Annotated in this window: 58 protein-coding genes and 1 tRNA gene (1 of these 59 only partly in view); 32 read left to right on the top strand and 27 right to left on the bottom strand. The window is 61.5% G+C overall.

Annotation, left to right across the window (positions count from 1 at the left end):
• Window positions 1–102: 102 nt before the first annotated feature.
• The 4 genes from RG540_RS21670 to RG540_RS21655 all read left to right on the top strand — a co-directional run bounded on the left by RG540_RS21670 (window position 103) and on the right by RG540_RS21655 (window position 3,667).
• Window positions 103–1,323 carry a phosphopentomutase gene (locus tag RG540_RS21670; RefSeq protein WP_038592347.1) on the top strand — a complete coding sequence of 407 codons (1,221 nt, stop codon included), beginning with the start codon at window positions 103–105 and terminating at the stop codon, window positions 1,321–1,323.
• Complete coding sequence (locus tag RG540_RS21665; protein WP_038592345.1) at window positions 1,320–2,336, top strand: adenosine deaminase; 1,017 nt, start codon at window positions 1,320–1,322, stop codon at window positions 2,334–2,336. The genes RG540_RS21670 and RG540_RS21665 overlap by 4 nt, the downstream gene beginning before the upstream one ends.
• A gap of 61 nt (window positions 2,337–2,397) precedes the next feature.
• Complete coding sequence (upp, locus tag RG540_RS21660) at window positions 2,398–3,027, top strand: uracil phosphoribosyltransferase (RefSeq protein WP_038592343.1); 630 nt, start codon at window positions 2,398–2,400, stop codon at window positions 3,025–3,027.
• Between the two features lie 124 nt (window positions 3,028–3,151).
• Window positions 3,152–3,667, top strand: a complete 516-nt coding sequence (locus RG540_RS21655; RefSeq protein WP_080725050.1) for a TIGR02281 family clan AA aspartic protease — start codon at window positions 3,152–3,154, stop codon at window positions 3,665–3,667.
• On the opposite strand, the gene deoA is transcribed toward RG540_RS21655, so the two are convergent.
• The 9 genes from deoA to RG540_RS21610 all read right to left on the bottom strand — a co-directional run bounded on the left by deoA (window position 3,668) and on the right by RG540_RS21610 (window position 12,609).
• Window positions 3,668–4,978, bottom strand: a complete 1,311-nt coding sequence (deoA, locus tag RG540_RS21650) for a thymidine phosphorylase (RefSeq protein WP_038592341.1) — start codon at window positions 4,976–4,978, stop codon at window positions 3,668–3,670. It abuts the gene before it with no gap.
• A gap of 4 nt (window positions 4,979–4,982) precedes the next feature.
• The gene (deoC, locus tag RG540_RS21645) at window positions 4,983–5,753 is read right to left on the bottom strand and encodes a deoxyribose-phosphate aldolase (protein WP_038592339.1); all 771 of its coding nucleotides are present in this window, start codon (window positions 5,751–5,753) and stop codon (window positions 4,983–4,985) included.
• 213 nt (window positions 5,754–5,966) lie between these two features.
• Window positions 5,967–6,755, bottom strand: a complete 789-nt coding sequence (locus RG540_RS21640; protein WP_038592337.1) for a purine-nucleoside phosphorylase — start codon at window positions 6,753–6,755, stop codon at window positions 5,967–5,969.
• Window positions 6,756–6,765: 10 nt separating this feature from the next.
• Complete coding sequence (locus RG540_RS21635; protein ID WP_038592334.1) at window positions 6,766–7,158, bottom strand: cytidine deaminase; 393 nt, start codon at window positions 7,156–7,158, stop codon at window positions 6,766–6,768.
• A gap of 3 nt (window positions 7,159–7,161) precedes the next feature.
• Entirely contained in the window at window positions 7,162–8,133 is a 972-nt protein-coding gene (locus RG540_RS21630; RefSeq protein WP_038592331.1) for an ABC transporter permease, read from the bottom strand.
• Between the two features lie 4 nt (window positions 8,134–8,137).
• On the bottom strand, window positions 8,138–9,241 hold the full coding sequence (locus tag RG540_RS21625) for an ABC transporter permease (RefSeq protein WP_038592328.1): 1,104 nt from the start codon (window positions 9,239–9,241) through the stop codon (window positions 8,138–8,140).
• Window positions 9,242–9,317: 76 nt separating this feature from the next.
• The gene (locus tag RG540_RS21620) at window positions 9,318–10,841 is read right to left on the bottom strand and encodes an ABC transporter ATP-binding protein (RefSeq protein WP_038592326.1); all 1,524 of its coding nucleotides are present in this window, start codon (window positions 10,839–10,841) and stop codon (window positions 9,318–9,320) included.
• A gap of 75 nt (window positions 10,842–10,916) precedes the next feature.
• On the bottom strand, window positions 10,917–11,909 hold the full coding sequence (locus tag RG540_RS21615; RefSeq protein WP_038592324.1) for a BMP family lipoprotein: 993 nt from the start codon (window positions 11,907–11,909) through the stop codon (window positions 10,917–10,919).
• A 346-nt stretch (window positions 11,910–12,255) separates the two neighbouring features.
• A complete protein-coding gene (locus RG540_RS21610) occupies window positions 12,256–12,609 on the bottom strand; it encodes a hypothetical protein (protein WP_244446595.1) in 354 nt (117 codons plus the stop codon).
• A gap of 195 nt (window positions 12,610–12,804) precedes the next feature.
• Here RG540_RS21610 and RG540_RS21605 point away from each other — a divergent pair.
• From RG540_RS21605 to RG540_RS32425, 4 genes are all read left to right on the top strand, one after another.
• A tRNA-Ser gene (locus tag RG540_RS21605) sits at window positions 12,805–12,894 on the top strand.
• Between the two features lie 528 nt (window positions 12,895–13,422).
• Window positions 13,423–14,412, top strand: coding sequence for a cytochrome-c peroxidase (locus RG540_RS21595; RefSeq protein ID WP_038592320.1), 990 nt, complete (start codon window positions 13,423–13,425; stop codon window positions 14,410–14,412).
• 10 nt (window positions 14,413–14,422) lie between these two features.
• Window positions 14,423–16,330, top strand: coding sequence for a methyl-accepting chemotaxis protein (locus tag RG540_RS21590; protein WP_038592317.1), 1,908 nt, complete (start codon window positions 14,423–14,425; stop codon window positions 16,328–16,330).
• A gap of 123 nt (window positions 16,331–16,453) precedes the next feature.
• Entirely contained in the window at window positions 16,454–16,723 is a 270-nt protein-coding gene (locus RG540_RS32425; RefSeq protein ID WP_151045787.1) for a hypothetical protein, read from the top strand.
• Between the two features lie 67 nt (window positions 16,724–16,790).
• Here the strand turns inward: RG540_RS32425 and RG540_RS21585 are convergent, their stop codons facing one another.
• A complete protein-coding gene (locus tag RG540_RS21585; protein WP_038592314.1) occupies window positions 16,791–17,120 on the bottom strand; it encodes a hypothetical protein in 330 nt (109 codons plus the stop codon).
• Between the two features lie 236 nt (window positions 17,121–17,356).
• Between RG540_RS21585 and RG540_RS21580 the strand changes: the two genes are divergently transcribed.
• The 3 genes from RG540_RS21580 (at window position 17,357) to RG540_RS21570 (ending at window position 21,164) form a co-directional block, all read left to right on the top strand.
• Window positions 17,357–18,781, top strand: coding sequence for a phosphomannomutase (locus RG540_RS21580; protein WP_038592311.1), 1,425 nt, complete (start codon window positions 17,357–17,359; stop codon window positions 18,779–18,781).
• Window positions 18,782–18,809: 28 nt separating this feature from the next.
• Complete coding sequence (locus RG540_RS21575) at window positions 18,810–20,237, top strand: mannose-1-phosphate guanylyltransferase/mannose-6-phosphate isomerase (RefSeq protein ID WP_038592308.1); 1,428 nt, start codon at window positions 18,810–18,812, stop codon at window positions 20,235–20,237.
• Between the two features lie 93 nt (window positions 20,238–20,330).
• The gene (locus tag RG540_RS21570) at window positions 20,331–21,164 is read left to right on the top strand and encodes an FkbM family methyltransferase (protein ID WP_038592305.1); all 834 of its coding nucleotides are present in this window, start codon (window positions 20,331–20,333) and stop codon (window positions 21,162–21,164) included.
• 90 nt (window positions 21,165–21,254) lie between these two features.
• Here the strand turns inward: RG540_RS21570 and RG540_RS21565 are convergent, their stop codons facing one another.
• From RG540_RS21565 to RG540_RS21555, 3 genes are all read right to left on the bottom strand, one after another.
• On the bottom strand, window positions 21,255–22,262 hold the full coding sequence (locus tag RG540_RS21565) for an NAD-dependent epimerase/dehydratase family protein (protein WP_038592302.1): 1,008 nt from the start codon (window positions 22,260–22,262) through the stop codon (window positions 21,255–21,257).
• Window positions 22,263–22,364: 102 nt separating this feature from the next.
• Window positions 22,365–22,760 (bottom strand): response regulator, encoded by a 396-nt coding sequence (locus RG540_RS21560; RefSeq protein ID WP_038592299.1) that lies wholly within the window; start codon window positions 22,758–22,760, stop codon window positions 22,365–22,367.
• Window positions 22,761–22,846: 86 nt separating this feature from the next.
• Complete coding sequence (locus tag RG540_RS21555) at window positions 22,847–23,713, bottom strand: alpha/beta fold hydrolase (RefSeq protein ID WP_038592296.1); 867 nt, start codon at window positions 23,711–23,713, stop codon at window positions 22,847–22,849.
• 318 nt (window positions 23,714–24,031) lie between these two features.
• Here RG540_RS21555 and RG540_RS21550 point away from each other — a divergent pair, with 318 nt between their 5' ends.
• Window positions 24,032–24,430 carry a DUF1236 domain-containing protein gene (locus RG540_RS21550; RefSeq protein ID WP_038592294.1) on the top strand — a complete coding sequence of 133 codons (399 nt, stop codon included), beginning with the start codon at window positions 24,032–24,034 and terminating at the stop codon, window positions 24,428–24,430.
• Between the two features lie 84 nt (window positions 24,431–24,514).
• Here RG540_RS21550 and pncB read toward each other — a convergent pair whose 3' ends face one another.
• The 10 genes from pncB to RG540_RS31195 form a co-directional block, all read right to left on the bottom strand.
• Window positions 24,515–25,819, bottom strand: coding sequence for a nicotinate phosphoribosyltransferase (gene pncB / locus RG540_RS21545; RefSeq protein ID WP_038592291.1), 1,305 nt, complete (start codon window positions 25,817–25,819; stop codon window positions 24,515–24,517).
• Window positions 25,820–25,985: 166 nt separating this feature from the next.
• On the bottom strand, window positions 25,986–26,315 hold the full coding sequence (locus tag RG540_RS21540; protein ID WP_038592288.1) for a hypothetical protein: 330 nt from the start codon (window positions 26,313–26,315) through the stop codon (window positions 25,986–25,988).
• An 81-nt stretch (window positions 26,316–26,396) separates the two neighbouring features.
• The gene (locus tag RG540_RS21535) at window positions 26,397–27,347 is read right to left on the bottom strand and encodes a 2-hydroxyacid dehydrogenase (RefSeq protein ID WP_038592285.1); all 951 of its coding nucleotides are present in this window, start codon (window positions 27,345–27,347) and stop codon (window positions 26,397–26,399) included.
• A 27-nt stretch (window positions 27,348–27,374) separates the two neighbouring features.
• Window positions 27,375–29,003, bottom strand: coding sequence for an ABC transporter ATP-binding protein (locus RG540_RS21530; RefSeq protein WP_038592282.1), 1,629 nt, complete (start codon window positions 29,001–29,003; stop codon window positions 27,375–27,377).
• Window positions 29,000–29,497: a type II toxin-antitoxin system VapC family toxin gene (locus RG540_RS21525; protein ID WP_038592280.1), complete on the bottom strand. Its 498-nt coding sequence runs from the start codon at window positions 29,495–29,497 to the stop codon at window positions 29,000–29,002. The genes RG540_RS21530 and RG540_RS21525 overlap by 4 nt, the downstream gene beginning before the upstream one ends.
• Window positions 29,497–29,793, bottom strand: a complete 297-nt coding sequence (locus RG540_RS21520) for a hypothetical protein (protein ID WP_065814446.1) — start codon at window positions 29,791–29,793, stop codon at window positions 29,497–29,499. The genes RG540_RS21525 and RG540_RS21520 overlap by 1 nt, the downstream gene beginning before the upstream one ends.
• 66 nt (window positions 29,794–29,859) lie before the next feature.
• Window positions 29,860–31,002, bottom strand: coding sequence for an ABC transporter permease (locus RG540_RS21515; protein ID WP_038592274.1), 1,143 nt, complete (start codon window positions 31,000–31,002; stop codon window positions 29,860–29,862).
• A complete protein-coding gene (locus RG540_RS21510) occupies window positions 31,002–32,087 on the bottom strand; it encodes a microcin C ABC transporter permease YejB (RefSeq protein ID WP_038592271.1) in 1,086 nt (361 codons plus the stop codon). The genes RG540_RS21515 and RG540_RS21510 overlap by 1 nt, the downstream gene beginning before the upstream one ends.
• A 145-nt stretch (window positions 32,088–32,232) precedes the next feature.
• Window positions 32,233–34,023, bottom strand: coding sequence for an extracellular solute-binding protein (locus RG540_RS21505; protein ID WP_244446701.1), 1,791 nt, complete (start codon window positions 34,021–34,023; stop codon window positions 32,233–32,235).
• A gap of 51 nt (window positions 34,024–34,074) precedes the next feature.
• Window positions 34,075–34,269 carry a hypothetical protein gene (locus RG540_RS31195; RefSeq protein WP_046600387.1) on the bottom strand — a complete coding sequence of 65 codons (195 nt, stop codon included), beginning with the start codon at window positions 34,267–34,269 and terminating at the stop codon, window positions 34,075–34,077.
• On the opposite strand from RG540_RS31195, the gene mepA reads away from it, so the two are divergent.
• The 5 genes from mepA (at window position 34,268) to RG540_RS21480 (ending at window position 38,492) form a co-directional block, all read left to right on the top strand.
• On the top strand, window positions 34,268–35,326 hold the full coding sequence (gene mepA / locus RG540_RS21500; RefSeq protein ID WP_051909560.1) for a penicillin-insensitive murein endopeptidase: 1,059 nt from the start codon (window positions 34,268–34,270) through the stop codon (window positions 35,324–35,326). The genes RG540_RS31195 and mepA overlap by 2 nt on opposite strands.
• A gap of 120 nt (window positions 35,327–35,446) precedes the next feature.
• Window positions 35,447–35,827: a methylglyoxal synthase gene (locus RG540_RS21495; RefSeq protein WP_007758050.1), complete on the top strand. Its 381-nt coding sequence runs from the start codon at window positions 35,447–35,449 to the stop codon at window positions 35,825–35,827.
• A gap of 8 nt (window positions 35,828–35,835) precedes the next feature.
• Entirely contained in the window at window positions 35,836–36,858 is a 1,023-nt protein-coding gene (locus RG540_RS21490) for a glucokinase (RefSeq protein ID WP_038592262.1), read from the top strand.
• Window positions 36,859–37,012: 154 nt separating this feature from the next.
• Window positions 37,013–37,831, top strand: a complete 819-nt coding sequence (dapB, locus tag RG540_RS21485; RefSeq protein ID WP_038592259.1) for a 4-hydroxy-tetrahydrodipicolinate reductase — start codon at window positions 37,013–37,015, stop codon at window positions 37,829–37,831.
• A 25-nt stretch (window positions 37,832–37,856) separates the two neighbouring features.
• Window positions 37,857–38,492, top strand: a complete 636-nt coding sequence (locus RG540_RS21480; protein ID WP_038592256.1) for a 2,3-bisphosphoglycerate-dependent phosphoglycerate mutase — start codon at window positions 37,857–37,859, stop codon at window positions 38,490–38,492.
• Between the two features lie 30 nt (window positions 38,493–38,522).
• Here RG540_RS21480 and RG540_RS32420 read toward each other — a convergent pair whose 3' ends face one another.
• Together RG540_RS32420 and phnF are read right to left on the bottom strand one after the other, a co-directional pair.
• Complete coding sequence (locus RG540_RS32420; RefSeq protein WP_155414685.1) at window positions 38,523–39,065, bottom strand: DUF6680 family protein; 543 nt, start codon at window positions 39,063–39,065, stop codon at window positions 38,523–38,525.
• A 102-nt stretch (window positions 39,066–39,167) separates the two neighbouring features.
• Window positions 39,168–39,908, bottom strand: coding sequence for a phosphonate metabolism transcriptional regulator PhnF (gene phnF / locus RG540_RS21475; RefSeq protein ID WP_038592253.1), 741 nt, complete (start codon window positions 39,906–39,908; stop codon window positions 39,168–39,170).
• A gap of 84 nt (window positions 39,909–39,992) precedes the next feature.
• Here phnF and phnG point away from each other — a divergent pair, with 84 nt between their 5' ends.
• The 3 genes from phnG to RG540_RS21460 all read left to right on the top strand — a co-directional run bounded on the left by phnG (window position 39,993) and on the right by RG540_RS21460 (window position 42,293).
• Window positions 39,993–40,466, top strand: coding sequence for a phosphonate C-P lyase system protein PhnG (gene phnG / locus RG540_RS21470; RefSeq protein ID WP_038592251.1), 474 nt, complete (start codon window positions 39,993–39,995; stop codon window positions 40,464–40,466).
• The gene (gene phnH / locus RG540_RS21465) at window positions 40,466–41,068 is read left to right on the top strand and encodes a phosphonate C-P lyase system protein PhnH (protein WP_038592248.1); all 603 of its coding nucleotides are present in this window, start codon (window positions 40,466–40,468) and stop codon (window positions 41,066–41,068) included. Before phnG ends, phnH begins: the two co-directional genes overlap by 1 nt.
• A gap of 118 nt (window positions 41,069–41,186) precedes the next feature.
• Complete coding sequence (locus tag RG540_RS21460; protein WP_038592245.1) at window positions 41,187–42,293, top strand: carbon-phosphorus lyase complex subunit PhnI; 1,107 nt, start codon at window positions 41,187–41,189, stop codon at window positions 42,291–42,293.
• Between the two features lie 35 nt (window positions 42,294–42,328).
• Here the strand turns inward: RG540_RS21460 and RG540_RS21455 are convergent, their stop codons facing one another.
• Complete coding sequence (locus RG540_RS21455; protein ID WP_038592235.1) at window positions 42,329–42,559, bottom strand: hypothetical protein; 231 nt, start codon at window positions 42,557–42,559, stop codon at window positions 42,329–42,331.
• A 48-nt stretch (window positions 42,560–42,607) separates the two neighbouring features.
• Here RG540_RS21455 and RG540_RS21450 point away from each other — a divergent pair, with 48 nt between their 5' ends.
• The 12 genes from RG540_RS21450 to RG540_RS21395 all read left to right on the top strand — a co-directional run bounded on the left by RG540_RS21450 (window position 42,608) and on the right by RG540_RS21395 (window position 53,127).
• On the top strand, window positions 42,608–43,489 hold the full coding sequence (locus RG540_RS21450; RefSeq protein ID WP_038592232.1) for an alpha-D-ribose 1-methylphosphonate 5-phosphate C-P-lyase PhnJ: 882 nt from the start codon (window positions 42,608–42,610) through the stop codon (window positions 43,487–43,489).
• A 229-nt stretch (window positions 43,490–43,718) separates the two neighbouring features.
• On the top strand, window positions 43,719–44,495 hold the full coding sequence (phnK, locus tag RG540_RS21445) for a phosphonate C-P lyase system protein PhnK (protein ID WP_038592229.1): 777 nt from the start codon (window positions 43,719–43,721) through the stop codon (window positions 44,493–44,495).
• A gap of 12 nt (window positions 44,496–44,507) precedes the next feature.
• Window positions 44,508–45,218, top strand: a complete 711-nt coding sequence (phnL, locus tag RG540_RS21440; protein WP_038592221.1) for a phosphonate C-P lyase system protein PhnL — start codon at window positions 44,508–44,510, stop codon at window positions 45,216–45,218.
• Window positions 45,215–45,832, top strand: a complete 618-nt coding sequence (locus RG540_RS21435; protein ID WP_038592218.1) for a DapH/DapD/GlmU-related protein — start codon at window positions 45,215–45,217, stop codon at window positions 45,830–45,832. The genes phnL and RG540_RS21435 overlap by 4 nt, the downstream gene beginning before the upstream one ends.
• A gap of 114 nt (window positions 45,833–45,946) precedes the next feature.
• A complete protein-coding gene (gene phnC, locus RG540_RS21430) occupies window positions 45,947–46,804 on the top strand; it encodes a phosphonate ABC transporter ATP-binding protein (RefSeq protein WP_038592215.1) in 858 nt (285 codons plus the stop codon).
• A gap of 81 nt (window positions 46,805–46,885) precedes the next feature.
• The gene (gene phnD, locus RG540_RS21425; RefSeq protein ID WP_038592212.1) at window positions 46,886–47,797 is read left to right on the top strand and encodes a phosphonate ABC transporter substrate-binding protein; all 912 of its coding nucleotides are present in this window, start codon (window positions 46,886–46,888) and stop codon (window positions 47,795–47,797) included.
• Between the two features lie 71 nt (window positions 47,798–47,868).
• On the top strand, window positions 47,869–48,849 hold the full coding sequence (phnE, locus tag RG540_RS21420; RefSeq protein ID WP_038592210.1) for a phosphonate ABC transporter, permease protein PhnE: 981 nt from the start codon (window positions 47,869–47,871) through the stop codon (window positions 48,847–48,849).
• The gene (gene phnE, locus RG540_RS21415; RefSeq protein ID WP_157884635.1) at window positions 48,849–50,192 is read left to right on the top strand and encodes a phosphonate ABC transporter, permease protein PhnE; all 1,344 of its coding nucleotides are present in this window, start codon (window positions 48,849–48,851) and stop codon (window positions 50,190–50,192) included. The genes phnE (RG540_RS21420) and phnE (RG540_RS21415) overlap by 1 nt, the downstream gene beginning before the upstream one ends.
• Window positions 50,193–50,304: 112 nt before the next feature.
• Window positions 50,305–51,018, top strand: coding sequence for a DUF1045 domain-containing protein (locus RG540_RS21410; protein ID WP_038592205.1), 714 nt, complete (start codon window positions 50,305–50,307; stop codon window positions 51,016–51,018).
• Window positions 51,015–52,154: an alpha-D-ribose 1-methylphosphonate 5-triphosphate diphosphatase gene (locus RG540_RS21405; RefSeq protein WP_038592202.1), complete on the top strand. Its 1,140-nt coding sequence runs from the start codon at window positions 51,015–51,017 to the stop codon at window positions 52,152–52,154. The genes RG540_RS21410 and RG540_RS21405 overlap by 4 nt, the downstream gene beginning before the upstream one ends.
• A gap of 20 nt (window positions 52,155–52,174) precedes the next feature.
• Window positions 52,175–52,753, top strand: coding sequence for a phosphonate metabolism protein/1,5-bisphosphokinase (PRPP-forming) PhnN (gene phnN / locus RG540_RS21400; RefSeq protein ID WP_038594423.1), 579 nt, complete (start codon window positions 52,175–52,177; stop codon window positions 52,751–52,753).
• Window positions 52,754–52,830: 77 nt separating this feature from the next.
• Window positions 52,831–53,127: a hypothetical protein gene (locus RG540_RS21395; RefSeq protein WP_038592199.1), complete on the top strand. Its 297-nt coding sequence runs from the start codon at window positions 52,831–52,833 to the stop codon at window positions 53,125–53,127.
• 9 nt (window positions 53,128–53,136) lie between these two features.
• Here the strand turns inward: RG540_RS21395 and polA are convergent, their stop codons facing one another.
• Window positions 53,137–55,459, bottom strand: partial view of a DNA polymerase I gene (gene polA, locus RG540_RS21390; RefSeq protein ID WP_407668857.1) — the 3' portion only. Its footprint extends 683 nt past the window's final position; 2,323 of the gene's 3,006 nt are visible here — the last part of the coding sequence; its start codon lies beyond the right edge, outside the window; its stop codon occupies window positions 53,137–53,139.

Genomic DNA, 55,459 nt, shown 5'->3' with positions numbered 1-55,459 from the left:
ACGTCATGCCCTTTGCTAATACATCCGCACGGCTATATGAATCCCGATTCGAGCCGGCGGCCACACCGCCGGCCGGGCGATATTCAAACTTCCGGGTGACCGATGGCGCGTGCGTTCCTGTTCGTTCTTGATTCCTTCGGCGTGGGCGGCGCCCCCGATGCGGACGAGTATGGCGATCTCGGCTCCAATACGCTCGGGCATATCGCGCAGTTCTGCGCCGCCGGCGTCGGCGACCGCGCGGGTCTGAGGGAAGGCCCGCTGCATCTGCCGAACATGTCGTCGCTCGGTCTTCTGGAAGTCGCAAAGCTCGCCAGCGGCGACTATCCCGTCGGCATGCCGATGCCAGAGCGGATCTTTGGCCTGCACGGCGCAGCCAACGAAATTTCCCGCGGCAAGGATACGCCGTCCGGCCATTGGGAAATCGCCGGCACACCCGTGATGTTCGATTGGGGTTATTTCCCGACCGAAGGCGAGGCCTTCTCTCCCGAACTGGTGGACGCCGTCTGCCGTGAAGGCGATATTTCGGGCGTTCTCGGCAATTGCCACGCATCCGGCACCGAAATCATCGCCCGGCTTGGGGAAGAGCATATCCGCACCGGAAAGCCTATCTGCTACACATCAACCGACTCCGTCTTCCAGATTGCCGCCCACGAAACCCATTTCGGCCTCGACCGGCTGCTCAAGCTCTGCGAAACCGTGCGGGTGCTGCTCGATCCGATGAATATCGGCCGGGTGATCGCCCGGCCTTTTGTCGGCGAAACGGCGACCACGTTCCAGCGCACCGGCAACCGCCGCGACTTCTCCGTGCCGCCGCCGGAGCCGACATTGCTCGACCGACTGATCCGGGGCGGCCGGTCGGTACATGCCATCGGCAAGATCGGCGACATCTTCGCACACCAGGGCGTTTCGCGCGTCATCAAGGCGGACGGCAATGCGGCGCTGATGGAGGCGACGCTTGCCGCGATGGACGAGGCGACCGTCGGCGATCTGGTCTTCACCAATTTCGTCGATTTCGACATGCTCTACGGCCATCGTCGTGATGTGCCGGGTTATGCCGCGGCGCTCGAAGCCTTCGACCGCGCCCTGCCGGACGTCCACCGGCGGCTGAAGCCCGGCGATCTCGTCATTCTCACCGCCGATCATGGCTGCGACCCGACCTGGCGCGGTACCGACCATACCCGTGAGCGGGTGCCGGTCATGGCGTTCGGACCAGGCATCCGCTCCCGCTCGATCGGGATCAGGTCAACCTACTCGGACATTGCCGAAACAATCGCCGCGCATCTCTCGATCCCGCTTGGGCCCAACGGATGGAGCTTTCTTTGACCAGACACCTCCTCAAGGCCGAGATCCACTGCCATATCGAGGGCGCCACGCCGCCGGCACTGGCAGCAACCCAGGCCAGGAAATATGGCGTCGATGCCAGCAAGGTGCTGCGCGACGGCGCTTATGTCTGGTCGGATTTCTCCGAATTCCTCGTCTGCTACGATGCTGTCGCCGCGCTCTTCAAAACGGCCGACGACTATGCGCTGCTGACGGAGACCTATCTTCTGGAACTTGCCGCCGCCAACACGATCTATAGCGAGATCATCGTCTCGCCCGATCACGGAGACCGGATCGGGCTCGGAGCGGACGCCTATCTCGCCGGCATCTGCGACGGCATCCATGCAGCTCGCGAAAAGACCGGCATCGAGGCGCGGATCATCGTCACGGGCGAGCGGCATTTCGGCCCGGACCGGGTGATCTCGGCCGCAGAATATGCAGCGCGTGCGAAAAACCCGCTGGTGACCGGCTTCAACATGGCCGGCGAGGAACGCATGGGCCGCGTCGCCGACTATGCCCGCGCCTTCGATATCGCCCGCGATGCCGGCCTTGGCCTGACCATCCATGCCGGCGAGGTCTGCGGTGCCTTCAGCGTCGCCGATGCGCTCGATCTGGTAAAGCCCTCGCGGATTGGCCATGGCGTTCGGGCGATCGAAGATCCGGCGCTGGTGGAACGGCTTGCCGAGCTCGGCACCGTGCTGGAAGTCTGCCCGGGCTCGAACATCGCACTGAAGGTGTTTCCGGACTTCGACAGCCACCCGCTGAAGCGCCTCAAGGCCGCCGGGGTGCGGGTCTGCATCAATTCCGACGACCCGCCGTTCTTCCACACCTCGCTCGCCCGCGAATACGAGATCGCGTCGGGGGTGATGGGGATCTCGGATGGCGAGATCGATGAGATGACGCGCACGGCGATCGAGGCTGCCTTCGTTGACGAAGCGACAAGGGCAAAGCTCATCGCCCGGTTCGACGCCCAGAGCGGGTCAGAGGCTGGGGATGAGGCGGCCATACGCGCCTGATGGGTTGCGGAACCGGCCTTTTTCCTGAAAGAAGAGACAGGCAAACAACAAGGGGAAGCTCATGGACGGCGTCACTGTCATCGATCATCCGCTGGTGCAGCACAAGCTGACGATCATGCGCAAGAAGGAAACCTCGACGGCGGGCTTCCGACGGCTGCTCCGGGAAATCTCGATGCTACTCTGCTACGAGGTAACCCGCGACCTCGAACTGACCATGGAAACGATCGAGACCCCGCTCGTCGAAATGCAGGCGCCGATCGTCGAAGGCAAGAAGCTGGTTTTTGCCTCGATCCTGCGCGCCGGCAACGGGCTTCTCGAAGGCATGCTTGAACTGGTGCCTTCGGCCCGCGTCGCGCATATCGGCGTCTACCGCGACCACGAGACGCTGCAGCCCGTCGAATATTACTTCAAGGCACCGGAAGACATTGCCGAGCGGCTGATCATCGTCGTCGATCCGATGCTGGCGACCGGCAATTCCTCGATCGCCGCCGTGGACAAGCTCAAGGAACGCGGCGCGCACAATATCCGCTTCCTTTGCCTGCTTGCAGCCCCCGAGGGCATCGCCAACTTCCGCGCGGCGCACCCGGACGTCAAGATCTACACGGCCTCGATCGACAGCCATCTCAATGAGAAGGGCTATATCGTGCCCGGCCTCGGTGACGCCGGCGACCGGATGTACGGCACCAAGTAAGTAATTTAGAATTCGCTTACCAAGCTTTTAAATGAACGGCCTGCGGAGATTTCGCGGGCCGTTTTCTTATGAATTGTCGGTTATGCAGGAAGCGGATATCCGGTTCATGCCGAGAGGGTTGTTCATGCTTCTGCGTACCGTCATTTTTGCAGCCGTTACGGCGCTGCTGGCGACACAGATCCCAGCGCTGATCCAGCGTGCCGATCATTCGCCGGAAGCAATGGCTGCGGTCGGAGCGCCGGCAAAGGCCACGCCTGTTTCGGTGACATCCGGCAGCGTGACCCTGGAAGCCGATGGCCGCGGACATTTCAACGGCACGTTCCGGATGAACGGCAAATCCGTCGACGGCCTCGTTGACACCGGTGCGTCGCTGGTGGCGATCAACGAAAGCACGGCGCGCAAGCTGGGCTATAGCGCAAACGGCCTGGATTTCCGCTACACGGTCAACACCGCCAATGGCGGAACCGAGGCGGCGCATGTGGTCCTCGACCGCATCGAAATCGGCGGCGTGCGCGTCAAGGACGTCGACACCTTCGTGCTGCGCGACAAGGCGCTTGCCGGCACGCTGATCGGCATGAGCTTTCTGAAAAAACTGAAATCCTTCCAGGTGGAAGGCGGCAACCTGAAGCTGATCCAGTGATCAGCCGATACGTTTCAAGATGACCGGCGCGGCGGCGACCGGAGCGTCTGAGATCGTATAGAAGCGGGCAATATCCTCGGCGATCCGCTCGGCATCCTCTTTTGTCCTGGCATGCACCATGGCGATCGGCTCGCCTTCCGAGACTTGGCGACCGAGCGGCAGCAATTCGCTGATGCCGACGCGATGGTCGATCGGATCCGCGGCCCGCTTGCGGCCTCCACCGAGTTCGACGACGGCCAGGCCGATGGCCCGGGTCTCGCAGGCGGCGAGATACCCATCGCGCGGCGCCGGTACGCGCAACCGCACCGGCGCGCGTTCAAGATAAGAATCGGGACGCTCGCAGAAATCCGCCGGACCGCCAAGTGCATGGACCATGCGGGCGAACCGCTCCATCGCTTCGCCGGAGCTCAGAGCCAGCCGGGCATTCTCCTCGGCCTCAGCCAGATTGCTGGCCACGCCTGCCTGGACCAGCATTTCCGCGGCCTCAGCCAAAGCGACGGCTTCGAGCCGCGTACCGGCCTTCAGGCCAGCCAAGAAATCGAGACAGTTGACGATTTCGAGCGCATTGCCCGCCGCGTCTGCCAGCGGCTGGTTCATATCGGTCAGAAGTGCTGCCGTCTTGACGCCCGCCCCATTCGCCACTTCGACCAGCGAGCGGGCCAACGCTTCTGCTTCCTCCGGGCTTTCCATGAAGGCGCCGTTGCCGACCTTGACGTCGAGCACGAGGCTGCCGAGACCGGCCGCGAGTTTCTTGGAAAGGATGGAGGCTGTAATCAGCGGCACGGATTCGACAGTGGCCGTCACGTCGCGGATACCGTAGAGCCGGCGGTCGGCGGGCGCGAGGTCGCTCGTCTGCCCGATAATGGCACAACCGACCTCGCGGACGACCTTGCGGAACAAAACCTCGTCCGGCATCACGTTGTAGCCTGGAATCGACTGCAGCTTGTCGAGCGTGCCGCCGGTGTGACCAAGGCCACGGCCGGAAATCATCGGGACCGCAAGGCCGCAGGCCGCCACGATCGGCGCGAGCATCAGCGAGACATTGTCGCCGACGCCGCCGGTCGAGTGCTTGTCCGCCACCGGCCGGTCAAGAGCGTCCCAGTTCAGGACAGTCCCGGAATCACGCATGGCGAGCGTCAGCGCCACCGTCTCATCGCGGGACATGCCCCGAAAGAAGACAGCCATGGCAAAGGCAGCCGCCTGGCCTTCGGAGATCTCCTCTTTTGTCAGGGCAGCAATGAAGGCTGCTATCTCATCGCCGGTGAGAACCTTTCCGTCGCGTTTGCGGCGGATGATTTCCTGCGGGATCATCGTGTCAGTAGCCGCTCGACGCGCGGACGGTGGTGCTGCCGCTCAGCACGCCGAGAATATCATCGAGCAGGCTCGATGCGCCGAAACGGAAGGTGGAGGGCATGATCCAGTTGGGGGCCATGATCGTTTCGGCAAGCCGGAAGTAGAGATCGGCGTCCGCAACCGTCGAGATCCCGCCGGCAGGCTTGAAGCCGACGCGCTTCTTCGAATCCCTGATCGCCTGCAGCATGATGTCCGCTGCTTCGAGCGTCGCGTTGACGGCGACCTTGCCGGTCGACGTCTTGATGAAATCGGCGCCGGCAGCGATCGCCAGTTCGGAGGCGCGGCGGATCAGAACGCTATCCTTCAGTTCGCCCGTCTCGAGGATCACCTTCAGGCAGGCGTTCGGGCAGGCGGCGCGTACGGCCTCGACTATTTCGGTCACCGCCGCCTCATCGCCGGCGAGTAGCTTGCGATAGGGAATGACCATGTCGATCTCGTCGGCACCGTCTTCGATCGCTTTGCGCGTCTCCCCGACGACGGTCGCGACATCCAGGTCGCCGGAAGGGAAATTCACGACAGTGGCGATGCGGACCGGATGTTCGGCCCCCAAGATCTGGCGCGCATGAGCGACGAAACGTGGCCAGATGCAGATCGCAGCCGTGTTGCCATAAGGCGTCTGGGCGCGCTGGCACAGTTTCTCGATCGCAGCGTAATCGCAATCGTCGCGCAGGTTCGTCAGGTCGAGAAGCGAGAGCGCAAAGGCTGCTGCCTCACGCGGGCTCAGGAGTTCCATGTCGAGTGCCTCCCCGGCTTGCTTACTGCGCCGCGCGCGTATCGGTCCGATAGTGACGCAGTAAATTCAAAGGCGACGCAGGTCCGGTCAAAATCTGCTCGATTTCTGGGTCATGCGGCTCGCCCATATTTATCGTTCAAACGATTAGATGCAAGCCACACCGGAGGGACACACACCCACACGGGAGTTATCCGTTTGAAATACATCGTGTAATCAGGCCAACATTTCTTTCAGAATGGCCGCAAGACGCTGCCCGCCGACGGGTGCCATGTCCTTGGTTTCCGCGTGGCTGAGCTCCGCACCGGTCATACCAGCGCCGAAATTTGTGATGACCGAGGCCGCCGCGACCTTGAGCCCGAAGTAGCGCGCGAGGATGACTTCCGGCACCGTCGACATGCCGACCGCATCGGCGCCAAGCGTACGCGCCAGGCGGATTTCCGCCGGCGTCTCGAAGCTCGGTCCGGAGAACCACATGTAGACACCGGAAAACAGCGGAATACCGCAACGGATCGCCGCATTGCGCATGTCGAGCGTGAGTTCTGGATCATAGGCGGTGGTCATACCGACAAATCGCCCATCGCCTTCTTCGCCGATCAGCGGGTTCATGCCGGAATAGTTGATGTGGTCGGAAATCTGCATCACCGAGCCAGGCGGCATATCTTCCCTCAAGGAACCCGCCGAATTCGTGAGGATCAGGGACTGGACGCCAAGGCCTTTCATCACCTCGATCGGAAAGCGCATCACCTTGGCGTCGCCATGCTCGTAATAATGCGCTCGCCCGGAAAGCATGATGACCGGCTCGGCTCCGAGATAACCCGCGACGATCTCGCCCGCATGGCCGGTCACGCCGCTCACCGGGAAACCCTCCAGCGCGCCATAAGGGACACGGACAGCCTCCGTCACCTGGTTCACCAGCGAACCGAGGCCGGAGCCGAGTACGATCGCGTGTCGCGGCACCAGGCCGTCCAGGCGGTCGACGAGCAGATCGATGACTTTCCTCATCTCCACCGCCTCAGCCGATCACGTCGGTTTCGAAAGCAAAAGGCAGGAGTTCCGCCATGGTAACGGTCTTCTGAACGCCGAGATCGTCGCAGAGATAAATGCGCGTATCGGAGGAGGCAAATTCCGCGATCTTCTGTCGGCAGCCGCCGCAGGGCGAGCAGAGCGCCAGCTTTTCGGCAAGCACTGCCAGTTCGACGATCTTCTTCCCCCCACCCATGATCATCGCGCCGATCGCCGTCGGCTCGGCGCACCACCCTTGGGGAAAGGAGATGTTCTCGATGTTGGCACCGAGATAGACATTGCCGTCATCGGCACGGAGCGCCACGCCCACCGGAAATTTCGAATAAGGGGCGTGAGCCTTGGCCATCGCGTCGCGGGCGGCTTCGAAAAGGTCATGAGACATCTATCAACGCTCCTTGGTATAAGGCACGCCGCCGGCCTTGGGCGGACGGGCGGTGCCGATGAACCCGGCCAGCAATACGCAGGTGAGGATATAGGGCAGCGCCTGGAAGATCTGTACCGGCACTTCGCCGATCAGCGGCAATGACTTGCCCTGCATGAAATTGGCGAAGGCATCGAGGAAACCGAAGAGCAGGCAGGCGAGCATGACCGGCACCGGTTTCCATTTGGCGAAGATCAGTGCTGCAAGCGCGATATAACCCTTGCCGGCCGACATGTTGTTGATGAATGCGGCCGACTGGGCAATCGACAGATAGGTGCCTGCGAAACCGCAAAGGAACCCGGCGACGATCAGAGACCGATAGCGCATCCAGGCAACCGAAATGCCGGCGGTATCGACCGCGCCCGGATTTTCGCCGACGGCACGCAGGCGCAGGCCGAAGCGGGTGCGATAAAGGACCCACCAGGAGATCGGCACCATCAGGAAGGCGATATAGGTGAGGATATTGTTGCCGGAGATGACGTTGGCATAAAGCGGGCCGATGATCGGGACGTCGCGCATCATGTCGGCGCCGGGCAGAATGATGGAGGAGAACCGGCCTTCGGGCGGTACCTGCCCCGTGCGCCCGCCCTGCCTGAACCAGGCCTGGCCGAGCACGATTGTCAGACCGGCGGCCACGAAATTCAGCGCCACCCCGGAAACGATCTGGTTGCCGCGATTGGTGATCGAGGCAAAGCCGTGCACGAAGGAAAACACGATCGATATGCCGATCCCGCCGAGCAGGCCAAGCCAGGCATTGCCGGTCCAGTAGGCGACGCAGGCGGCAGCAAACGCCGAGGCCAGCATCTTGCCTTCGAGACCGATATCGAAAATGCCGGCGCGCTCCGAAAACAGTCCGGCAAGCGCCGTGAACAGAAGCGGGATCGAAAGGCGGATCGCCGAACCGAGAATGCTGATGAAAATATCGAAATAATCCATGAGCCTATTTCCCGGTGAGCTGCTGGTAGAACCGGACGATAGCCGGGCGGAGCATATATTCCAGGGCTCCGGCAAACAGGATGACCATGCCCTGGATGACGACGATCATGTCACGGGTGATGCTCGGCATATCGAAGGAGAGTTCAGCGCCGCCCTGATAGAGGATGCCGAACAGCAGCGCCGCCAGGATGATGCCGGCCGGATGGTTGCGGCCCATCAGCGACACAGCGATGCCGACAAAGCCGGCGCCGCCGACGAATTCGATCTGCAGGCGGGCGGAAGCGCCCATGACCGGATTGAGCGCCATCATGCCGGCAAGGCCGCCGGAGATCAGCATGGTGATCATGACTATCTTCGAATAGCGGATGCCCGCATAACTCGCGGCCGTCGGGCTGATGCCGAGCGTGCGCATCTCGTAACCGAGCTTGGTGCGCCAGATCAGTACCCAGACCAGGAAGCACATGATCAACGCGATCAAGAAGGAGAAGTTGAGCGGTGCCGCGCCGAGCTTGCCGCCGAACATGGCGATCAGCCAGTCGAGCTTGGGGAGTTGGCCGCCGGGCAAGAAGGTGCGAGTTTCGGGCGCCATCTTGCCGGGAACGATCAGCACGCGCACCAGCATGTAGTTCATCAGCGACGAGACGATGAAGTTGAACATAATGGTGGTGATGACGATGTGGCTACCACGCTTGGCCTGCAGCCAGGCAGGGATAGCGGCGCAGGCTGCACCGAACAGGGCGGCGCCGATCACTGCAAACGGCATCGTTACATACCAGGGCACGTAGTGGTCCATGGCCAGCGCCACGAGCGCCGCACCCAGGCCGCCGAGATAGGCCTGACCCTCCGAGCCGATATTGAACAGGCCGGCATGGATCGCGACTGCCACCGACAGGCCGGTAAAGATGAAGCTCGTCGTATAAAACAGGGTGAAACCGATGCCTTCGCCGCGGCCGAGCGCGCCGATCAACAGCAATTGCAGCGCCTCGAACGGGCTTTCGCCGATCCCCCAGACGACCAGACCGGAAAAAAAGAAAGCCAGGATGAGGTTGAGCAGCGGGATGAGGCCGTAATTGATCCAGGCGGGAAGCGGAACGGATGCGGTGGTCATGCCCCTGCCCTCGTCCACGGTGCTGCCGCCGAAAGTCCGATCATTCCATGCTCCGGATGGGTCATTGCTGAAAGCGTCATGCGGCGATCCCGGCCATCATCAGGCCCAGCGTCTGTTCGCCCGCCTCGCCGGACTTCTCGCCGACGATCTTGCCCGCGAACATCACCAGGATACGGTCGGAGAGCGAACGGATCTCGTCCAGCTCCACCGAGACCAGCAGTACCGCCTTGCCAGCGTCGCGCATCTCGATAATCCGCTTGTGGATGAATTCGATGGCGCCGATATCGACGCCGCGGGTCGGCTGACCGATGAGCAGCATTTTCGGATCGCGCTCGATCTCGCGCGCCACGACGATCTTCTGCTGATTGCCGCCGGAAAAATTGGCGGTCCGCAGCCGCGGGTTCGGCGGGCGGATGTCGTATTTGCCGATCTTCTCCTCGGCATCCTTGCGCATCGCATCGAGATCCAGGAATGGGCCGCGGCCGTATCTGAGATCGCGGTGATAACCGAGGATCGAGTTTTCGTATTCCTCGAACTTCAGGACCAGACCCATATGGTGGCGGTCTTCCGGGATATGCGCGAGGCCGAGATCGCGCAGGCCTGCCGGGTCGACACCGGCGACGGGCTTACCATCGATGAAGATCTCGCCGGACGACGGCTTGCGGATGCCGGCGATGGCTTCGAGCAGTTCCGACTGGCCGTTGCCGGCGACGCCCGCTATGCCGACGATTTCGCCGGCGCGCACGTCGAAGGACACGTCGTCGACCATGGTGACGCCGCGGCTATCCTTGACCGTCAGGTTCCTGACCGACATCAGGACCCCTCCCGGATGGGCCGCTCCCTTTTCGACACGCAGCAGGACGCGGCGGCCGACCATCAGTTCGGCAAGTTCTTCGACGGTCGTTTCCGCGGTCTTGCGGGTCGCGACCATTTCCCCGCGGCGCATGACAGACACCGTATCGGTGATCGCCATGATCTCGCGCAGCTTGTGAGTGATGAGGATGATCGTCTTGCCCTGATCGCGCAGCACGCGCAGGACCTTGAACAGATGATCGGCCTCCGGCGGGGTCAACACCCCGGTCGGCTCATCGAGGATAAGGATGTCGGCGCCGCGATAGAGCGCCTTCAAAATTTCGACACGCTGCTGGCTGCCGACCGGCAGTTCCTCGATGACCGCATCCGGATCGACCTCGAGGCCGTAATCGTCCTCCAGCCGCTTCAGTTCCTTGCGGGCGCTCGCTACGCCCTTGGCAAGGAGCTGGCCGCCTTCGGCACCAAGCATGACGTTTTCAAGCACGGTGAAATTCTCGACCAGCATGAAGTGCTGATGCACCATGCCGATGCCCGCAGCGATCGCCGCCTGGCTATCCCGGATCGTCATCGGCTTTCCCGAAATGCGGATCTCGCCGTGGTCGGCCTGATAGAAGCCGTAGAGGATGGACATCAGGGTCGACTTACCGGCGCCGTTTTCCCCGATGATACCGTGGATCGAGCCTTTGGCGACTGTCAGATTGATGTTCTTGTTCGCGTGTACCGTACCGAACTTCTTGTCGATGCCGACAAGCTCGATCGCGGGCTCCTTCGGAGAATCGAAGCTCAATGGTCCGCCCTTCCGCCTGATATGCAAAAAGGGCGCATGGCGATTATCATCGCCCTGCGCCCCTCAAAACCGGCCTTACTTGTTGCAGGCCTTATCCGACATGTAGTCGTGCACCTTGATGGTGCCGGCGATGATGTCGGCCTTGGCCTTTTCGACGGCGGCCTTCATTTCGGGCGTAATCAGCGCCTTGTTGTTGTCGTCAAGCGCGTAGGCAACGCCATCTTCCTTGACGCCGAGAGCCTGGATGCCGGCCGTGAACTTGTCTTCCTTGGTGTCCTTGAAGGCATTGTAGACGGCGAGATCGACGCGCTTGACCATCGAAGTCAGAACCGAACCCGGATGCAGGTGGTTCTGGTTGGAATCGACGCCGATCGACAGCTTCTTGTTGTCGGCAGCAGTCTGCAGCACGCCGAGACCGGTCGCACCGGCAGCCGCGTAAACGACGTCGGCGCCCTGGTCGATCTGGTTCTTGGTGAGCTCACCGCCACGAACCGGATCGTTCCAGGCAGCACCGGTCGTGCCGGTCATGTTCTGGAAGACCTGCGCATCGGGCTTGGCCGCCTTGACGCCCTGGACATAACCACAGCCGAACTTGCGGATCAGCGGGATATCCATGCCGCCGACGAAGCCGACCTTGCCGGTCTTGGACGCCATGCCGGCGAGAAGGCCGACGAGGTAGGAACCTTCTTCCTCCTTATAGAGGATAGAGCGGACGTTCTTCAGGTTGACGACAGAGTCGACGATCGCGAACTTGGTGTCCGGGAACTCGGCCGCAACCTTCTCCATGGCCGAGGTCCAGGCGAACGATACGGCGACCACCGGGTTGAAGCCGCGGCTGGCGAAGTTGCGGATGGCCTGCTCGCCCTGGGTGTCGCTGGTCGGTTCGAAATCCCGGAAGTCGATCCCCGTTTCCTTCTTGAACCTTTCGGCGCCGACGGAAGCGGCTTCGTTGAAGGATTTGTCGAACTTGCCGCCCGTGCCGTAGACCAGCGCCGGCTTGATATCCGCGGCGAGCGCGGTTGCCGACATGGCCGCCATGGCAATGAGGCTTAAAAGGGTTTTCTTCATCGTGCAGCCCTGTTTTTTAGCTGTTAGGTCCTCCCGCAATCCCCGTTCCCCGGTGATGTCTGCGGCCACCTGCCCTTTTTCTTCAAGGGTCTGGCTTCGGTCACTCTTGCACGGGTTTCGGAAAAATTCACGAGATTTTTTTCAACTGGTAAAAAACAAAGAAGCTGCTGAAAACTTCGACAATCTTATCAAAAAACTGCTCAAACGTACGGCTTCGAGACTTAGTTCTGTCCATTCGTCGAGCGAGACCGGAGGCATCTGCATCATGCAACCCATGACGGCATCCAACTCCGCTTACGACACTATCCCCAGCAGTTCTCGTGAGCCGGCAGGATCAGCTTGGGCTTCAGGTGGAAAACCGCCCGGCAAACTGTGGCCGGCTGTATCCGGCCATCCAGAAGATCAACGCAATCCCCAGGAACACCGCGAATGCCGGCTGCGCCAGCACCGGGGCCACGAAAGGCCGCCAGATATCCTGGCCGAGATAGGTGGTCGCGGTGATCTCGGCGAGCGTCAAACTTTCCGGATCGAGATTGAGCCAGGCATTGCCAAGGCTGGTCAGCACCACCGACGAGGCGGACACGGACTGGATCGCATCCAGCGTGCCGGCCACGATCGCGGCAACCAACGCAAGCCCGCTGAGCAGATGGAAAACGAACCGTATGACTGCCATTGCGAACAAGCCCGCATCGTTGATCACGGCCGCGCCGCCTGCCGCGCGACGGCGTTTACGGCAGAAGAAATAGTCCGGGGCCTAAGGCTTGGCAACGCGGTCGACGGAGTTTTCCCGCCTACTGTCAAAAAACGTTCAGATTCGGGTTGATCCCGGGGAATTGATCGGTATATATCGCGGCCGTTCCAACGTTTTGCTTCTCAGACGACGCAAAGCAACCAAGGACAGGTGGCCGAGTGGTTTAAGGCGCACGCCTGGAACGCGTGTGTGCGTGAAAGCGTACCGTGGGTTCGAATCCCACCTTGTCCGCCATTGGCTTTTTAAATAGCTGCTTCTGTTTCATGTTTTGTCGGCCGCGAGGTGACGCCTCGATTGGCACGCTGCGGCGAAGTATCGTGTTTTGCGGTCATCGCCGTCATTCGCCGCAACGCCTGCCGATTTCCGGTATGGGTCTGATCAACGACGCGGTTGGCGGCGGCTCCGCGCTCCTGCGGCATGACCGAGAAGCGTTTTTGTTCCAGCCGGCATCGGTTGTATGTCCGCAGCCGCGTTTTCCGCCCGGAGGATAAAGCCGCAAGTCACTGAAGAAGAGTACGGCGGCGCTATGAAATTGACAAATATCAAGCTCCTTCAAATGGATGACAGGATCCGCCAAGGCGGCTGCCCGATTGCCCCTACTCTTCTCATTTGTCAATTTTTCAATAATAAGTTGAGTTAGAAATTCGTTATACAAAGATTTTACTCTTTTTGGTTACGTTTGTTCCAGACGACAACCAGATGATTTCGACTCCGAACTCATCCGGTCTTCGAGCGCTAAATCAGCTTCTGGATAATCCAATCATGCGCCGTTCGCTTCTCTGCATAACCCTCTTCTCAGTCGTGTCATTTCAAGGCGCGGCTGCTGGCAATCTCGCCGATTTCAAGCGACCTCTCGCAATTCCCTTCGACAAGGTGACGCCATATTCGTTGCAGTTGGCGACACTGGGGAAGATGTTGTTTTTCGATCCGCGCCTGTCGGGCGCGAAGAACATGAACTGCGCCAGCTGTCACAATCCCTCCTTCGGGTTCGAAGTGCCGGTCAAGACGCCGGTGGGTGCGGCCAATACGCATCTGGCCCGCCAGTCGCCAACTATTCTCAACGTGGCGTGGACCACCCCTTTGTTCTGGGACGGCCGCGCGCCAACGCTGGAAGCTCAAGCCGCAGGACCGATCACCGCAGCGGCGGAAATGAATGGCAAGCTCGACCAGATCGTCGCCGATCTGAGAGCCATTCCCGACTACAACAGTTGGTTCAAACAGATATTTCCGGACAAAGGCGCCACGAACGAGACGCTGCTGACGGCGATCGCAACGTATGAACGTACCGTTGTTTCCGCCTGGTCGCCGTTTGACCGCTGGGTGGACGGTGACGAAACCGCGGTCTCAGACAGCGCCAAGCGGGGCTTCGAACTGTTTACTGGCAAAGCAAACTGCGCCGTTTGTCACACCGGCTGGAATTTCACCGACAACAAGTTTCACGATACGGGCCTGCCTACAGACGACATAGGGCGCGCCAAATTCGAACCGAATAATCCCAAAGCCTTATATGCCTTCAAGACGCCGAGCCTGCGCAACACTCTCTATCGCGGTCCCTATATGCACGACGGCAGCCTGGCGACCATGGAGGACGTGATTGCTCACTATGAGAGCGGCGGGGTCAAAAGCGCGTCGCGCTCGGATAGCATTTCCCCATTTTTCATCACTGATCGCGAGCGGGAAGAGTTGATCGCTTTCCTGAAGACCTTGACCCCTGAACAGCAGGATTTGCTCCTGCCGACATTACCCAACTGAGTAGCACGCCATGGCACTGTCAGTCCGATTCCAAATCCTTCTACCCCTCGTCGTCTCCATCCTCGCGGGCCTCGGCGCTGCCGCTCTCGTTGGTTCCCAGGCGATCGATGGCCAGGCGCATATCGAGCGCGTCGTTCAGGACGCGATTGCCGCCAAGACGCTGGCTGCAAGGACCGCAACACAATTCGAGAACGTGTCGGGCGTGGTCACAAACCTCCTGGCGATGACGACATTCGTTTCGGTCGAAGAGGTCAAGAAACGGTTTGACGCGACAAATGGCGCTCTGGAGACGACGCTTACCGAGTTTAGCCGCAACTCTCTGTCGCCCGCAGTCTCCGGGAACGTCAAGAACCTCGGTGATCTGCACGCTGTGTGGCGCGGCAATGTACGTATTCTGCTCGGACTCGATCCGGCAACTGCAATTCCGACAGCCGAGCAACTTATGCGCTCGCGCACGGCCATCCTGGCAAAGATCCTCGACATCAACACGCTCGTGGACAAGACGGCATCCGACTCGGTTGCGTCCGCGGGGAAGGCGCTTGAGACCGAAATTCGCAATGAATTGACAACCGCCGCTGCACTCGCGCTCGTGGGCGTCATCATTCTGCTGTTTGTCGCCCAGCGAATTGCCGGCCCGATCGTGCGGATCACCGCGTCGATGAAGCTGCTTGCGGGCGGCGACATCGAGGTGGTCGTACCGAAGCGCCGGGGCGCCAAGGAAATTCGCGCCATGATCGATGCCCTGGCCGTGTTCCGTGAAAATGCGCGCATGCGCGATACATTGGAGCAGGAAGCGCGAACCCAGACCGCCAGCCTCGCCCATGTCTCGGCGGAAGCCCGGCTGCTGCAGAGCCAGGTGCGCGGCGTGGTCAACAAGGCGGCCGAGGGCGATTTCTCCGGTCGCGTCAGCGGACCGTTCGAGCGTCCCGAACATCACGAGCTTGCCCAGAGCCTCAATACTGTCATATCGAGCTTCGAAGGCGGGCTCAACGAAACCAGCCGCGTTCTGGATGCACTTGCGAACGCCGATCTGACGATCCGGTTCGAAGGTGTCCACAAAGGCGCATTTGCCGAACTGCAGAACAATGCGAACGCCGTGACGAGCCGCCTCTCGGAGGTCGTGTCGCGACTGGCTGCTGCTTGCGCGTCCGTCTCGGCATCCAGCGACGAAATTCTGCGCGGGACGACCGAGCTGAACGGGCGGTCCACGCGTCAGTCGTCGATGCTTCAGAACACGGCCGTCACGACAAACGCCGTTGCCGAAACCGTCGGCCAGAACTCCAAGCGGGCGGGCGAGGCCACCAGCGTGATTTCGGATACCAGCCACATGGCTGAAAACGGCAGCCAGGTCATGAGCGGCGCGGAAAACGCCATGGCGCAGATCACCGTCTCCTCCGGCAAGATTTCCGAGATCATCGGCGTCATCGAGGATGTCGCTTTCCAAACGAACCTGCTGGCGCTCAATGCAGGGGTGGAAGCCGCACGTGCAGGCGAAAGTGGCAGAGGGTTTGCGGTCGTCGCAACCGAGGTGCGCTCTCTCGCCCAGTCGACGGCCAATGCTTCCAACGAGGTGAAGGCACTCATTCAGAAAAGCCAGGCGGAGGTGAAGGCAGGTGCCGAACTGGTCCGCAAGGCAAGCGAGCAATTTTCCCAGATCGTCTCATCCATCGCATTCGTCTCTTCGCTTTCCAGCCAGATCACCAGCGAGAGCAACAATCAAAGTGCCAACCTTCGGCAGTTGTCGAGCGCCATGAAAGATCTCGATGAGCTCAATGCCCATAGCAACCGGCTCGTCGGCGATCTTTCGGCCTCCACCGAGCGGACAAGCCGGGAAATGGAGGCACTGGCCGAGATCGTCAATCTGTTCCGCATCGACAAGCGAGGGCAATCCCGCGCCAGATCCAATCAGGCTGCCTGAAGCGTTTGTTGCGGGGGGCACGGGCATTAGGGGACATGAACGCAGCTGTCAGCGTTCATTCATTTTCCGCAGTCTAACTTCATGGAAACCGCCAATCCAGCGGTCAATCTGAAGGAGGAGAAGATGAAGAAGTTCATTGCAGCCTGCATCATAGGACTTGGATGTCTCACCACGACTGCGGCCCCCACTCTCGCCGATAGTTTCAGCATAACGATTGGCGATCGGGGCTACCGGCCATCCGGGCACTATTATCGGCCGGGCTACCATCGCTACCACCGCCCCTACTACCGCCAGTATTCCAGGCACCATTACCGGCCTTACTGCAGGGTCCGGAGCGTCCAGTACCGCCATCACGGGCGTTGGGTCACCAGGACCACACGCGTCTGCCGGTAAATCGATTTCGACGACCAGGCCCCGACATGGCTGACGGGGTCGTTTGGGGCGCGGCACGCGCTTCGCATTATTGCGAGGTCGAAAAACTGACTTGCTGCCAACGATGCAGCTTCGGATCGAAAGCGACCACGAGCTGGAAATCCTTGCGGTCCAGGCCTTTGTCGGTGTTGATATCGGCATAACCGGCAATCGAGAACCGGCAATCGGCGATCCAGCGGAAATCGCTCCAGGCGACGTCGACCACATCCGGACGTTCTTCGACGAGCTGGCGGGACTTCTCGAATGCGAGGCTTCCCGGGCAGGTTTCGTCTTCGCTCGGCTCGCCCATGGCCATAAGAAACGCCAGGCAGGCGATCGGCACGACGAAGGCGACGCTCTTTACGACATTCGCTCCCATGACGGCTCTCCCAAGCTTCGAACCCGAAGCAGCCGAACCCAAGAACAGTGCCTTACCATCTGGGACAAGGCCTGATCGTGATGCAAATGATAGCATCAATTCGGCTGGCCCGCCAAGCTTTGCGGAAAGGGCTTATGGCGCTACACCGCCGATTTGGGGTATTGCCAATTTCAACTTTATTTTCATAGGAAATGAACTAGGACGATCGTGCCTGGAGTCTCCTTGATGGATATCGCATGAAATTCGGAACAAGCGGCCTTCGGGGCCTCGTGAGTGATCTGGAGGGCCGAGCTTCATCCCTCTACACCCAGGCCTTTGCCCGGCATCTCCTGGAAACGGGCGCTGCCCGGCTGGGTGATACAGTGTTGGTCGGCCGCGATTTTCGTCCGTCGAGCCCCGACATTGCCGCCACCTGCATCGGGGCACTCAGCCAAGCCGGCCTTTCGCCCATAGACTGCGGTGCCATCCCGACGCCAGCGCTGGCGCTCTACGGACTTCATCTCAAGGCCGCATCGCTGATGATCACCGGCTCGCACATCCCCGCGGACCGCAACGGCATCAAGTTCTACCGGCCCGACGGCGAGATCGACAAACAGGACGAAATGCGGATCACGGCGATCGCCGCCGAACTGGACAGGAGCGAGATCGATGCGACGCGTAGCGAAGCGCCTGATCATTCCGTGCAAGCCGAGACGTTGTTCCTTGCCCGCAATGCGGCAATGTTGCCGCAAGGCGCGCTCGCCGGCCTCAAGGTCGGCGTCTATCAGCATTCGACGGTTGCCCGCGATCTTATGGTCCGGGTTCTTGAAGGTTATGGCGCACACGTGGTGCCGCTCGGCCGTTCGGTAGATTTCATTCCGGTCGACACGGAAGCAGTCTCGGCCGAGACGATCGGCCTCCTCAAGGGCTGGGCGCGCGAACACCGGCTTGACGCAATCGTCTCCGCCGATGGCGATGGCGACCGGCCACTGGTTTCCGACGAAACGGGGGAGCCATTGCGCGGCGACCTTTTGGGCCTGATCGCGGCAAAGTTCCTGAAAGCTCAGATCGTCGTGACGCCGGTCACTTCCAATTCGGGCATCGAGGCCGCCGGGGATTTCGAGGTCGTCCGCACCAAGGTCGGATCGCCTTTCGTGATCGCAGGAATGCTCGCAGCAGTCGAAGCCGGCAAAACGGGCGTCATGGGTTTCGAGGCGAATGGCGGGCTTTTGACCGCCTCACCGTTCGAAGCCGGTGCCGCCACGCTTTTAGCGCTTCCCACCCGCGACAGTTTCCTGCCGGTTCTGGCGACGCTTGTCCTCGCTGCCCGTGAAAAGAAGCCCCTGTCGCAAATCGTCGCCGGTTTCCGCCTGCCGTTTGCGGCGGCCGACCGGCTGGAGAATTTCCCGGTCGAGACCAGCGCCGCGCTGATGTCCTATCTCAGGCAATCCGACGACAATCTTGCAGCCTTTCTCGCGCCGATTTCGACAGTCGCCGCCAAAAGCGATATCGATGGCCTGCGGGTGACGCTTGAGGACCGGCGGATCGTGCATTTCCGGCCATCGGGCAACGCACCGGAAATGCGCTGTTACGTCGAGGCCGGGACGGAAGACGAGGCGAAGGCCCTGTTGCATGAGGGGCTGAACCTCATCCGGGCCTGGGCCGCAAAGCTTGAACGATAATTAGGCGAGAACTGCCGGAGATATTGGAATGAATAGCAAGATCATCCCCGTCATCATGGCCGGCGGCAAGGGAACGCGGCTCTGGCCGCTGTCGCGCGCAAGCGCGCCAAAACAGTTCATCCAGTTCATCGGCGACAAGACGCTGTTCCAAGCGACGCTGTCGCGCGTTTCGGACCCGAAGCTCTATGAGGCTCCAGTCGTCATCACCAACGAGGATTTCCGGTTCCTGGTGGCAGAACAAGCCCGCGAGCTCGGCATCAAGCTCTCCGGCATCCTGCTCGAGCCCGTCGCTCGCAATACGGCCCCGGCCGTGGCCGCCGCTGCCGCCTTCGTCGAAGGCCGATTCGGCGAAGATGCCATCCTGCAGGTGCTTGCCTCCGATCATGAGATCACCGCCGATGCCGGTTATTTCGATGCGATCCGCATCGCCAAACAGACGGCTCTCTCCGGCAAGCTCGTCACCTTCGGCATTGCTCCGACGGAGCCCGCCACCGGTTACGGTTATATCGAGATCGGCGAGGCGCTGCCAGCCGGCGCCTGCACGGTCAAGCGTTTCGTCGAAAAGCCGGGCCTTGCCGAGGCCGAGAAGATGCTGTCGACCGGCGGTTTTGTCTGGAACTCCGGTATCTTCATGTTCAAGGCCGGGCAGGTGCTGAGCGAACTTTCCAACTTCGCGCCCGAGGTCGAGGCGGCGGCCCGTACTGCACTTGCCAAGGCTTCGAGCGATCTCGACTTCACGCGCCTCGACGCGCAGGAATTTGCCGCAAGCCCGGATATCTCCGTCGACTATGCGCTCATGGAAAAGACCTCCAACGCTGCGGTCGTGCCCTCCTCGTTCACCTGGTCCGATCTCGGAAGCTGGGACGCCGTCTGGAAGCTCGGAGCCCGCGACGAGGCCGGCAACGTCGCCTCCGGCAAGACGACGCTGATCAACACCAGGAACTCGCTGGTGATGTCTCGCACCAGCCATCTTGCCGTTCAGGGTCTGGATGGCGTCGCCGTCATCGCCAGCGAGGACGCCGTCTATGTCGGCCGGCTGGAAGACAGCCAGGATGTCGGCAAGATCGTCAAGCAGCTCGCCGCAACCAAGGCGACCGCCGCGCTGACCGAAACCCATCCGACCTCCTATCGGCCCTGGGGCGGCTATACGTCGGTGCTCAACGGCGATCGTTTCCAGGTGAAGCGGCTGTTCGTGACACCCGGCAAGAAGCTCTCGCTGCAGAAACATCACCACCGCTCGGAACACTGGATCTGCGTCAAGGGTACAGCGGAAGTGACGATCGGCGAGGAAACCCGGATCGTGCGGGAAAACGAATCGGTCTATATCCCGCAGGGCGAGGTACATCGGCTCGCCAATCCCGGAAAAATCATGCTCGAGATGATCGAGGTGCAGACCGGATCCTATTTCGGCGAGGACGACATCATCCGCATCGTCGACGAGTTCGGACGAGGCTGAGGCCTTCCCGGAAGTTTATGGCAGCCCGTTAGGTTATTTTCTTTGCAGCTCTGAAACAGGCGGATTCTCCGCCGATAGTGGAAAGGGTATCGCATGCGCCCCCAGAATCTCCTGTTGTCTGCATCAGCGCGAAGCATCGGATCGTGGCTGCACAATCCTTCCCTTCAAAGGAAAATATTCAACGCCGTGCGGTTGAACCGCCCAGAGGTAGCGGATTGGCTGCAATCCGAGGACCTATCGTTCATGGCATACTCGATTGCGAGGCGCCGGAAATCCAAGGCGCAAATACTGCAGGATCTCTGGGTTTGTTATGAGCTCGGGGAAAAGAGGGGTGGGTTCTTTGTCGAGTTCGGCGCTACGAATGGATTGGTCAACAGCAACACATGGTTGCTCGAGAAAGAACTCAATTGGCGCGGAATCCTGGCGGAGCCGAATCCCGTTTGGCATGCCGCGCTTGCAAGAAACCGGATGGTCCATATCGAACACCTATGCGTGTCTTCCAAGTCGGAAGAAGTCGTGAGGTTTTTGGCGATGGACGGCGTCGATCCTGAGCTTAGCGCGATCGCGTCTTTCGCTGATGGCGATCATTTCGCCGACGTTCGCAAGGGCGGAACCGCTCTGGACATCAGGACGATCTCTCTGAACGATCTGCTCGACAAATACGACGCTCCCAAAGAAATCGACTATATTTCCATCGATACGGAAGGCAGCGAACTCGATATCCTCTCCGCATTCGATTTTGCCCGACGACGATTCAATCTCATCTCGGTCGAGCAAAATTCCAAGACCGAGAAGGGTATCGAAGAACTATTGCTGCGAAACGGCTACACGCGCGTTTTTCCGCAGTTCTCGCAGTGGGATGGATGGTACGTTTCCTCGGAATTGAGGTTGGGAGCACCCTTCGAGATCGCCGCGCCATTGGTTTAAGACATGACGCCGAGTAGCCGAGTCGTCAGGACCGCTCCAGTGTTTTCCGGCGCCGATTCTCGGCATGCAACCTCTCGGCAGGAAAGCCGCTCAGTCGATCTCGTGGCGGTGGTCGAGATACCATTGCACGAAGGCCTTGACGCCTTCCTCCAGGCCGATCTCCGGCTTGCGGCCGGTGAGCGCCACGAGGAGATCGGGGCTGGCGAAGGTTCTCGGCACATCGCCCTTCTGCATCGGCAGCATCTTGCGCTTGGCCGGTTTTCCCATGATCCGTTCGATCGTCTCGACGAAGTCGATGAGGCCGGAGGGCTGGCCGCCGCCGATATTGACGACGCGGAAGGGTGCCTGATGGGAGAGCGTATCGATGCCCGCGACGCGATTATCCTCGCCCGGATAGACCTTGGACAGGTCGATGATCGAATTCACCAAGTCGTCGATATAGGTGAAGTCGCGGCTCATCTTGCCTTCGCCGTAGATCTCGATCTCGCGATCCTCGATCATCGCCTTGACGAACTTGAAGAGCGCCATGTCCGGCCGGCCCCAGGGGCCGTAGACCGTGAAGAAGCGGAAGCCGGTGATCGGCAGCTTGTAGAGATGCGCGTAGCTGTGCGCCATCAGCTCCGTGGCCTTCTTGGTCGCCGCATAGAAGGTCAGTGGTTCGTCGGCCCGATCGGTTTCCCGGAAAGGAATATCCGGGTTGGCGCCGTAGACCGACGATGTCGAGGCGAGCATCAGATGGCCGACGCCGTAATTGCGGGCGATCTCCAGGATGTTCCAGGAACCGATGAGGTTGGAATCGAGATAGGCCTTGGGGTTTTCGAGGCTGTAACGCACGCCGGCCTGGGCCGCGAGATGGATCAGGACATCCGGCTTGAAATCCTCGACTGATTTGTCGAGCAGCGACTTGTCTTCCAGCATGCCGATCACCGGGCGGAAGGCAGGGAATTGAGCAAGCCCGGCATTGCGGGCTTCCTTGAGGCGCAGGCTGTAATAGGGCGTCATCCCGTCAAAGCCGAGAACCTCGTGGCCATCCTCCAAAAGGCGTCGCGCCAAGTGAAAACCAATGAAGCCTGCCGTTCCGGTGATGAAATAACGCATGTATGACCCGCTATCGCTCTGCGGCCGATCCCATAGCGCGGATATCCCGCCCTGTCATCCGAGCGGCGGGAAGTTATTTTATCGGCGGGATCGCGCTGGCCGTCAGTGAAAGAGCCGCAGCCGCGCCGGCGGCACGCCCGGCCGGCCGTTCTTGCGATCGACGGCGAACTGGATGAGGTCCATGGAAGCCTGGTCGGTCAGCGGTTTTGCCATTACGCCCAGAACGCCGGAGACACCCGCCGCCACCAGCCCCGGATTGCCGGTAATCATGATCACCACAATGCCGCATTCCGCCAGTGTCTTGGCGATCTCCGGGCCGGTCTCGCCATCGGCAAGCCGCACGTCCACGAAGGCGATATCCGTGTCACGGGTATAGTTCAGCGCCACGGTCATGTCAGGGGCTATTCCGACGACGTCATGGCCGCTTCGATGGATGGCGTCCTCGATATCCATTGCGACCAGCAGGCTGTCTTCGACGATCAGGAAACGATATTCCAAGGTAGATCCTCCCGGACTGAAGGAGGCAGATAGACTCCGAACGCCGCTTGGCAATAGGTTGTAGGTCCTGATATCGATTTTTTGATCTAGCCCGCTTGTCGCGAAGCCGCCACGCGGGGTGTCTTGTCCGATCTATTTTCCAGAACCTTATCGATAAATCGATCGAGGAGGCCGTTGAACGGCTCGGGTTTTTCACGGAACGCAGCATGACCTGCGCCTTCGATCAATTCCACGAAACGGTTGCGGGCATGATCCTCGAAACCGGCGACATAGCCTCGGCGGATGAAGGGATCGTCCGCGCCGTTGACCAGGAAGACCGGAACCTCGGCATGGAGCACGGTGCGCCGCTGGTCGTGGCCGTCACCGCGGATGATGCTCTGGGAGAAGATCGACCGGAGTTGGCCGTCGGCGCGCGCGATGGCATTGCGGATATCCGGCGTCGCGCTGTGGCCGAGGCAAAGCTGCTCGAAGCGCTTGAACTCGCGCTCGGACCAGTGCTGCTTGGTGGCAAAGAGGAGATCGACGGAAGGATGGAAGCCGCGCAGGGCACCGATCAAGCCTCGAGAGACCGGCGGCGTGCCGGAGAGCAGCAAGCCCTCGACCAGACGGCTTCGGCCGAGCATCTCGATGGCCAGGTGGCCACCAAGCCCCCATCCGAATATTGCCAGCTGGCGTACACCGAGGCTGACAAGTACCTCGTCGATCGTGTCGATCATGCCGGTAAGCGAATAGGCGATTTCCGGATCCTCCGCGTCATCCGAATCGCCGTGCCCCGGCAAGTCGAGGGCGATGATGCGGGTTCGCTCAAGGAGATGAGGGCGACATTGCCGCTCGAAGACTTTCCGGCAGGTGCCGGCGCCGTGGAGGAAAAGCAGGGGTAAGCCTGCCCCCTCGGTATCGCTGACCCGGATGCGGCCATGCCTGGTATCGATCTTCTTGTCCGTCGCTTTCACGTTGCCGCCCCTGCCGATCCGGCTGTTGTTTTAGCGAAGCGTGAGCGTGTCTCACAAAGAAAGGCTTAAATAGCGTGAGGTCCGCCAAGCTTGTTCGCCAACACCATGAACGGAGCGTTAGTTGCGACAAGGCGAGAAAGCGGAATAAGCGGCGGCTTTCCGGGGACAGTCCCTTCCTGCCCGCTACGCACCGGCTTTCTGTCCTGAATATCTCCTCGCCCAAGATTTCAACTCCTTACGAAAGGTGACTGCCAGACAGGAACCAGTCGAAAACTGGGGGGTTAGCTTTTCGGAAGTCCAACGAAAAGGAGAATACCCATGAAGAAGATCATCCTGGCGTCCTGCGCCATTCTTGCCGCTTCCTTCGCAACCCAGGCCGGCGCACAGCAAGGCACCGTCAACGGCGCCGCCGGTGGTGCGGTGACCGGCGCAATCGTCGGCGGCCCTGTCGGCGCTGCAGTCGGCGGTGTTGTCGGCGCCGTTGCCGGCACTGCCATCGATCCGCCGCCGCGCGAGGTCGTCACCTATGTGCAGGAGCAGCCTGCCCCGACCACATCCGTGGTGGTCGAACAGCCGATAGCTGTCGGCAAGCCAATCCCGCAGAGTGTGGTCGTGACCCCGGTGCCAAGCAATCCGAGATATGCCTACACGGTAGTCAATAACCAGCGCGTGATCGTCGATCCGCAGACCCATACAGTGGTTCAGGTCCTGCGATAGGCCAGGCATCAGCGGCTTCAGCCAACCAACAAAAGCAGGCTCCGTCGACTTCCAGCGGGGCCTGCTGTCATTTGAGCCTTTCAATCAGACCAGGACGACCTGGTCGACGCGGTCTTCCTGGCCGAAGAATTTCAGGTAACGCTCCACCTCGGCCGGGTCTCCGGTCGCCTTGCGCGGATTGTCCGAGAGTTTTACGGCCGGCCGGCCGTTCGCCTCGCTCACCTTGCAGACGATGGAGATCGGCATCAGACCGGCAATCTCGTGAGGCGCGCAGCCGGCGAAATCATTGGTGAGGTTGGTGCCCCAGCCGAAACTCATGCGCACGCGGCCCTCAAAATGCCGGTAGGTATCGATGATCGCATCGACGTCCAGCCCGTCGGAAAAGATCAGCAGCTTTTCCTTGGGGTTGCGGCCCATCTTCTTCCACCAGGCGACGATCTTTTCGCCGCCTTCTATCGGCGGAGCGCTGTCGGGGCGGAAACCGGTCCAGTCCGCCACCCAGTCGGGCGCGTCGCGCAGGAACGCCGCCGTGCCGAAAGCGTCCGGCAGGACAATGAGAAGGTTGCCGCCATAAAGCCGGTTCCAGTCCTTCAGGACCTGGTAAGGGGAGGCGCGCAGCTGCTCGTCAGTCTCGGCGAGTGCCGCAGCCACCATCGGCAGCTCGTGCGCATTGGTCCCCACCGCTTCGAGATCGGAGTCCATCGCCAGCAGGACGTTGCTGGTGCCGGTAAACGCCGGGCCGATGCCTTCCTTGAGCGCTTCGACACACCAGCGCTGCCACAGGAAACTGTGGCGGCGGCGTGTGCCGAAATCGGAGATGCGCAGGCCCGGCAATGCCTGCAGCCTCTCGACCTTTTCCCACATCTTGGCCTTGGCCCGCGCATAAAGCACATCGAGCGTGAAGAAGCCGAGCGAGCGCATGGCGGAACGGGAGCGCAACTCGTTGATGATCGCGAGTGCCGGGATTTCCCAGAGCGTCGTTTCCATCCACTTGCCGTGGAAAGTCAGTTCGTACTGGCCGTCACGCTTCGAAAGTTCGTATTCCGGCAGCTTGTAGGTCGACAGCCAGTTCAAAAATTCCGGCTCGAAGATCTGCTTGCGGCCATAAAACGTGTTACCCGCGAGCCAGATCATCTCCTTCTTCGACAAACCCACCGTGCGGGCATGGTCGAGCTGTTCGCGCAGCGCGCCTTCGTCGATCTCCTGCGCCAGCTTGACGCTGGTCGTACGGTTGATCAGCGAAAAGGTGGCGTCCACATCCGGATAGAGCTTCCAGATCATCTGCAGCATCAGGAGCTTGTAGAAATCCGTATCGATCAGACTGCGGATGATCGGGTCGAGTTTCCAGGTGTGGTTATAAACCCTGCTCGCGATATCGGTCTTGGTCATGCCTGCCCCTGCCCCGGCCGTTCCGGGCCGGCTCCGCCGATTTCGATGCATATGGAGGCAACGGCTGATCAACCTCCGGGCATTTTTATCGAAAAAAATGCAGAGTAAGTCCAGACGCAATTCGGCCGCGAAGGATCGCGGCCGAAAAAATCAGGAGTGATGCACCTCAGTTGCCGGACTGCGAGTTGGTCGCCGGCGGCGTGGCAGCGGGCGGAGTGGAAGGATTGGCGGTCGGCGGCGCATTCGGATTGGCCGGCGTCGTGCTGCCAGCCGGCGGGGTTGCCGTCCGGTCGGCAGGCGGTGCGGTGCTTTCACCCCACCATTCGGCGCCGACCCAGGCCACCATTGCCAGAATAAGGCCGGCAATCAGCATCTTCAACACCGGCGCACCCCAGCTTCCCTGACGCGCTTCCGTAGCGGTCTCAACAACCGGCGGCGAACCGATCGGGTTCGGATGACGGGGCTCGGCTTCCTGGGGATCGAAACGAGTGTTCATGATTTCGCTCCTTGTTCGGCCGGAATGCCCGGCTCATGCACAAGAAACGGCCGGCGGAAACGAATGTTCCGGCAGGAGGGGTCAGTAGCCCGCCCGGCGATCCACGACGTGCTGCAAGGGGTCGCCCGCCTCGTAGCGTTCCATCTGGGTCTCCGCATTGCGAAACAGCGCCCTTACATCGGACGCGGAAGCCGCGTGGGGGGTAATGATGACGTTGTCCGTCGTCCAGAGCGGGCTATCCGCACCGAGCGGTTCTTTCTCGAACACATCCAGCGACGCGCCACCCAGAATGCCGCTGTCGAGCGCAGCAACAAGATCGCTCTCCACCTGGCTGCCGCCGCGTCCGGCATTGATGAAGACCGGCTTGCCCAGGGCGCCGCCCTGGCGAAGCTTTGTAAACAGCGAGGCATTGAAGATGCCGCCCGTCTCCGGCGTCAGCGGCAGAAGGCCGACCAGAATATCGGTGCGGGCAAGGAAAGCATCGAGTTCGCCGCCATCGAAAGTCTCGACGCCTTCGATCGTCTTTTTGCTGCGCGACCAGCCAATCACGTCGAAACCCATGACCTTCAGCTTCCGGACCGAATCCAGGCCGAGCACGCCAAGGCCCATGACGCCGACGGTCAGGTCCTTTGCCTCCGGCTGGGAGAGTTCGCGCCACTGGCGTTCGCGCTGCTGGCCGAGATAGGCCGGCACCTGCCGGAGGTGGCTCAGGGCCTGCAACACGACCCATTCGCTCATCCGCGTCGTCAGGCTTTCATCGACGAAACGGACGATCGGGACGTCAGGCAGGCCGGGCATGGTGAGGATATAGTCGACCCCGGCGCCGCCGGAAAACAGGACCTCCAGCTTCGGCGCCCGCTGGAACAGGTTCGGATCCGGCTTCCAGATCACCGCGTATCGGGCTTGCGAAAGATCGATACGCGGATCGGAAGCGCGCAGCACCTGGCGACCGGCGAAAGCGTCGGCAAGTGCTGCATCGATCTCGCGGCGTTCGAACTTGAGGTCGATGACGACCGGATGTTTGGCGGGCATGGACGGATTGACCTTGATTATTGGGAACTACTGATTGAGGGCTTCGGTTTCGACCGCTTCGAGATGGAAGGCGGCGGCCATCAGCGCGCGGGTATAATCCTGTTTCGGCGCCTGGAAGATCTGGTCGGCTGGACCTTCTTCCACCACCTTGCCGAGCCGCATGACGATGACGTGGTTGGCGAGCGCCTTTACGACCTTCAGATCGTGGCTGATGAAGAGATAGGCGAGATCATGCTTCTTCTGCAGGTCGCGCAGGAGGTCGACGACCTGCGCCTGTACCGTCATGTCGAGCGCCGAGGTTGGCTCGTCGAGCATCACGAAACGCGGTTTCAGCACCATGGCGCGGGCGATCGCGATACGCTGCCGCTGGCCACCGGAAAATTCGTGCGGATAACGCCAGCGGGTGGCGGGATCGAGGCCGACCTCGGTCAAAGCCCAGGCGACGCGCTCGTCCCGGCCATCGGCGGAGAGCGACCTTTCGTGGACCTTGAGCCCTTCGGCGACGATATCGCCGACCGACATGCGGGGGCTAAGCGACCCATAGGGATCCTGGAAGACCACCTGCAGACGGTCGCGGAACGGTCGCATCTCCTTGAAGGAGAACTTGTCTATGTCCGTTCCGATAAAGGCGATGCGGCCCTGCGAGGAGATGAGCCTTGCGAGCGCCAGACCCAGCGTCGTCTTCCCGGAGCCGGATTCGCCGACGACGCCGAGCGTCTCGCCGGCCCGCAGTTCGAGATCGACGCCATCGACTGCCTTCACATGATCGACCACCTTGCGCAGGAAGCCCGCCTTGATCGGGAACCAGACACGGATGTCCTTGCCTTCCATCACCACCGGCTTTGAGGGATCGGTCGGCGGCGGCTCGCCGCGCGGTTCGGAGGCGAGCAGATGGCGCGTATAGGCGTGCTGCGGATTGGTGAAGACCTCCTCCACCGTTCCGGTCTCGACGATCTTGCCCTTGGTCATGACGCAGACACGATCGGCGAACTTGCGAACGATGCCCAGGTCGTGGGTGATGAACAGCATGGACATGCCGTGCTCGCCCTTCAGCCCGCGCAGAAGATCGAGAATCTGCGCCTGCACGGTGACGTCGAGCGCCGTGGTCGGTTCATCGGCGATCAGCAGCTTGGGTCGATTGGCAAGCGCCATGGCGATCATCACGCGCTGGCGCTGGCCACCGGACAGCTCGTGCGGGTAGGCTTTCAGCCGCTTTTCCGGCTCGCGTATACCGACCTGGTTCAGGAGTTCGAGCGTGCGGATGCGCACTGCCTGGCCGTTGATTCCGTGGTGAAGCTCAAGAATTTCGCCGATCTGTTTTTCGATCGAATGAAGCGGATTGAGCGAGGTCATCGGCTCCTGGAAGATCATCGTCACATCGTTGCCCCGCACCCTCCGGAGTTCCGGCTCGGATGCCTTCAGCATATCCTTGCCGTCGAACAGTATCTCGCCGGACGGATGGCTTGCCGAAGGATACGGCAGTAGCTTGAGGATCGAATTGGCCGTCACCGACTTGCCGGAGCCGGATTCCCCGACCAGCGCCATCACCTCGCCGGGGTGGATGTCGAAAGAGACCCTGTCGACGGCGATCGAGGTATCGCCGCCCTGGTGGAAGGCCACGGAGAGATCGCGGACGGAAAGAAGCGGCTCTGTCATCGGCCAAGGCTTTCGATGAGGGAACTAAGCGTCGTTTCGTCTGGGCGAAGGACTGTTAAGGGTGAGCTACCCTTCGTCAGACCGTAGCGAAAATGCGTAATTTCGTAGATGTCTTTCAGTCCCATATCGGCGGTGAGCAGGTGCGTGCAGCCGGCACCGAACGCGGTGGAAATATGGATCGAGTCCGGAAGTTTCAGCCCCACGTTTTGAGACCTTAGGATCGCGGCGTACCACAACATCTGCCTGCCAACGGGGAGCACTTCGAGCCATTCATTTGTCTGAATCAGCCCCTCATATCTGTCGATGGCGCTATCATTTCCGTCTCGATACGGCTTAACCAACAACTCGGACAATGTCAGTTCGCTGGTGGCGAAACGCCGGGAATGGTGGTCTATCGAAAGGAGGTTGGCCAACGCGGTGCTGATTTCGCTGTTGTTCTCAAATGCCAGAATGAAGATATTGGTATCCAGATAGATTTTTCCGAGCCCGCGCATCAATCGTCCCATTCATCGCGCAGTTCGCGTATGCGGGAGACGGCTTCTTCGACGCTAACAGACGGCCTGCCTTCAGCCTTGTATTTCCTGATGGCTTCGAGCGTATCTGCAATGCTCATCGGCTTTCGCTCAACCATCGGGAAATCCTTGAAACCGGGATATCTGTCGATGTCGTTTTGTATCGCGGCATCTTCCACCTCAACGACGATCTTCACGGTCGCGTCAACCGCCAGTCCCTCCCGCAAATCCTCGGGAAGGTTGGCGACCGGATAATGCTCTCTGACGATCTTGTTCATCGTTTCACGCTCGCGTCCCATCGTTCCGATAATCTAGCGCAAATTCCGCCGGAATACGACCCGCGCTCATCCGAACGTCTTTCTCGGATCGAAGGCATCGCGCACCGCTTCCCCGATGAAGATCAGCAGCGACAGCATGATGGACATGGTGAAGAAGGCGGAGAAGCCGAGCCATGGCGCCTGCAGGTTGTTCTTGCCCTGCGAAATCATCTCGCCGAGGGACGGAGAGCCTGCCGGCAGGCCGAAGCCCAGGAAGTCGAGCGAGGTCAGCGTCGCGATCGAACCCGACAGGATGAAGGGCAGGAAGGTCAGCGTCGCGACCATGGCGTTCGGCAGAAGATGCCGGGACATTATCGTCCAATTGCCGACGCCGAGCGCGCGGGCGGCGCGGACATATTCGAAATTCCGAGCCCGCAGGAACTCGGCGCGCACCACGCCGACGAAACCGACCCAGGAGAAAAGCAGGAGGATGCCGAGCAGGACGAAGAAGCCCGGTGGCAGGATCGAGGCGATGATCAGCAGGATGTAGAGAACCGGCATGGATGACCAGATCTCGATGAACCGCTGCATCAGCAGGTCCGTCCAGCCGCCGAAATAACCCTGGACCGCGCCGGCCGTCACGCCGATTACTGCCGAGCAGATCGTCAGCACCAGGCCGAACAGGACGGAGATGCGGAAGCCGTAGATCATGCGGGCGGTCACGTCGCGTGCCTGGTCGTCGGTGCCCAGCCAGTTCAGGTTGCCGAGGATGCAGTTCGGGTCCTGATCCTTCTGCGGATAGGCGGCGCAGCGATCCGCCTTCTCCATCAGCCAGAAGGGTTCGGTCGGCGCCGAATGGGGGATGTTGGAATTGACCGTCTGGTAGGAATAGCGGATCGGCGGCCAGACCATCCAGCCGTTCGCCTCGATTTCCTGCTGGATGTAATCGGAGCGGTAATCGGTCGTTGCCAGGAAGCCGCCGAACTTCTCTTCCGGATAGTCCACCAGGACCGGGTAGAGGATCTCGCCCTTGTAGGAGGCGACGATCGGCCGGTCGTTGGCGATGAATTCTGCAAACAGGCTGAGCACGAAAAGGACCATGAACAGCCAGAAGGACCAGTAACCGCGTTTGTTAGCACGGAAATTGGCGAGCCGGCGGCGGTTGGTCGGCGTGATCCAGGGCCGCTTCTGCGGCGTCTGCACGGCGGTCTTTGCGGCGGTTGCCTCCATCAGACATCCCTCCGCTCGAAATCGATGCGCGGATCTATCCAGGTATAGATCAGGTCGGAAATCAGGCTGACGAACAGGCCCATCAGCGAGAAGATGTAGAGCGTGCCGAAAACGATCGGGTAATCGCGGTTGACGATCGCGAGATAACCGAGACGCCCCAGTCCATCCAGCGAGAAGATGTTCTCGATCAGCAGCGAGCCGGTGAAGAAGGCGGAGATGAAAGCGCCGGGAAAGCCCGCGATGACGATCAGCATGGCGTTGCGGAAAACGTGGCCGTAGAGCACCTGCCGCTCGTTGAGGCCCTTGGCACGCGCCGTCGTCACATACTGTTTCTTGATCTCGTCGATGAACGAGTTCTTGGTCAGCAGCGTGGTGGTGGCGAAGGCCGACAGCGACATGGCGATCAACGGCAATGTCAGGTGCCAGAAATAGTCGATGACCTTTTCCCACCAGGAAAGTTCTGAAAAATTGTCCGAAACCAGGCCGCGCAGCGGGAACCAGTCGAAGAAGGAACCGCCTGCGAAGAGCACGATCAGCAGGATGCCAAACAGGAAACTCGGCACCGCATAACCGATGATGATCACGCCGGAGGTCCAGACGTCAAAGGTCGAGCCGTCCTTGACTGCCTTGCGGATGCCTAAGGGAATCGAGATCAGATAGGAGACGATCAGGATCCAGAAGCCAAGCGAGATCGATACCGGCATCTTGTCGATGATCAGGTCGAGGACCGAGGTATTGCGGAAGAAGCTCTCGCCGAAATCGAAGCGGATGTAATTCCACATCATTTCGAGGAAGCGCGTCGCCGGCGGCTTGTCGAAACCGAACTGCTTTTCGAGCTTCTTGATGAATTCCGGATCGAGGCCCTGGGCGCCACGGTAACGGCTTTCCTCGCCTCCGCCCTGTTGCTGGAGTATGTCGCCGCCACCGCCGGAAAGCCGATCACCGGTGTCCTGACCCTGGATCTGGGCGATCACCTGTTCGACAGGTCCGCCCGGCGCGAACTGCACGACGAGGAATGAAATCGCCATGATGCCGACGATCGTCGGTATCATCAGCAGGAGACGGCGAAGAATATAGGCGCCCATCAGAGCTCCCTGCCTGTCGTCACGGGGCTTGTCTCACCACATATCCCAATGCCGATCAAATGGCTCTTTCCTCTTTTCCGATGCGAATCATACGGGCTCATTTGGAACAGGTGCCGGTCGGCGGCGCAAGTCCGCGCTTACTGCGTCATTTGGCAGGGCTTTTGGCCGACCAGGTCTCGGGGAAACCTATGCTGTATTCCGGCAGTCTCTGCGGATGCGTGATGCGGTTCCAGTAGGCGATCCTCGCTTCGCCGGAATAGAACATCGGAACGACATAGTGGTTGGCGAGCAGCACCCGGTCCATCGCCTTGACGGCCGCCACCTGATCCTCCCGGCTCTGGGCAGCGGTAATCATGCTGATCAACTGATCCACCGCCGGATCGGCGATACCTGCATAATTGCGCGATCCAGGCCGGCTAACGGACGCCGATCCCCAATAGTCCGCCTGTTCGTTGCCGGGGTTCATGGTCTGGGCCCAAACCCCGTACATCATGTCGTAGTCGAAGCTGCGGACTCGATTGATATATTGCGATGCGTCGACTATCCGGAGCCGGGCATCGATGCCTATTTTCTTGAGACTTGTCACATAGGGCGTCACGGTGCGCTCCTGCGACTGGCTGTTCAGGAGAATTTCGAAACCCAAGGGCTGTCCGGTCTTGGCATTGAGCATCCGGTTGCCCTTCAGTTCCCATCCGGCCTCCTTCAGCAGGCCGATGGCGGTGCGCAGGTTATCGCGCACCTTGTTCGGGTCGCCGCCGACGGGGTTGGTGTACGGAGTTGTGAACACCCTCGCCGGAATCTTGTCCTTCAACCCGTTGAGGATCTCCAGCTCTTTTCCCTGCGGCAGGCCGGACGAAGCAAGCTCGGTGCCCCAGAAAAAACTGTCGACCCGCTTCAGGCCTCCATAGGCGAGGTTCTTGTTGAGATCCTCGAAGTCGTAGGCATAGTTCAGCGCCTCGCGGACCCGCGCATCCTTGAATATGTCGCGCCGCATGTTCGGCACGAAAGCCTGCATGACGCCGACGGCCTTGAACGGGTTGGTCAGAGCTTCCTTGATGACCCGCCCATCCTTCACCGCATCGAAATCGTACCGCGTGACCCAGCGGCTCGAACTGTTTTCCTGGCGGTAATCGATGTTGCCAGCCCGGAAAGCCTCGAATTCCACGTCGGCATCGGAAAAATAGGTGTAGCTGATCGTCCGGAAGTTATATTGGCCGAGATTGATCGGCAGGTTCTTGCCCCAGTAGTCGTCGCGCAGTTCGTAGCGGATGCCGGAGCCCGGCTGAACGGCGCTGATCTTGTAGGGGCCGGACCCCATGGGCGGCTCCAAGGTGGTGCGGGAAATGTCGCGCTGGTTGCCCTGTGCATCCTTGCCTTGCCACCAGTGCTTCGGCAGGATCGGAAAATCTCCGACGATCGAGGGCAGTTCGCGATTGTCCTTTTCGTCGAAGCGGAAGGTCACCTCGCGGTCGCCGGTCTTTTCAGCACCCGTGACGTGCCGATAGTAGCCGGAATAGAGGGCGCTATGCTCCTTCAGCTTCTCCAGGCTGAAGATCACGTCCTCCGGGGTGACCGGCTGCCCATCCGCCCATTTCGCCTCCTGCTTCAATCGGAACGTCACCGAAGACACGTCGTCCGGATAGGACACGGCCTCGGCCAAAAGGCCGTAGGTACCGAAAACCTCGTCCTCCGACCGCTTCATGAGCGTGTCGTAGATCAGGCTGACACCCGAAGCCGCGGTACCCCGGTCGATCACGAGGTTGAGGTTGTCGAACGTTCCTTCGTCGCCGAGGCGCAGTTCACCGGACTTCGGCGCGTTCGCATCGACATAGGGGAGCTGCTTGAAGTCTGCCGGCAGCTTCAGGTCACCGACGACAGCCATGCCATGCCGCCATTTCGGCTCCTGGGCGGTCGCCGCGGATGTCCAGAGGGACATTGCAGTGAGAGCGATCACGAAAGCTGTCTTCAGGCGGGCCAAGAGCATACGTTACCCCTTGTGAGTTTCTTTGTTGCGGTGAAGCATAGGGCAAAAGGCGGCGAAAAACAGGAGTTCCAAACTCACATCCGTTTTATCCGGCGTTATGTTCCTGAAAATCGGCAAGGCTTCCACCATCTCCATTTCACCAAAATCCTGTTTCACGGTAGTTTGGAAGCGATCAGGTGATTTGCGGCGGATGGGCATGAGATCGATTTCGGGTACAATTCTGCGGCTGACGGCGGCGGCACTCCTATGCGGAAGTTTCGCAGGTTCGGTAGCGGCGCAGGAAGGCACGCCAGCGAAACAGCTTTTCGGAGGCATTAAACTCCCGAGCAAGGCGGACGCAGAACCGCTCGGTTTCTATGCCAAGGGCTGCATGTCCGGCGCCGTGGCACTGCCGACCGACGGGCCGACCTGGCAGGCGATGCGCCTTTCGCGCAATCGCCGCTGGGGCAATCCCGAAATGATCGCGCTGCTCGAACGGTTTTCCGGTGACGCAGCAAGGCTCGGCTGGGGTTCCGGCATTCTCATCGGCGACATTTCGCAGCCCCGCGGCGGCCCGATGATCAACGGCCATTCCTCGCACCAGATCGGCCTCGATGCAGATATCTGGTTCACCCCGAAGCCCACCCAGCCGTTGAGCGTGCAGCAGCGCGAAAGCTATCCCTTCACTTCCATGCTCGACAAGAGCAAGTTCCTGACCGTCGATTCCAACCGCTGGACCAGCACCCATGCCAAGCTCGTCATGCAGGCGGCGAGCTATCCGCAGGTGGACCGCGTCTTCGTCAATCCTGCCATCAAGAAGAAGCTCTGCGAGACCTGGACCGGCAACCGTGACCTGCTTGGCAAGGTGCGGCCGATCTACGGCCATGACGAACATTTCCATATCCGCATCTCCTGCCCGCCGGGCTCCACCACCTGCCAGAAGCAGGCCGCAGTGCCGAAGGGCGACGACTGCAGCAGCAAGGGATTTGCCTGGTGGTTCACCAAGGAGCCTTGGGCACCGCCGCCCAAGCCGGACCCGAACAAGAAACCGGTAAAACCGCGTCAGGTGATGCTCTCGGACCTGCCGAAGGCCTGTGCGGCCGTGCTTGCGGCCCCCTCACGTTCCGAAGACGATGCGACATTCGGCGGCAGCGCCGTGGCCTACACGGCTCAGCCTGCCGCGTCGGCATCGGCAAGGACTGTCGAAGCGATCGTCAACGATCCGCCGCCCGCTTCCGATGACATGCCGATCCCGACGCCGCGTCCGCTGCAATAGTTTCCGGATGAGGCCCGCGATCGAAAACGCCGGTCTCGACGCCACCTTCCCAAGACCGAAGCGGCACGCTAGAACGCATCACAAATCGATTGAAAATCGTTCTGGCGAGGACACCCAATCATGTCGGCCAAGCCCTGCATCGCGTTGATCGCACACGACCAGAAGAAGAATGATATGGCGGATTTCGCCCGCCATCACCAGGTGGCGCTGTCGCGGTTCCGCATCGTCGCCACCGGTACGACCGGCGGCCGGGTTCAGGATGCCTGCCCCGGACTTGAAGTGACGCGGCTGAAGAGCGGCCCGCTCGGCGGCGACCAGCAGATCGGCGCGATGATCGCAACCGGCGAGGTCGACATGCTGGTGTTCTTCATCGACCCCTTGAGCGCGCTTCCCCACGATGTCGACGTCAAGGCGCTGACGCGGCTGGCTACCGTCTACGACATTCCCATGGCACTCAACCGCGCCACCGCCGAAAAACTCATCGACTTTCAGAAGGACTAAGCTTCCCGATGGCCGATACCATGAAGACAGACAAACTGCCGTTTCCGATCCTGATCGGCGATATCGGCGGCACCAATGCCCGCTTCTCCATCCTCCTCGACGCCTATGCGGAACCTAAGCCGTTTCCGAACGTGCGCACCGCCGACTATCCGACGATCGACGACGCGATCCAGAAAATCGTGCTCGATTCGAGTTCCGTTCAGCCGCGCTCGGCGATCCTTGCCATTGCGGGACCGATCGACGGCGACGAGATCGATCTGACCAATTGCGATTGGGTGGTGCGGCCGAAAGGCATGATCACCCAACTCGGCTTCGAGGACGTGCTGGTCGTCAACGATTTCGAAGCCCAGGCGCTTGCCGTCGCGGCCATGCCCGACGAATACCGCGAGACGCTTGGCCCCAATAACCAGCCGCATATGGCATCGCGCGTCGTGCTTGGTCCGGGTACCGGCCTCGGCGTTGCCGGCCTCGTCTATGCGCGGCACATGTGGTTTCCGGTTCCCGGCGAAGGCGGACATGTGGATGTCGGCCCGCGTTCTGAGAGGGATTTCGAGATCTTTCCGCATCTCAAGCGCATCGAGGGCCGCGTTTCTGCGGAAGAAATCCTGAGCGGCCGCGGCGTCGTCAACATCTACCAGGCCGTCTGCGCGGCCGACGGTCTGCAGCCTGCGTTTTCCGATCCGGCGGATATCACGGCCCACGGTTTAGGTGGCTCGAATTCCCAGGCCGTCGAAACGCTTTCGCTATTTGCCACCTATCTCGGCCGTGTCGCTGGCGATATGGCACTGATCTTCATGGCGCGAGGCGGCGTCTATCTTGCCGGCGGCATTTCGCAGAAGATCATTCCGGCGCTGAAAGGCCCGGAGTTCCGTGCCGCCTTCGAAGACAAAGCGCCGCATACGGAGCTGATGGGCACGATCCCGACCTTCGTGGTGACCCACCCGCAGGCGGCACTCGCCGGCCTTGCAAGCTTTGCCCGCACGCCCTCCGCCTACGGCCTTTCCATGGATGGCCGCCGCTGGCAACGCTAGGACCGGACCGAGACCATCGCCGCGGGCGAGGCCGGTTTCCTGGAGACGGCCTGCAAGAGATGCTTGCGCAGCGCGGAAGCGGCCTTTACGCTCGCCCCAACAAGCTGTAACCGCTCGAAAAGACCGACCGACAAAAGCAGGGACTACGCCGCACATGACCGCAAATGACATGAAACTCGTGGTGGTCGGCGCAGCGGGTCGGATGGGCCAGGCACTGATCCGGGTTATTCATGAAACCGACGGTGTAACATTGCACGCAGCGGTCCAGCGCGAAGGTTCGCCGTTCATCGGCAAGGATGCAGGCGAGCTCGCGGGCGTCGGAACGCTTGGAGTCCCCGTGACCGCCGATCCGCTTCAGGCTTTTCTCGATGCCGAGGGCGTGCTCGATTTCACCACACCCGCGACCAGCGTCGCCTTCTCCATCCTCGCCGCGCAGGCACGGATCGTCCATGTCATCGGCACGACCGGATGTTCGATTGAGGACGAGGAAAAGTTCAAGGCGGCCGGCCGCCATGCGCGCTTGGTCAAATCCGGCAATATGAGCCTCGGCGTCAACCTGCTGGGTGTGCTTGTCGCGCAGGCGGCGAAGGCTTTGCCCGCCGCCGGCTGGGATATCGAAATCCTCGAAATGCATCACAAGCACAAGGTCGACGCGCCATCTGGAACGGCACTGCTGCTCGGCGAAGCGGCGGCACGAGGCCGCGGCATCGATCTCGCAAGCCAGTCCGTCAGGGTGCGCGACGGCCATACGGGCGCCCGCCCGACCGGCACGATCGGGTTTGCGACGCTGCGCGGCGGCTCGGTCGTCGGCGACCATTCAGTCGTGCTTGCCGGCGAAGGCGAGTTGGTGACGCTCTCACACAGCGCGCGCGACCGTTCGATCTTCGCCCGCGGCGCGGTTGCCGCAGCGCTCTGGGCGCGCGACAAGAAGCCCGGCCATTACTCCATGCTCGACGTGCTCGGGCTTTCCTGAAAATCTTCCCGGAGGAATTCATCCCATGAGCGGAACTCTCGTCCTCGTTCGCCACGGCCAGAGCGACTGGAATCTCAAGAACCTTTTCACCGGCTGGCGCGATCCGGATCTGACGCCGCTCGGCATCCAGGAAGCCGAGGCCGGCGGCGAAGCGCTGGCAGCAACGGGCATCAAGTTCGACATTGCCTTCACCTCGGTGCTGAAGCGCGCCCAGGACACGTTGAAGATCGTCCTCGACAAGGTCGGCCAGCCGGACTTGGAGACGATCCGCGACCAGGCGCTCAACGAGCGCGACTACGGTGATCTATCCGGCCTCAACAAGGACGACGCACGCGCCAAATGGGGGGAGGAACAGGTGCATATCTGGCGCCGTTCCTACGACATTCCGCCGCCGGGCGGCGAAAGCCTGCGCGATACCGGCGCCCGCGTCTGGCCCTACTACATGACGGAAATCCTGCCGCGCGTGCTGCGCGGCGAAAAGGTCCTCGTCGCCGCGCACGGCAACTCGCTTCGCTCGCTGGTGATGGTGCTCGACCGACTCAGCAAGGAAGAGATCCTCAAGCTCAATCTCGCGACTGGCGTGCCGATGGTCTACACGCTCAAGGCCGACTCGACTGTCGCCTCAAAGGACGTTCTCGGCGACATGTCCGGCGCGCACTGAGGCAATTGCTTCTGCCGAGTCCACCCCTTCCTAGGGATGGGGTGGACTCGGTAAAATCTCACCGCCTCCTTGCGGCCCATGGTGGATTTCCACGGGGAGTGCGGCGCCTCCGCTAAGTATGCGAACAATTCCTTCGCGGATAATGTGCTGATGTGCCTCAAGTTCTTCGTGAGCTTTTGGAGAATATATTTCCCTACTAATTTCAACTTTTGAAAACTCGTAGCCTACAGTTGGTGCCATTTTATGAAGAAGATCTATAAATAGATCAACACGCTTTTGGCCCCAAATTGCCAAATTAGCATTATCTTGAGACAGGTGATCGAGGTAATGCTTCCAGGCCTCGACTACTGCTTTAGAAGATCTCTTTCTGCCGTAAAATTCCAAAGCTATTGAATTAAGAGCTTCTACATGGGCTGGAGAGACGGATGCCGCTCTAGTAGCCATTAACGTCCGAAATATCTGAAGACGCCGATTGCGATTTTCACGGCCACGCTCCAAAAACTTTTGGACCTGTATTGCTAAAATCGGGCCTGCAAGCGTTGCGAGGATAATCATCCAATCAGAGGTCGACATCGGGAATCACCAGTTTCGAGCTTTGGGATCGTACCACTGAAACGAGTGCCAGCGAGAAATCTCGGATTTTGCTCCACATGATTGTTGACGTCTGGCTAGAGCTCAATTCTCGATCGTGAACTGCACCATATCGGCCGGAAAGCGGCTGACGGCGTATTGGACCGGCACGCCTTCGGTATCGGTATTGAGCGCGCGGGCGACAAGGATAATGGCTCCCGGCGATAGCTGCAGGTCGACGAGATCCGCGCCGTCCGCATGGGTCGCGGTCACTTCCGTCGACACACGCAGATAATCCGAAAGGCCGAGCATCCGGAATGCGACCGTGATCGAGCCGCTTTTGCTATAGGCCTCCTCGATGCCGCCGAAACGTTCGGCCGGAAACCAGGTCGTCGAGCGGGAGACCGGGCGGTGATCCGCCTTCCTCAGCGTTTCCAGCCGGATCACCGGCGCGCCTTCGGGAAGGCGAAGCCGGGCCGACAGATCGGTTGAAGCCGGTTCCTGTGCCGAATGAAGCAGCAGGCCTTCCTTTTCCCGCGCCTGATCGCCGATACCCTCGCTGAACCGGGTGCGCCGCGTGATCGGGAAGTTCAGCCGTTCCTTGCGCTCGATCAGCGTACCGCGTCCCTGCACCGACCGGACGATGCCTTCCTGGGCGAGGGCGGCAAGCGCGCTTCTCACGGTATGGCGATTGACGCCGAATTGCGCAGCCAGCGTGAATTCCGGCGGCACCTTGCCGGTCGCGTCGTAGTCGCCGTTGGCGATCGAGGCGCGAATGCGGTCGGCGATCTGCCGCCAGAGCGCCACCCCGTTTTGCCGGTGAACGTTTGTCTGCCCCGTATCCATGTCACACGCTTGTTATATGCGGAAGTTAGTAGTATAGGTAACTTGTATGGTTGTCTATATTAATAGACATTTTGGAGCTTGGCAATGGACCTGGCGAAACAAATCGGGCCGAACGCAGAAACCAACGGACGCCGCCGTGCGGTTGGCCTGCTTGCGCGGGCGATGACAGACGAATTGCGTGCCGCCTGGGACAAGCTTCCGGCCAAACCGGAGGTCAAGCCCGTGCGCGGGCCGGAGACCGGACTGGTGATGGTCCGCGGCCGCATCGGCGGCGGAGGCGCACCCTTCAATCTTGGCGAGGCGACGGTGACGCGGGCGACCGTGCTCCTCGCATCCGGCACGGCCGGCCATGCGCAGGCGCTCGGCACTGCCAAGAACAATGTCCGGCTTGCAGCCATTTTCGACGCGCTCTGGCAGGAGGCCGACACGCGCGATTTCGTGGAGACCACGTTGCTCGGCCCCATCGAGGCCCGCATCGCGGTGGAGGACAAACAAAAGGCAGAGGAGACGGCAGCGACCCGCGTCGATTTCTTCACCATGGTACGGGGGGACGACTGATGAACATCAAGACGCAAGCGCTTTCCGGCGGGTTCGGAGAGCCGGTTTTCGAGTCCCAAGGCGTGTTCCGCATGCTGATGGACGGCATGGCCCGTCCGGGAACGATCCGCATCGTCGGACCGGATGTCGGTCAGCCCGAGCCGCTTGGAGGAGCAGCCGGGGCGATCGCCGTGACGCTCTGCGACCATGAAACGCCCGTCTGGTTGAGCGCCGGCCTTGCCAAATCGGCCACCGGCGAATGGATCGGTTTCCACACCGGAGCCCCGATCACCCGCGAAAAAGCGGAGGCCCGCTTCGCCTTCGTTGAAGCCGGTGCGACGCTCGCCTCGTTCGGCCTGTTTTCGGCCGGCACCCAGGAATATCCGGACCGTTCGACGACGCTGGTCATCGAAGTCTCAGCACTTGGCGAAGGCCTGCCGCTGACGCTGACCGGCCCCGGCATTCCGCATGCGACCACCGTCATGGTGAAGGGTCTGCCGGAAGTCTTTCCGCGGCTTTGGGCCGATAACCGGGCGCTCTTCCCGCGCGGCGTCGATGTCATCCTGACAGCCGGCAAGAGCCTGTTATGCCTGCCGCGGACGGTACGGATCGCAACGCAATGAACGGATGCCAGACTTTTTAGCCTTGGGGCCGCCCGCTTGGGGCAGCCAATGGGGGCCGAACGACCAAACCCCGCCCGCGTCTTCCATGGAATGCCGGTGATGGCCAGGAGAATGAACCATGTATGTTGCCGTCAAGGGTGGCGAGGCCGCCATCAACAACGCTCACAGGCTGCTGGCCGACCGGCGTCGGGGTGATCGCTCACTTCCTTCTGTCACCATCGAGCAGATCGTCGAGCAGCTGGGCCTCGCTGTCGACCGGGTGATGGCCGAGGCCTCGCTTTACGACCGGGCGCTCGCGGCGCTTGCCATCCGCCAGTCGCGCGGCGACATGATCGAGGCGATCTTCCTGCTGCGCGCCTATCGCACCACGCTGCCGCGCTTCGGCTCTTCGGTTCCGGTCGATACGGCCGCCATGAAGGTCGAGCGGCGCGTTTCGGCGACCTACAAGGACCTGCCGGGCGGCCAGCTTCTCGGCCCGACATTCGACTATACCCACCGCCTGCTCGATCCCTCGCTGCTCACCGACAGTCCGGTCGATGAGCCTGAGCGCCGCGACGCGCCGGAAGAGCAAATCATGCGGGTCTCGGACATTCTCGCCCATGAAGGTCTGATCGAACCGGACGGCGAGTTTTCCGAGGACCATCAGGCCGGCGACATCACCCGCGAGCCGATGGAATTTCCGATGAGCCGCGATCTGCGCCTGCAGGCGCTCGCCCGCGGCGACGAGGGCTTCCTGCTGGCGCTCGGTTATTCCACCCAGCGCGGTTACGGCGGCAACCACCCGTTCGTCGGCGAAATCCGCATCGGCGAAGTGGAAGTCGAGATCGAGGTCGCAGAACTCGGCTTTGCCGTCTCGCTCGGCCGCATCCGGATCACCGAATGTCAGATGGTCAACCAGTTCAAGGGTTCGTCCAAGGCGCCGCCGCAGTTCACCCGCGGCTACGGCCTGGTCTTCGGCCAGAGCGAGCGCAAGGCGATGTCGATGTCGCTGGTCGACCGGGCGCTACGGGCCGAGGAGTTCGGCGAGGATATTACCGCGCCGGCGCAGGACGAGGAATTCGTGATCTCGCATTCGGACAACGTCCAGGCGACGGGTTTCGTCGAGCATCTCAAGCTACCGCATTACGTCGACTTCCAGGCCGAGCTTGCGCTGGTGCGCAAGATGCGCTCGGACATCGAGGCGGCGCGCAATGGCAGCAACGGCCTGCAGGAGGCCGCCGAATGACCGCCATGCCGGTTCGGCCGCAGTTCAGGGGCGGCTCAATCGCCTCCGCCGCCTCCCCCGTCACCACCACCATCGCAGGCGCCGCCCGCGCTGCCGCTATCGCAGCTGCTCGCAGAGCCTCCGGCCCAGCCGCCGTCGCTGCCCGCATTGGCCATCCCGGCGTCTTTCGGGGGTTTGATGACATAAAAGGGAATGATGATCCCGCAGGCGACAAAGGCCGCGAAGACGGCCACGCCCAGCAATCCGTTCGAAGTGATGGCGTCCATGACAGCCTTTCCTTCTAGTTGGTTCATGCAGTCACAGGATACTCCAAGATGACGGACCTCGCCACCTACAACTTCGCCTATCTCGACGAGCAGACGAAGCGGATGATCCGCCGCGCGATCCTCAAAGCGATCGCCATCCCCGGTTACCAGGTGCCCTTCGCCTCCCGTGAGATGCCGATGCCCTACGGCTGGGGCACCGGCGGCGTGCAGGTGACGGCCGCGATCATCGGCCCGGAAGACGTGCTGAAGGTGATCGACCAGGGCGCAGACGACACGACCAATGCGGTCTCGATCCGTGCCTTCTTCCAGAAGGTCGCCAATGTCGCCGTCACCACCCACACCAAGGACGCGACGATCATCCAGACCCGCCATCGCATTCCCGAGCACAAGCTCGCCGAGGGCCAGATCCTCGTCTACCAGGTGCCGATCCCGGAGCCCTTGCGCTTCCTCGAGCCGCGCGAGACCGAGACCCGCAAGATGCATGCGCTGGAAGAATACGGCCTCATGCATGTAAAACTCTACGAGGACATCGCCCATAACGGCCGGATTTCGAAGACCTATGCCTATCCGGTGAAGGTCGCGGGCCGCTACGTGATGGACCCGTCGCCGACGCCAAAATTCGACAATCCGAAAATGCACCGGTCGGAAGCGCTGCAGCTGTTCGGCGCCGGCCGCGAAAAGCGGATCTACGCGGTGCCACCCTATACGGACGTGGTCAGCCTCGACTTCGAAGATCATCCGTTCGAGATCCAGACGTTCGACAAACCCTGCGCGCTCTGCGGCGCCGAGAATGTCTATCTCGACGAAGTGGTACTCGACGACAAGGGCGGCCGCATGTTCGTCTGTTCAGACACCGACAATTGCGAGGACCGCCGCGAACACGGCCATGTCGGCGCCCTGCTGGCGCCTGCCAAGGAGGCAGCGGAATGACACTGGTTGTGGCTTACCCCCCTCTGTCCTGCCGGACATCTCCCCCTCAAGGGGGGAGATTGGATAGACGCGCCCGCTCGATCCCTCTTGAAGACACCGCTTATCGAACTGCCCGATCCCATTTGGGGCTGAGGCTTACCCGCTTGCCGATCTCCCCCCTTGAGGGGGAGATGTCCGGCAGGACAGAGGGGGGTGAACCCCACGCGCCGACATTCAAGGACAAAACGCCATGACCGACACCCCTCTTCTCAAAGTCAGCGGCGTCTCGAAATTCTATGGCAGCCGGATCGGCTGCAAGGATGTTTCCTTCGATCTGTGGCCGGGCGAAGTGCTTGCCATCGTCGGTGAATCCGGCTCCGGCAAGACGACGCTGCTCAATTGCCTGTCGACCCGGCTGATGCCGACGACCGGCAGCGTCGAATACCGGATGCGCGACGGCAATTTCCGCGACCTCTACCATATGAGCGAGGCCGAACGGCGCTTCCTGATGCGCACAGACTGGGGCTTCGTGCACCAGAACCCGGCCGATGGCCTGCGCATGACGGTCTCGGCCGGCGCCAATGTCGGCGAGCGGCTGATGGCTGTCGGCGACCGTCACTACGGCAAGATCCGCGAGACGGCGAGCGACTGGCTGACCCGCGTCGAGATCGGCACCGACCGCATCGACGACCAGCCCCGCGCCTTTTCCGGCGGCATGCGCCAGCGCCTGCAGATCGCCCGCAACCTCGTCACCGGCCCGCGCCTCGTGTTCATGGACGAGCCGACCGGCGGCCTCGACGTCTCGGTTCAGGCGCGCCTGCTCGATCTCGTGCGTGGCCTCGTCAACGATCTCGGCCTGTCGGCGATCGTCGTCACCCACGATCTCGCTGTCGCCCGCCTCCTGTCGCACCGGATGATGGTGATGAAGGATGGCCATGTGATCGAACACGGGCTGACCGACCGGGTGCTCGACGACCCCCGCGAGCCTTATACCCAGCTCCTCGTCTCTTCCATTCTTCAGGTCTGAGGAAAAACGATCATGGCAACTCCCCTCGTCGTTTCCGAGGTCTTCAAAAGCTTCACCATGCATCTGCGCGACGGCATCAAGCTGCCGGTCGTCAATGATGTGAATTTTTCGGTCGCGAGCGGCGAATGCGTCGTGCTCGGCGGACCGTCAGGCATCGGCAAGAGCTCGATCCTGAAGATGCTCTACGGCAACTACGCCGTCGATGCCGGGCAGATCCTCGTCGATCACAAGGACCGGCTCGTCGATATCGCCCGCGCCGATCCGCGTACCGTGCTTGACGTGCGGCGCCATACGCTCGGTTATGTCAGCCAGTTCCTGCGCACCGTGCCGCGTGTCTCCGCGCTTGACGTGGTCGCCGAACCGCTGGTCGCTCGCGGTATCGCAGCCCCGGAAGCGCGCGACAAGGCGGCCGAGCTTCTGGCCAAGCTCAATCTGCCGCGGGAGCTCTGGAGCCTGCCGCCCGCGACGTTTTCGGGTGGCGAGCAGCAGCGGGTCAACATCGCCCGCGGTTTCATCACCAGCCACCGCATCCTGCTCCTCGACGAGCCGACCGCGTCGCTCGACGCGGTCAACCGGCGCGTCGTCGTGGATATGATCGCGGACAAGAAACGCGAGGGCGTCGCCCTTCTCGGAATCTTCCACGACGAGGAAGTGCGCGAGGCGGTGGCAGACCGCGTTCTCGACGTCTCCCAATTTTCTCCGCGAAAGGCAGTAGCCGCATGAGCGTCAAGGTGGGGCTCGAGCCCGCAATCCACGAAACGGCAAACGTCAGCAATTCCACGCTCGGCCCGTATACGGAAGTTTCCGAACGCTGCCGCATCAGCGAGGCCGAGATCGGCGCCTATTCCTACATCATGCAGGACGGCTCGATCTGGTGCGCGACGATCGGCAAGTTCGTCAACATGGCGGCCTCGGTGCGCATCAACGCCACCAACCACCCGACCTGGCGGGCGACGCTGCATCATTTCACCTATCGCGCCGCCAACTACTGGGACGACGCGGAAGACGAAAAGAGCTTCTTCGAATGGCGGCGCGACCATCGCGTCACCGTCGGCCATGACGTGTGGATCGGCCATGGCGCCACCGTTCTGCCGGGCGTTACCGTCGGCAATGGCGCTGTGATCGGCGCCGGTGCGGTCGTCTCGAAGGACATCGCGCCCTATACGATCGTCGGCGGCGTGCCGGCGAAACTCATCCGCGAACGTTTCACAAAAGCGGTCGGCGAGGCGATGGACCGGCTTGCCTGGTGGGACTGGGATCACCTGAAACTGAGAGCTGCTCTCGATGATTTCCGGGCACTTTCGGCAGAGGAATTCGTGTCACGTCATGCCACATAACGAAAGCGTGACGGACGCTTTCGGAATATAATAAAACCGACATAAAACCGACATTCAGACTTCATCAACCATCGCTATCGAGCTCTCAGAAAAAGGCTGAATTGGCGAGAGAGCATGAAGTTCGAGTTGAGGGACATCACCCGCCGTTTCGGCGATCGTATCGCGGTGAACGCCGTGAACGTCGAGATTCCCCAGGGCCAGATGGTCGGCATCATCGGCCGCTCCGGCGCCGGCAAGTCGACCCTGCTGCGCATGATCAACCGCCTGCAGGAGCCGAGTTCCGGCTCCATCTATTTCAACGGCGCCGAAGTCTCCTCCCTCAAGGGCCGGGCACTGCGCAACTGGCAGCGCGACTGCGCGATGATCTTCCAGCAGTTCAACCTGGTGCCACGCCTCGACGTGATGACCAATGTGCTGCTCGGCCGTCTCAATCACCGCTCGACAACGATGAGCCTCTTGAAAATCTTCAGCCGTGACGAGCGCGTCATGGCGATGGCGGCGCTCGAGCGACTCGGCATCGAACAGACGGCGTTGCAGGCGGCCGGAACATTGTCCGGCGGACAGCAGCAGCGCGTGGCGATTGCCCGTGCGCTGGTGCAGGCCCCGAAAATGATGCTCGCCGACGAGCCGATCGCCTCGCTTGATCCGCTCAATGCCAAGATCGTCATGGATGCGTTGCGCGACATCAACGAGCGCGAAGGCATCACGGTCATCACCAATCTGCACACCCTCGATACCGCCCGCAGCTATTGCGAACGGATTATCGGCATGGCGGGCGGCCGCGTCGTCTTCGACGGACCGCCGCAGGAGCTCAATGCCAATGCGGTGCGCGAGATCTACGGCTCCGACAGGGATGGCGCCGGGATCGACGAGACGATGACATCGACCAGCCTCGCCTCCACCCGTCGCGGCGAGGCTCCGGTCGCGATCGACACATCCGGCATGATGGCCGAAGCCGCCGCCATGCGCTGACCCGTTTCCGGCTGCCGACCCGCGGCCGGAAGACTGACGCCCTTTCCGGGTTGACCACCCCAATCACCAAAGGAGACTTCCATGTCTGCATTCCGCAAGATCCTGATGGCGACGATCGCCATCGCTGCCGTCGCCGGCCAGGCCCACGCCCAGAGCGCACCCGTTCTGCGCATCGGTCTCGATGGCGGCGAAAACGAAGCCGACCAGGTTCGCCGCACCGAATGCGTCAAGCCGGGCCTGATCGCCGCGACCGGCGCTTCGGACGTCAAGCTTTTCCCGTCGCCGAACTATAACGGCGTCATCCAGGGCCTGCTCGGCGGCACGATCGACCTCGCCGTCATGGGCGCTGCTTCCTACGCAGCAATCTACATCAAGGACCCGAATGCCGTTACCCCGGTCCTGACCACCAAGCAGGCCGACGGTTCGACCGGCTACTACTCGATCATGGTTGCCCGCAAGGATTCGGGCATCAAGACGCTCGCCGACGCCAAGGGCAAGAAGATCGGCTTCGCCGACCCCGACTCGACCTCGGGCTACCTCGTCCCGAACGTCGCCCTGCCGAAGGATGTCGGCATGCCGGTCAAGCAGTATTTCTCCGAAACCGGTTTCGGCGGCGGCCATGAGAACCTCGTTCTCGGCATTCTCGACAAGAAGTTCGACGTCGGCACCACCTTCGGTTCGGCCGTCGGCGACTGGGCGCAGGGCTACTCGTCCGGCAACCTGCACATCATGGTCACCAAGGGCTTGCTCGACATGGACGACATCGTCCAGGTCTGGAAGTCGCCGCTCATCCCGAACGGCCCGCTGATGGTTTCCAACAAGCTTTCGGACGACATGAAGAAGAAGGTGACCGCTTACTTCGCCGAGCTGCCGAAGAAGGACAAGGCCTGCTTCGAGAGCTTCACGGGCGGCGGTTACGTCGACTGGTCGCCGGTCGACCAGAAGTTCTACCAGACTATCATCGACGCTCGTAAGGCTGTCATCGGCGGCTGATCCAACGTCTGATCAATATCTTGCGGCGGCATCATGACGATGCCGCCGCTCGTTCAACAAGGATGCCCAGAATGGCGCACGTGGCCGAAACCGCTCAGTTCAGCGGGCTGCAGGAAAGCTCCCGCACCATCCTCGACCACTACCAGAGCCAGGTGCGGACGCGCCGGATCTACACCGTCGTCTCCATCGTCGTTTTCCTGATCGTTCTCGGTGCGTCGCTGGATTTCGCCAACGAAGCCAATTCCGGCAAGTTCTTCGAACGCCTTCCGTATTTCTTCGACTTCATCAAGAGCTTCGTGCCCAACAGCCCGCTGGAGATCTTCCGCGCCATGTTCGACCTGCCGTCGCCCTATGCGGACGGCTCGATCAAGTTCGACTATACGAGCGACCGTGTCTGGATCACCGACAGCTTCTACATTCCGAATTTCTTCTACCAGCTTGCCATCACCCTCAATATCGCCATCGTTTCGACCATTCTCGGCTCGACCGGCGCCTTCCTGCTCTGCTTCTTCGCCTCCTCCAACCTCGTCGGCTCGCGGGCGGTGCGCTGGGGAGTGCGGCGGATCATGGAAATCATGCGCGCCTTCCCGGAGATCGTGATCGCCGGGCTTCTCGCCGCCATCCTATCGATCGGTCCGATCGCGGCGATCATCGCAGTCTCCTTCCACACCATCGGTGCGCTTGGAAAGCTGTTCTTCGAAGTGGTCGAGAATGCCGACATGAAGCCGGACGAGGGCCTGCGAGCCGCGGGCGCCAGCTGGCTGGAGCGCGTCCGTTTCGCGATCCTGCCGCAGGTCCTGCCGAATTTCGTGTCTTACACACTGCTGCGCACCGAGATCAACGTGCGCGCCTCGACCATTATCGGCGCCGTCGGCGGCGGCGGCATCGGCGAGGTGTTCAGCCTGTCGATCGGCCGCGACCACGCCGCCAAGACCTATGCGATCATCATCCTTCTGCTGGTCACCGTCATCTGCGTCGACCAGTTCTCGGCCTGGCTGCGCCGCCGGCTGATCGGCAGGCAATCGTTCGAATTCGGCCGGGGAGCTGCCTGATGTCCACTCTCGCCGTCAACGCCGCCGATCGCGAACGCCTGCTCGCCGCCTATCCGGAGGTCTTTCACCGCAGCTTCATGCAGCGCTGGGGCCTGGCGATCGCCGCCGTTACGGTGTTCGTCTACCTCGCCTTCTGCTTTTCCTTCTTCAACGTCATCCCGACCTTCGTGAACGGCAACTGGGACCGCGCGGCGATCTATATCCAGGACTGGTATTCCTGGCGCGCCCAGCCGCGTCTGCGCTTCCAGAACGGCCAGGTCGTGCCGCAATGGACCAGCCGCCGCCAATATCCCGAGGGTGCGGCAATCGACTGGCTGAAGCCGACCTCGAACGGCGGCTACACGGTCCTTTTCGGCGGCGAAAACCGCTTGGAAGTGACCCCGAGCCAGGTCGACGTCTATATCGACGGCAAGCTCTATCCCGTAGTGATCAACGGGGACCGGGCGTCTCTGCCGGCAGGCGCCCCGGCGCGGATGGAGCAGGACGACAGCAAGGTCAATGTCCGGTTCGGCTTCGCCGGCCAGGCGGAAATCCGCAGCAACCAAGTCTATATCCAGCGGCGTTTTCTCGGCTGGGCGAATTTCTTCTTCGACACGCACTCGCCGTTCTGGGGCCGCAGCGTCACCGGCGTCGCCGGGCTTGTGCTCTTCGGTGAGCGGCTCGATCCGGCTCAATCGAATGCCTCGCTGGCGCTCGACAATTTCCTGAACAATGGCAGCTGGCAGCACGGCGACATTCTCTCCAAGCTGATGCAGACGCTGGTCATGGCCTTTGTCGGCACGCTGTTCGCCACCCTCTTCGCCTTCCCGCTCGCCTTCGTCGCGGCGCGCAATATCACCACAAGCCGGCCGATGAACTGGGGGATGAAGCGCTTCTTCGACTTCCTGCGCTCCATCGACATGCTGATCTGGGCCTTGTTCTTCACCCGCGCCTTCGGGCCAGGGCCGTTGCCGGGGATCGCCGCCATCTTCTTCACGGACACCGGCGCGCTCGGGAAGGTCTATTCGGAAGCGCTGGAGAATGTCGATGACAAGCAGCGCGAGGGCGTCAAGTCGGTGGGTGCCGCGCCGGTCATCGTGCAGCGTTACGGCGTCGTGCCGCAGGTCCTGCCGATCTTCATCTCGCAATCGCTGTATTTCTGGGAGTCCAACACCCGCTCGGCGACCGTGATCGGCGCTGTCGGCGCCGGCGGTATCGGCCTCAAGCTGCTCGAATCCATGAAGACCAATGCCGACTGGGACAAGGTCGCCTACATGGTCCTGCTGATCCTTCTCGTGGTCTTCGTCTTCGACAACCTCTCGAATGCGCTGCGTTCGCGGGTCATGGGCAAAAAGGGTCACTAACAGGCCGGATTATCATCATTCTGTCACGGAAATCTTTTAGCCGAGGGTCCTGTTTTGCGGGCCGGCGGACAGGTAAGGTCGGCCGGCCTTCTCCTGATTCCGGAATCCCGTTTTGCGCTACGCTCTCTATTTTTCGCCCGCCGAAAACCATCCGCTGACGAAGGCGGCAGCGCGTTGGCTCGGCCGTGACGCCTTTACCGGCGAGACGTTTCCGACGCCCGATGTCGACGGCCTGTCCCGCGACACCGTCCATGAACTGACCGCCGATCCGCGCCGCTACGCCTTTCACGCGACGCTCAAGGCGCCGTTCGAGCTGCATCCAGACCGGACGGAAGCCGAGCTGATCAGGGCCGCCGAACGCTTTGCCGCAGGGACCACGGCGTTCGACATCCCGAACGTCATCGTCGGCCAGCTGGGACGGTTCTTCGCGCTGGTGCCCGACACGATCTACCCTGAGCTCCAGCATTTCGCCGGACGCGTCGTCGAAGAGTTCGAACATTTCCGCGCGCCGCTGTCGGAAGCCGATGTCGCGCGGCGTAAACCTGATATGCTGAGCTCAGCGCAGCGCGCCAATCTCGATCGCTGGGGTTATCCTTATGTCATGGATGAGTTCCGCTTCCACATGACGCTGACGGGCCAAGTCCCGGCCGAGGAGGCGCCTGCCATGCGCCGCGAGCTCGACCGCCGCTTCGCCGATTTCGCCAACGCGCCGCTGACCATCGATGGCCTCGCCATCTTTGTCGAGCCCGAGCGCGGCGCACCCTTCATTGCTCATCGCTGGCTTCCGCTGGCGTCTGCCTTCGAAAATAGAAAGACCGCATCATGACCGCCGAACTCGTGCTCACCAATGCCCGCATCGTGCTCGAGGACAGCGTGATCTCCGGCTCCGTCCAGATCCGGAACGGCAAGATCACCGATATCTCGGAAGGTAATGTCCATACCGGCGAGGATTTCGAGGGCGACTACCTGATCCCGGGCCTTGTCGAACTCCATACCGACCATCTGGAACAGCATTATTCGCCGCGTCCGGGCGTGCGCTGGAACACCACGGCAGCGATCCAGGCCCATGACGCGCAGATTGCCACGTCCGGCATCACCACCGTCTTCGACTGCCTGCGCATGGGCGCCGACGAGGACGGCGGCTTTGCCCATGGCGAAATGCGCTCCATGGCGGATGCGATTGCCGCCGCCGGCGCATACGGCCGCCTGCGCTCCGAACATTTCCTGCATCTGCGCTGCGAAGTCTCCGCCGACAATTGCATGGAGCATTTCGTCGATTTCGAGAATGATCCGCATGTCCGGCTCGTCTCGTTGATGGATCACGCGCCGGGCCAGCGGCAGTTCCAGACGATGGATCAGTACACGCTCTACTACCAGAAGAAGCGCGGTCTCAGCGACGAGGCATTCGCCGCCTTCGTGGCCAAACGCCAGGGAGAATCGGCACGCAACGCGACACCGCACCGCGCTGCCATCTCGAAGGTCTGCGCCGAGCGTGGCATTACGATCGCAAGCCATGACGACGCGACGCTCTCTCATGTGGGCGAAGCGGTCGACAACGGTGTCCGGCTGGCGGAATTCCCGACCAGTTTCGATGCGGCAAAGGCTTCGCACGAAGCGGGTATGAGCGTGCTGATGGGTGCCCCGAACATCGTTCGCGGCAAGTCGCATTCCGGCAATATCGCCGCTCGCGACTTGGCCGAACGCGGCGTGCTCGACGTGCTCTCCTCCGATTACGTGCCGCTCAGCCTGCTGCATGCGCCCTTCGTGCTCGCCGCAGAGGTCGAAAGCATCTCGCTGCCGAAGGCGCTCGCCATGGTGACGTCGACCCCTGCCCGCACCGTCAGCCTCGACGACCGGGGCCGGATCGCGACGGGCCTGCGCGCCGATATCGTCCGCGTCCATCACGAAGAGGGCGTTCCCGTCTCCCGCGCCGTCTGGCGGGAAGGCCGGCGGGTCGCCTGATGGACGCCAGGCCGACAACAATGGAACCGGAGCGAAGCGGCTGCATGGTCGCCGTCGTCGGCCCGAGCGGGGCCGGCAAGGACACGCTGATGGCCTATGCCGCCCGGTTCTTCGAAGGCCGCGATGACGTCGTCTTCGTGCGGCGGATTATCACCCGCAATGCCGCCGCCGGCGGCGAGGATCACGACGGCGTTTCCGAAGCGGAATTCGAGGCTCTGGAAAAGGCCGGCCGTTTTGCGGTCTCCTGGGGTGCCCACGGCCTGCGGTACGGCATTCCCGCCGAGACCAAAGAGGCCATGGCGAAAGGCCAGTTGGTCGTCGCCAACGGCTCGCGTTCCGCGCTTGCCCGGTTCAAGGATGTCTATCCGTCGCTCGTGGTCATCAACATCACCGCCAGCCTGGACGTGCTCGCGGCCCGGCTCGAAGCGCGCGGACGGGAAACGCGCGAGGAGATACTTCGGCGTCTCGAACGCAGTTCGCTTGCCGTGACCGGCGACTACCAGGTGATGACGATCGACAATAGCGGATCGCTCGAAGATGCCGGCAGGGCCCTGGTCGACGCTCTCAACGGTTGCTTTACAAGCCACCAGATTAGTTAGCGAAAAACGTTCGATCGTTCTTTAAAGTCCCTGATCCGGCTCTATTTGTCTTTCCTTATATCAGGAAAGGAAAAATCATGGGTCAGAGCAAGCCGCGCGAAGTGCAACGTCCCGATGGAGCAACCGCCATCGATCTGGAAGCGCGCGTCGTTGTTCTGGAAATCGTCTCCATGACGGCATTGGCGCTTGCCATGGACACGTCCGAAAATGCGGATGTCGAACACGCCCGCGGAATCAGCAACCTCGTTCTCGAAGCCGTGCACCAGCGCTGTCACGAGATGAACATGCCGGAGGATGCGCGGCTCACCGCCTGCACCTATGCCGACGAGCTGCTTTCGACCGCGCTTATGTCCCTCTACCCGCAGGAACACTGAGCCTCAAGCTCAATGGGCCTCGTCCCAATTGCTGGCAGCGCGCGCGTCGACCTTCAGCGGCACCCGCATCGAGATCGCAGGCATGGCCGCGTGCTCCATGGTCGAGATGATCACCGGCAAGGTCTTGTCGATCTCTTCGTCTTCGACCTCGAAGATCAGTTCGTCGTGCACCTGCAGCAACATGCGGGCCTTTCCGTTCAGTCCGGCCGTTTCGAGCGTCGATTCCATCTTCGCCATGGCCCTGCGGATGATATCGGCGGCCGAACCCTGGATCGGCGCATTGATCGACGCACGTTCGTTGAAAGCGCGCACCGAAGGGTTGGAGGACTTGATCTCCGGATAATGCGCCCGGCGGCCGAAGATCGTCTCGACGTAACCGTTCTCGCGGGCGAAGGTCTTGGTGCTTTCCATGTAATCGCGGATGCCCGGGAAGCGCTCGAAATACTTCTTGATGTAGTCGCCCGCTTCCGAGCGTTCGATCGACAGCTGGTTGGCTAGTCCGAAGGCGGAAATGCCGTAGATGATGCCGAAGTTGATCGCCTTGGCGCGGCGGCGCACTTCGCTGGGCATACCTTCCACCGGCACGCCGAACATTTCCGAGGCCGTCATCGCGTGAATGTCGATCCCATCCGCAAAGGCCTGGCGCAGCTGCGGAATATCGGCCACATGCGCAAGCACACGCAGCTCGATCTGGCTGTAGTCGGCGGAAACCAGCTTGTGGCCGGGCGTAGAGATGAAGGCGGTGCGGATCTTGCGGCCTTCCCCCGTGCGCACCGGAATGTTCTGCAGGTTCGGCTCGGAGGAGGACAGGCGGCCGGTCGTTGTCGAGGCCAGTGCATAGGAGGTGTGCACCCGCTTGGTCTCGGGATGGACGTAACCCGGCAACGCATCGGTATAGGTGGATTTCAGCTTGGTGAGCTGACGCCAGTCGACGATCTTGCGCGGCAGGGGATGACCTTCGGCGGCCAAGTCTTCCAGCACGCTGGCCGAGGTCGACCACTGGCCGGTCTTGGTCTTGGCGCCGCCCGGCAGGCCCATCTTGCCGAACAGGATGTCGCCGAGCTGTTTCGGCGAGCCGATGGTGAATTTTTCGCCCGCCAGCTCGTAGATCTCGTGTTCGAAGGCGGCGGCCCGCTGGGCAAGCTCGCCGGAAAGTCTGGACAGTATCTGCCGGTCGATGGTGATGCCGCGTTCTTCCATGCGGGCGAGCACGGAAACCAGCGGCCGCTCCAGCCGTTCATAGATGCGCGTCAGCCCCGCTGCCGCCAGCTGCGGTTTCAGCACCATCCACAGGCGCAGCGTCACGTCGGCGTCTTCCGCGGCATAGGCGGCCGCCTTGTCGATGTCGACGAAATCGAAGGTGACGCCCGCCTTGCCGCTGCCGGCAACTTCCTTGAAGGTGATCGGCTTGTGGTTCAGCCAGCGCTCCGACAGCGCGTCCATGCCATGGCTCGCCTTGCCGGCCTCCAGCACGTAGGACATCAGCATCGTATCGTCGTAACCCTCGACGGTGATGCCGTGACGCCTCATCAGCAGGTAATCGAACTTCAGGTTCTGCGCCACTTTCAGGACCGACTGGTCCTCCAGCAGCGGCTTCAGACGCGCCAGCGCCTCCCTGGTCGAGATCTGGTTTTCGGCAAGCCCGCCGCCGAGCAGATCGCCGACGCCGGTCTTGTGGATCAGCGGCACATAGGCCGCGCGGACTTCGAGGCCGGACGGGTTGGCGATGTTATCCGCAAGCGCCAGCGAAAAACCAACCAACTCCGCCTGCATCGGATCGAGCGACGTGGTTTCCGTATCGAAGGCGACGAGACCGGTTTCCTGCGCCGCGCGGATCCAGTCGTCTAGCACCGTCAGGTCCCGGATGGTCACGTAGCAGCTCGGATCGAGTTTGGCCTTGGCAAAGGCTTCGATGCGGGCCTCTGCGAGTGCGGCCGGCGTTGCCGCCTCCATGCCCTTGGCGACCGGCGCCTTGGCGGGCGCTTCCGCCGCTGCCTCGCCGGTGTCGACCGCTGCCGTACCGCCGGCATCGAGATCCGGGCCGCGAGCGGCCTGACCCCATTCGACGTTGACGACGGTGGGTTCGATGGCATCGGCATCGCAGTTGCAAGCGGCGGCGACGCGGCGCGTCAGCGTGCCGAATTCCATGGTCTTCAGGAAGCCGACCAGTTTTGGGCCGTCCTGCGGCTCCAGCACCAGCGCATCGAGATCGAGGTCCAAGGGCACGTCGAGCCGCAGCGAGACGAGCCGGCGCGAAAGGCGGGCGAGGTCGGCATTGGCGACGATGTTTTCGCGGCGCTTCACCTGCTTGATTTCGCCGGCGCGGGCGAGC

The organism is Neorhizobium galegae bv. orientalis str. HAMBI 540, from assembly GCF_000731315.1.
GTDB lineage: Bacteria > Pseudomonadota > Alphaproteobacteria > Rhizobiales > Rhizobiaceae > Neorhizobium > Neorhizobium galegae.
Note: the sequence above shows the minus strand (reverse complement) of the source record. Positions and strands in the feature narration are given on the sequence as shown.

What these genes read in the sequence shown, in the direction of transcription:
- RG540_RS21670 (WP_038592347.1), top strand. Translation starts at nt 103, where the DNA reads ATGGCGCGTGCGTTCCTGTTCGTTCTTGATTCCTTCGGCGTGGGCGGC.
- upp (WP_038592343.1), top strand. Translation starts at nt 2,398, where the DNA reads ATGGACGGCGTCACTGTCATCGATCATCCGCTGGTGCAGCACAAGCTG.
- RG540_RS21655 (WP_080725050.1), top strand. Translation starts at nt 3,152, where the DNA reads ATGCTTCTGCGTACCGTCATTTTTGCAGCCGTTACGGCGCTGCTGGCG.
- deoA (WP_038592341.1), bottom strand. Translation starts at nt 4,978, where the DNA reads ATGATCCCGCAGGAAATCATCCGCCGCAAACGCGACGGAAAGGTTCTC.
- deoC (WP_038592339.1), bottom strand. Translation starts at nt 5,753, where the DNA reads ATGGAACTCCTGAGCCCGCGTGAGGCAGCAGCCTTTGCGCTCTCGCTT.
- RG540_RS21640 (WP_038592337.1), bottom strand. Translation starts at nt 6,755, where the DNA reads ATGAGGAAAGTCATCGATCTGCTCGTCGACCGCCTGGACGGCCTGGTG.
- RG540_RS21635 (WP_038592334.1), bottom strand. Translation starts at nt 7,158, where the DNA reads ATGTCTCATGACCTTTTCGAAGCCGCCCGCGACGCGATGGCCAAGGCT.
- RG540_RS21630 (WP_038592331.1), bottom strand. Translation starts at nt 8,133, where the DNA reads ATGGATTATTTCGATATTTTCATCAGCATTCTCGGTTCGGCGATCCGC.
- RG540_RS21625 (WP_038592328.1), bottom strand. Translation starts at nt 9,241, where the DNA reads ATGACCACCGCATCCGTTCCGCTTCCCGCCTGGATCAATTACGGCCTC.
- RG540_RS21615 (WP_038592324.1), bottom strand. Translation starts at nt 11,909, where the DNA reads ATGAAGAAAACCCTTTTAAGCCTCATTGCCATGGCGGCCATGTCGGCA.
- RG540_RS21595 (WP_038592320.1), top strand. Translation starts at nt 13,423, where the DNA reads ATGCGCCGTTCGCTTCTCTGCATAACCCTCTTCTCAGTCGTGTCATTT.
- RG540_RS21590 (WP_038592317.1), top strand. Translation starts at nt 14,423, where the DNA reads ATGGCACTGTCAGTCCGATTCCAAATCCTTCTACCCCTCGTCGTCTCC.
- RG540_RS32425 (WP_151045787.1), top strand. Translation starts at nt 16,454, where the DNA reads ATGAAGAAGTTCATTGCAGCCTGCATCATAGGACTTGGATGTCTCACC.
- RG540_RS21585 (WP_038592314.1), bottom strand. Translation starts at nt 17,120, where the DNA reads ATGGGAGCGAATGTCGTAAAGAGCGTCGCCTTCGTCGTGCCGATCGCC.
- RG540_RS21580 (WP_038592311.1), top strand. Translation starts at nt 17,357, where the DNA reads ATGAAATTCGGAACAAGCGGCCTTCGGGGCCTCGTGAGTGATCTGGAG.
- RG540_RS21575 (WP_038592308.1), top strand. Translation starts at nt 18,810, where the DNA reads ATGAATAGCAAGATCATCCCCGTCATCATGGCCGGCGGCAAGGGAACG.
- RG540_RS21570 (WP_038592305.1), top strand. Translation starts at nt 20,331, where the DNA reads ATGCGCCCCCAGAATCTCCTGTTGTCTGCATCAGCGCGAAGCATCGGA.
- RG540_RS21565 (WP_038592302.1), bottom strand. Translation starts at nt 22,262, where the DNA reads ATGCGTTATTTCATCACCGGAACGGCAGGCTTCATTGGTTTTCACTTG.
- RG540_RS21550 (WP_038592294.1), top strand. Translation starts at nt 24,032, where the DNA reads ATGAAGAAGATCATCCTGGCGTCCTGCGCCATTCTTGCCGCTTCCTTC.
- pncB (WP_038592291.1), bottom strand. Translation starts at nt 25,819, where the DNA reads ATGACCAAGACCGATATCGCGAGCAGGGTTTATAACCACACCTGGAAA.
- RG540_RS21540 (WP_038592288.1), bottom strand. Translation starts at nt 26,315, where the DNA reads ATGAACACTCGTTTCGATCCCCAGGAAGCCGAGCCCCGTCATCCGAAC.
- RG540_RS21535 (WP_038592285.1), bottom strand. Translation starts at nt 27,347, where the DNA reads ATGCCCGCCAAACATCCGGTCGTCATCGACCTCAAGTTCGAACGCCGC.
- RG540_RS21530 (WP_038592282.1), bottom strand. Translation starts at nt 29,003, where the DNA reads ATGACAGAGCCGCTTCTTTCCGTCCGCGATCTCTCCGTGGCCTTCCAC.
- RG540_RS21525 (WP_038592280.1), bottom strand. Translation starts at nt 29,497, where the DNA reads ATGCGCGGGCTCGGAAAAATCTATCTGGATACCAATATCTTCATTCTG.
- RG540_RS21520 (WP_065814446.1), bottom strand. Translation starts at nt 29,793, where the DNA reads ATGAACAAGATCGTCAGAGAGCATTATCCGGTCGCCAACCTTCCCGAG.
- RG540_RS21515 (WP_038592274.1), bottom strand. Translation starts at nt 31,002, where the DNA reads ATGGAGGCAACCGCCGCAAAGACCGCCGTGCAGACGCCGCAGAAGCGG.
- RG540_RS21510 (WP_038592271.1), bottom strand. Translation starts at nt 32,087, where the DNA reads ATGGGCGCCTATATTCTTCGCCGTCTCCTGCTGATGATACCGACGATC.
- RG540_RS21505 (WP_244446701.1), bottom strand. Translation starts at nt 34,023, where the DNA reads ATGTCCCTCTGGACATCCGCGGCGACCGCCCAGGAGCCGAAATGGCGG.
- mepA (WP_051909560.1), top strand. Translation starts at nt 34,268, where the DNA reads ATGAGATCGATTTCGGGTACAATTCTGCGGCTGACGGCGGCGGCACTC.
- RG540_RS31195 (WP_046600387.1), bottom strand. Translation starts at nt 34,269, where the DNA reads ATGCCCATCCGCCGCAAATCACCTGATCGCTTCCAAACTACCGTGAAA.
- RG540_RS21495 (WP_007758050.1), top strand. Translation starts at nt 35,447, where the DNA reads ATGTCGGCCAAGCCCTGCATCGCGTTGATCGCACACGACCAGAAGAAG.
- RG540_RS21490 (WP_038592262.1), top strand. Translation starts at nt 35,836, where the DNA reads ATGGCCGATACCATGAAGACAGACAAACTGCCGTTTCCGATCCTGATC.
- dapB (WP_038592259.1), top strand. Translation starts at nt 37,013, where the DNA reads ATGACCGCAAATGACATGAAACTCGTGGTGGTCGGCGCAGCGGGTCGG.
- RG540_RS21480 (WP_038592256.1), top strand. Translation starts at nt 37,857, where the DNA reads ATGAGCGGAACTCTCGTCCTCGTTCGCCACGGCCAGAGCGACTGGAAT.
- RG540_RS32420 (WP_155414685.1), bottom strand. Translation starts at nt 39,065, where the DNA reads ATGTCGACCTCTGATTGGATGATTATCCTCGCAACGCTTGCAGGCCCG.
- phnF (WP_038592253.1), bottom strand. Translation starts at nt 39,908, where the DNA reads ATGGATACGGGGCAGACAAACGTTCACCGGCAAAACGGGGTGGCGCTC.
- phnG (WP_038592251.1), top strand. Translation starts at nt 39,993, where the DNA reads ATGGACCTGGCGAAACAAATCGGGCCGAACGCAGAAACCAACGGACGC.
- phnH (WP_038592248.1), top strand. Translation starts at nt 40,466, where the DNA reads ATGAACATCAAGACGCAAGCGCTTTCCGGCGGGTTCGGAGAGCCGGTT.
- RG540_RS21460 (WP_038592245.1), top strand. Translation starts at nt 41,187, where the DNA reads ATGTATGTTGCCGTCAAGGGTGGCGAGGCCGCCATCAACAACGCTCAC.
- RG540_RS21455 (WP_038592235.1), bottom strand. Translation starts at nt 42,559, where the DNA reads ATGGACGCCATCACTTCGAACGGATTGCTGGGCGTGGCCGTCTTCGCG.
- RG540_RS21450 (WP_038592232.1), top strand. Translation starts at nt 42,608, where the DNA reads ATGACGGACCTCGCCACCTACAACTTCGCCTATCTCGACGAGCAGACG.
- phnK (WP_038592229.1), top strand. Translation starts at nt 43,719, where the DNA reads ATGACCGACACCCCTCTTCTCAAAGTCAGCGGCGTCTCGAAATTCTAT.
- phnL (WP_038592221.1), top strand. Translation starts at nt 44,508, where the DNA reads ATGGCAACTCCCCTCGTCGTTTCCGAGGTCTTCAAAAGCTTCACCATG.
- RG540_RS21435 (WP_038592218.1), top strand. Translation starts at nt 45,215, where the DNA reads ATGAGCGTCAAGGTGGGGCTCGAGCCCGCAATCCACGAAACGGCAAAC.
- phnC (WP_038592215.1), top strand. Translation starts at nt 45,947, where the DNA reads ATGAAGTTCGAGTTGAGGGACATCACCCGCCGTTTCGGCGATCGTATC.
- phnD (WP_038592212.1), top strand. Translation starts at nt 46,886, where the DNA reads ATGTCTGCATTCCGCAAGATCCTGATGGCGACGATCGCCATCGCTGCC.
- phnE (WP_038592210.1), top strand. Translation starts at nt 47,869, where the DNA reads ATGGCGCACGTGGCCGAAACCGCTCAGTTCAGCGGGCTGCAGGAAAGC.
- phnE (WP_157884635.1), top strand. Translation starts at nt 48,849, where the DNA reads ATGTCCACTCTCGCCGTCAACGCCGCCGATCGCGAACGCCTGCTCGCC.
- RG540_RS21405 (WP_038592202.1), top strand. Translation starts at nt 51,015, where the DNA reads ATGACCGCCGAACTCGTGCTCACCAATGCCCGCATCGTGCTCGAGGAC.
- phnN (WP_038594423.1), top strand. Translation starts at nt 52,175, where the DNA reads ATGGAACCGGAGCGAAGCGGCTGCATGGTCGCCGTCGTCGGCCCGAGC.
- RG540_RS21395 (WP_038592199.1), top strand. Translation starts at nt 52,831, where the DNA reads ATGGGTCAGAGCAAGCCGCGCGAAGTGCAACGTCCCGATGGAGCAACC.